This window comes from Trebonia kvetii (assembly GCF_007827045.1).
GTDB lineage: Bacteria > Actinomycetota > Actinomycetes > Streptosporangiales > Streptosporangiaceae > Trebonia > Trebonia kvetii.
Window position 1 is genome coordinate 741720 of the sequence record NZ_RPFW01000003.1, and the last position, 57001, is coordinate 798720.

The window sequence follows — 57001 nt, forward strand, 5'->3', positions numbered from 1 at the left end:
CATCCCTGCTCCCCGTGCCGCAGTGCCAGCAAACGCAGTACTAGCCAACCGAGGGCAGTACTAGCCACCAGAGTGCCAGTAATCAGACCGTCAGCAAACCCACGGCTAGCACGCAGAGACTACCGGAATGCCCCCAAGCGAGTTAGCGCTTGGGGGCATTCCGTGGTTTCCGGCCCCGAGAGGCCGCGATAGCGCGCCGGGCGTTACGTGTGCTGCCCGGGCAGCGCGTTCAGCCCGATGTTGAGCAGGAGCACGTTCACCCTGGGCTCACCGAGGAAGCCGATCACGCGGCCCTGCGTGTACTTGCTGACCTGCGCCTGAACCACAGACACCGGGAGGTGCCTGGCGGCGGCGACCCGGTTGACCTGGTCGGCGGCGTTCTGCGGTGAGATATACGGGTCGAGGCCCGAGCCCGACGTGGTGACCGCGTCCGGTGGCACGCTGGCGAGCGGCACCCCATTCAGCTTGGCGTACGCGACCTTGCGCTGCTGGATGTTCTGCACCAGGGTCGAGTTGTTGGGACCGAGGTTGGACGCGCCGGAGTACAGCGGGTCGCAGCCGTAATCGGTCTTGTCGGTGGATGAGGACGCGGTTGACGGCCGAGGCTGGAAGTACTGCGGCAGTGGGTTGCCCTTGGAATCCACGAACTCCTGGCAGAGCAGGCTTGACCCCACCACCTTGCCGTTGACCGTCACCAGTGACCCGTTGGCCTGGTTGTGGAAGGCGGCCTGGGCGACGCCAAGCATCGCGAGCGGATAGAGGGCGCCCGTGATGATGGTCATCACGATGATCGCGCGGACGGCGGCCAGGTGCTGGCCGATCCATGCAGGTAGACGAGACATGTCAGCTACCGATCCCTGGAATGTTCATGACGATGAGGTCGATGAGCTTGATCCCGATGAACGGGATGATCAGCCCGCCGAGCCCGTAGATCCACAGGTTCCGCCGCAGCAGGGCCGAAGCCGAGGACGGCGTGTACCTGACGCCGCGCAGCGACAGCGGGATCAGCGCGATGATGATCAGCGCGTTGAACACGATCGCCGACGTGATGGCGGACGTCGGGCTGTGCAGCCCCATGATGTTGAGGTGGCGCAGTCCCGGATACACGCTGGCGAACATCGCCGGCAGCATCGCGAAGTACTTCGCCACGTCGTTGGCGATGGAGAAGGTGGTCAGCGCACCCCGGGTGATCAGCAACTGCTTGCCGATCTCGACGATCTCGATGAGCTTCGTCGGGTTGGAGTCCAGGTCCACCATGTTCCCGGCCTCCTTGGCGGCCGAGGTCCCGGTGTTCATGGCGACGCCGACGTCGGCCTGCGCGAGAGCGGGCGCGTCGTTGGTGCCGTCGCCGGTCATCGCGACCAGGTGGCCGCCTTCCTGCTCCTTCCTGATCAGCGCCATCTTGTCTTCCGGCGTCGCCTCCGCGAGGAAGTCGTCAACGCCGGACTCCTCGGCGATGGCCCGCGCGGTGAGCGGGTTGTCACCGGTGATCATGACGGTGCGGATGCCCATCTTGCGCAGTTCGGCGAACCGCTCGCGGATGCCCTCCTTGACGATGTCCTTGAGGTGGATCACACCGAGTGCGCGCGCGGTTCCGTTGTGCTTCTCGGCCACCACGAGTGGCGTGCCGCCGGCGCTGGAGATGCCATCCACCATCTGCCCGAGCTCTGGCGGCAGGGTGCCGCCGGACTCCCTGACCCACTCGCGAACCGCGCTTGACGCGCCCTTGCGGACCTGGCGGCCGTCGTGCAGGTCCACACCGCTCATCCGGGTCTGCGCGGTGAACTCAACGAACGTGGCGCCGGGCAGCTCGCCCTCGGACCGCTCGCGCAGCCCGAACTGCTGCTTGGCGAGCACCACGATCGACCGGCCCTCCGGCGTGTAGTCCGCCAGCGACGACAACTGCGCCGCGTCGGCGAGTTCCTCCACCGATACGCCGTTGACCGGCAGGAACTCCGACGCCTGTCGGTTTCCGATGGTGATGGTGCCGGTCTTGTCGAGCAGCAGTGTGTTCACGTCGCCCGCCGCCTCGACGGCCCGGCCTGACATGGCCAGTACGTTGCGCTGCACCAGCCTGTCCATGCCGGCGATGCCGATCGCGGACAGCAGTGCGCCGATTGTGGTCGGAATCAGCGCCACTACGAGGGCGACCATGATCACGATCGACTGCGGCGCACCGGAGTAGAACGCCATCGGCTGCAGCGTCACCACGGCGAGCAGGAACACGATTGTCAGCGAGGCGAGCAGGATGTTCAGCGCGACCTCGTTCGGCGTCTTCTGCCGGGACGCGCCCTCGACGAGGGCGATCATCCGGTCGATGAACGTCTCGCCGGGCTTCGACGTGATGCGGACGACGATCCGGTCCGAAAGCACCTTGGTGCCGCCGGTCACCGCGGACCGGTCGCCGCCGGACTCGCGGATGACGGGGGCGGATTCGCCGGTGATCGCCGACTCGTCCACCGACGCGACGCCCTCGACGACGTCTCCGTCACCGGGGATGATCTGCCCGGCTTCGACCACCACGTGATCGCCGAGGGCCAGCGCGGTGCCCGGTACCTCCTCGACGCTGATGGATGTCGCGCCCGGCTTCCAGTTGACAAGCCGCCGCGCCACGGTTTCCTGCTTGGTGCGTCGCAGCGTGGCCGCCTGCGCCTTGCCCCGGCCCTCGGCTACCGCCTCGGCGAGGTTGGCGAAGACGACGGTCAGCCAGAGCCACACTGCGATCGTCCAGGCGAACGCGGTTTCCGTGCTGATCGCTGAGTAAGTGCTCAGCGCCGCGCCGACCTCGACCACGAACATGACCGGGTTCTTTACCTGGACCCGCGGGTCCAGCTTGGCGAGCGCGGAAGGCAGCGACTTCCACAGCATCTTCGGGTCGAGCAGGCCGCCGCCGATCCGGCGCGGCTCTGCGGGCTCCGGTCGGCCCGCCGACGGACGCGGCTGGGTTGGGGTTGTGGTTGCCATTAGTGCAGTCCTTCAGCGAACGGGCCAAGCGCGAGCGCCGGGAAGTAAGTCAGGCCAACGATGATGAGGATGACGCCGATGAGCATGCCGACGAAGAGCGGCTTGTGCGTTGGCATGGTGCCGACGCTCTCCGGTACGGTCTGCTGTCTCGCCAGTGACCCGGCCAGGCCCAGGGCGAATATCATCGGCGCGAACCGCGCGACCAGCATGACGATCCCGCCCACGGTGTTGTACCAGGTCGTGTTGGTCGTCAGGCCGGCGAAGGCGGAGCCGTTGTTATTGGCCATCGAGGTGAACGCGTACACGATCTCGGTCAGGCCGTGTGCGCCCGGGTTGAGTATCGACGCGCGCGGCGTCTTGAGCCCGAGCGAGAGGCCTGCGGCTATCAGCACGCAGGCCGGCGTGGTGAGAATGTACAGCGCCGCGTACTTCATCTCGGCCGGGCGGATCTTCTTGCCGAGGTACTCGGGGGTGCGGCCGACCATCAGCCCGCCGAGGAACACCGTCACCACGGCGAGGACCAGGATGCCGTACAGGCCGGCGCCGACGCCGCCGGGCACGACCTCGCCCATCATCATGTTGAACAGTGCGATGCCGCCGCCGAACGGCGTGAACGAGTCGTGGAACGAGTTCACCGCCCCGGTGGACGTCACGGTCGTGGAAGCGGCGAACAGCGACGATCCTGGTATGCCGAACGCGACGTTCTTGCCTTCCATCGCGGCGCCCGCCGCCTGGGCGGCGATGCCGGAGTGCTGGTTCTCGAAGAAGCTGAGAAGCGACGCCGATGCCAGCCAGAGAATCGCCATCACCGAGACGATCGCGTAACCCTGGCGGTTCTGCCCAACCAGCTTGCCGAATGTGCGCGCCAGCGAGAACGGGATCACCAGGAGCAGGAAGATCTCGAACCAGTTGGTGAACGGGTTCGGGTTCTCGAACGGGTGCGCCGAGTTGGCGTTGAAGAAACCGCCGCCGTTGTTACCCAGCTCCTTGATGACCTCCTGCGAGCCCACCGGGCCGCCGACCATGTTCTGCGAGCCGCCGAGCACCGTGGAGATCGTGTGCGTCGCGGTGAAGTTGTCCACCACGCCGCTCGCGATCAGGATGATCCCGCCGATGACCGACAACGGCAGCAGCACCCGGATGGTGATCCGCGTCATGTCGACCCAGAAGTTGCCGAGCCGGTCGGTGCGCGACCGCGTGAACCCGCGGACCAGCGCGATCGCGACCGCGATGCCGACCGCAGCGGACATGAAGTTCTGCACGGTGAGGCCGGACATCTGGGTCAGGTAACCCATCGTCGTCTCGCCGGAGTAGTTCTGCCAGTTGGTGTTGGTCGTGAACGACGCCGCGGTGTTGAAGGCCAAGGCCGGCGGCACGGCGGACTGCCCGTTGGCCAGGAACAGGTGCTCCTGGATCCGCTCGAGCAGGTAGACGGCGAGCACGGAGATGGCGGAGAACGCGAGCATGGACCGCAGGTAGACGGCCCACCGCTGATCCGCTTTGGAGTCGACGCCTATCGCCCGGTAGACGACGCGCTCGACGCGCCAGTCTTTCTCTGACGTGACGACGCGAGCGATGTAGTCGCCGAGCGGCTTGTAGCAGGCCGCGAGCGCGGCCACGAGCAGGGCGGCTTGCAGGAAGCCGGCCAGTGAGCCACTCACTAGAACCTCTCCGGGTTGATCAAGGCCACCACCAGGTAGATGGTGAGCAGGACTCCGACGATCAGGCCGAGCCAGTTGTCAGCGCTCAAAGTGCTCAACTCCCTTAACGAGGAGCACGAGCAGCGCGAAGATGACGATCGTCAGTCCGATGTAGAGCAGGTCATTCATCGCCACTCCTAGGCGGGTTATTTCGTGAACGACCCAATCAAAGCGCTGGTCAGCGGCATAAATTGCCGTCCTCACGGGTCCCATGCGGGTCGGCGGGGGTTCCTAACAGACCTCATGCAGAAGCCCGGCGGGCCCCGTCTTGCGGGCCCGCCGGGCTTCGTGCGTGACGTCGCGCCGTTAGTCGCTAAGCATTTGCGGGACTGCCACGTCGGGCACCGGCACGCGCCGGCTGCGCAGCGGCCACGACAGCAGGCCGTGCCGCATTTCGTGCATCAGTGCCGACGGCGGCACCGCGAGCACCGGGCAGCCGGCGTGCGCGAGGCTGTACCTGCCGACCGAGCGGCGCAGTGCGCGGCTCAGCGGAGACCGTCGTCCGGTGCCGATTACGAGCAGGTCCCCTGGCTGGTCGGCGACGTCGACAAGGACAGGCCCGGTGTCGCCGCGCTCCACCCGCAGCTTGATGTCGATGTCGTCGGGAATGCCGCCGAGACCCTCGTCAAAGGCCGCCATCAGCCGGCCAAGGGCGGCGTCTCGCCAGACCTTGCGCAACTGGCCGGCCGGATGGGCGCGTTCGGCGGCATCACCGCCCGGCGGGACCCAGGCGATGACCGCCTCGAGCGGCACGTGCCGCTCCCGTGCCTCCGCTGCCGCCCTGCGCAGCGCCTGCAGGCTGCCAAGCGAGCCGTGAACTCCGACGACGATCCTGCGCACCGCTACCACGATGCATCTCCTTCTGACTGCGAATGATGACTGACTGTCATTTCATAGAACCGCGTCAGGTGCCTGATGCCTCCCATCCTTGCGGAACCCTAATGAGGCATCACCAAGAGTTACGGTGATGTTTCTGAAGGGTCACCGTTCGTGGTGGAAGTCAAGAGCGGCAGCACTTCGAACGGGTGCGTGTTCCACCCTCCCTGGCAGTGTCGTCCTCCTGGCGGACAAGCGTGCGGGCGGTCTGCGCGCTGGCCAGCCCATCGCTCGCTCCTCGGGTATGCGGTGGCTTACCCGGCAGCGACTCGCCGGCTACGCGCCACTAATGGCCGTGACCCCCGTCAGCGTGCTGACGTAGGCGCGCGAGCCGCTCAGCGACAGCGACGAGAAGTGCGGCAGGCCCTGCACGATCGGGATCTGCTGCACGACCGCGCCGGTGGCCGGGTCGAGCTCGTACAGGGTCCCGCCGGTTGCCGTGTTGTGGGTGACCCAGACCACGCCGCCGCCGATGACGGGCGAGCCGTTGCTGGCCGCGGGCCCGTGCCAGAGCACCGTCATCGTCTTGGCCGCCGCGTTGACCTTGACGGCGGCGATGCCGCCGTTGACACACGGCTCGTAAGCGACGGAACCGCTCACCGCCGCCCCGCCGCGGACCTTGCCCGTGCAGATGAGGGCCTGCTGGGCCAGCTGGCCGCCGATGCCGCCGAGGTGCGTCGTGTTCAGCAGGTAGCCGGTCGCGCGCTTGCCCACGATGAACGTGACGCCGCCGGGCATCAGCACGGGCTGGGTGGAGCCGAGCTCGAGGTCGGTCGTGTTGTCCGCCCGCCAGATGGCCGGCGCGAAGTAGCCGACGCGCTTCAGGGCCGGGGTGAGCTCGGTCACCGAGTCGCTGCCGTCATAGTGGGCGGAAGCCGTTTCCGCCGCGCCGTTGCCGACGCCGATCCACAGGTTCCCGCCCGGCCCGGCGACCGGCCCGGCGGTCGCCCAGATGGCGCCTCCCCTGGCCGTCGGCGTGGTCCACCGGACGAGCGGCCCGTTCCCGGTCAGCGGCGCGCCGACGACCGAGCCCTGGTAGGGCCCGGCGTCGCCGGCCAGCCCGCCGAACGAGGCGTAGACCCGCCCCTTCCAGATGGCGAGCGCGGGGCGCTGCTGGTTGTAGGCGGGCTGGTTGGACTTGGTCGGTGCGTCCAGGTACCGGTGCAGCTTCACCTTGCCAGTGGCCGCGGAAACCGCGACGAGCATGTGGTGGTAGCCGGTGATCTCGGCCACCGCGTAGACCAGCCCGTTGCTCTCGTCGTAGGCGGGCGTCCCGGTGATGCCGAGCGGGAAGATGTCGCCGAGTCCGTGCAGCTTCGACTGCGGTACGGGCGTGCCGACATGCGTGCGCCAGATCACCTTGCCGGTCGCGGCGCTGATCGCGTAGATGCTGTCGTCTTCCGTCGCGGCGATCACCTCGCCGCCGACCACCAGCGGCTGGCCGTAGACGGCGCCGTCGAGGTGCGCGGTCCACGCGGTGCCGAGGGGGCCAGCGGGCGCGAGTCCTGGCGCGACGCCGGTGCGCGACACGTTCTGGTTGTACATCGGCCAGTCGGCGGCGTGCGACGTCGTACTGGCGGGTGCGCTGCCTGACGCGCTCGATGACGCGGTGGCCGCCGTGATGCCGGCCCCGGTGCACGCCGCGGCGATGCACGCTGCCGCTGCTAGTACGACTCCGCGCACGATCAGTCTCCCTCGCTGTGACGTGCCGCGTGCGGTACTGCCGACCCCTGTCCCGGCACCTCCCTGGGGTCACAGTACGCCAGGTCACCCCTGGCATGATGGATGGTCTATGGACGACAAGCTACTTTTCGGACTTGCCGTAGAGCCGTCCTTCGTCGCGCTCGGCGACAGCTTCACCGAGGGGCTGAACGACACTGAGGGGCTCGAAGGCACTGGGCCAGGCGGCGTTTTCCGCGGCTGGGCGGACCGGCTGGCAGGCCTGCTCGCCGCCGAGTACTCCGGGATCCGCTACGCGAACCTGGCCGTCCGCGGCAAGCTGCTGCGGCAGATCGTGGCCGACCAGGTGCCGGTGGCGGCTGAGATGGCGCCGGGCCTGGTGTCGATCGCCGGGGGCGGCAACGACCTGCTGCGTCCGGGAGCCGACCCGGACGTGCTCGCCGAGCTGTTCGACGCCGCCGTCGCACGGCTGCGCGCCTCGGGTTCTCAGGTGCTGATGTTCACCGGCTTCGACCCGGTCTCCGTCCCGGTGCTCAGGCTGCTGCGCGGCAAGATCAGCACCTTCAACATGCACCTGCGCGGCATCGCCGACGAGCATGACTGCTACCTGGTCGACCTGTGGTCGATGCGGTTCCTGCGGTCGGCGGGTGCGTGGTCGTCCGACCGGCTGCACCTGACCGCGCAGTCGCATCAGCGGGTGGCGCTGCGGGCGTGCGAAGTGCTCGGCGTTCCGGTCAGCGCCGACTGGCGGGCGCCGCTCGCGGTGGACGAGGCGGCGGCGGCGCCAGCCAACGCGGGGCCCGCCACCGTGCTGCCCGGCACCGCGTCCGCGGCGGTGGCCAGGGCCGCCTGGCTCGCCGCGCGCCGCGCGGACGCGCGCTGGGCCAGGGAATACCTGGCGCCCTGGGTCAGCCGCCGATTGCACGGCACGTCCTCGGGCGACGGCGTGACCGCCAAGCGCCCGTTCCTCGAGCCGGTCCCGCCGCCTAGCGCCCTGTAGGGCCGGTCGCGACCTCGGCAGGCGTCAGCAGCGTGACCGGCTTCCCGATCCGGATCGGATAGGACACGGCAAGCTGCACGACCAGGCCGGCCACGATCGGCACCCACCAGATCCACACCGCGTGCGATGGCCCCTGGGCGGCGGCGGTGAGGCCGCCCGCTATCAGGCCGGAGGCGAAGAGGCGCGGCCAGCCGAGCGTCGCCGCGGGTATCAGCGCGACCGCCATCGGCGGCCACGGGTAGTACGAGACCATCACCGGCTCGAAGAACGACCGCAGCGCCAGCGTGAGCGCGGCCCACCAGAGCACCTCGGCGAGCAGCGGCACCGTCCAGGCAGTACCAGTCCCGGCTGGGCCGTCGCCCGGCATCCTCGCCTGCCAGGCGCGGCGCACCGCGAGCGCGCACAGGCAGGCGAGCACGATCGTGGCCAGCCGGAACGGCCCGGCCGCGACGTTGTGATTGCTCATCGCAGGCGCCAGCGAAGTCCAGGCCGTCGGATGGTTGATGACTGGCGAGTCGGGCTGGCTGGTCACCGAGAGGTAGGTGTCGTGCCAGTTGGCCAGCGCCGTCGCGCCGAGCAGCACCGCCGAGGGCAGCGCGCCGCGGACCAGGAACGGCACCATCCGCCGCCACGGCAGGACCGCGAGCATCACCGGCACGGCGAGCAGCACCAGGGGCTGCACGCAGACCGCCGTGCCGGTCAGCCAGCCGGCCAGCGCCAGCCGCCCGTTGCTCTGCGCGAGGATCGCGTAAAGCAGCAGGCCGACGGCGACCGCGTCCTCCGGATGCCCCCAGCGGGCGGAGACCGACCAGAGGATGCTCGCGCTGGCGAGCGCGAGCAGGCCGCGCTTCCAGAAGGTCACGCCGAGCCGCTCGGCGAGCGCGTCGGCGGCGAACAGCGTGACGCAGCACAAGGCGATCTGGTACGGGCCGGCCACCAGCCACACCGCGGGGTGCAGGTTATGCGCGCCGGGGATGGCAAGGGACAGGCCGAGCGCCGAGATCAGCGCCGCGCAGGGCACCAGGATCACCGCCGCGCCCGGCAGCGAGATCAGGCCGGTCGGCGGCGCGTACAGGCCGCCGATGTTCCCGTGCGCGAGCCGGGTGGTCGCGATCAGCGTCCCCCACAGGTCGTAGGGGAGCGCCCACTCCTTTTTGCCGAGCTGGGTCGGGCCCAGGGTGGTGCTGTACATTCCCACCACGATCAGCCCGATGGACCCCACCAACGGGAACATCCGTCGTCTTACTCGATCCCGCATACCGCCTACCGGCCCCACTCCTGCTTGCCCGCCGTGCCTGCGGCAGCTGTTTGCCGCGCGTCGTCGTCCCGGCTCGTGCCGTGCCCCGTGAACGCGTGTAAGTTTATGGGCGTCAGCCGGGGCGGTCATCCGCCTGCAGGGTGACGGCACGCCAGATAGCGAAGCCGGTGACGCCTCGTAGCCGAGGCCATTCCGGCGCTGTCCCGCAACTGTAAGGATCCCGCCCCCGCGAGATCTAAGCCAGGTCGACTACGGCGCGCCAGACGATATCGGCCCTCGTGGGAAGGGTGATCCGTCACGGCCGCCGCGGCGTCAAGCTCGTGGCGCCCCAGCGGTCTCGCCTTCCTTCCCCTCTTCGGGAGGAAGTAGCTCACTTATGAAAACCCCCCTTCGGCTGGCGGCCGTGCTCGGCACCGCCGCCGCCTGCACCGCCGCCCTTGCGGGCTGTTCATCATCCTCGAGTACGACATCCGCGGCGGGCGCGAGCACGTCGTCGGCGTCGGCATCCGCGTCGGTGTCCGCGTCCGGGTCGGGGAGCGCGAGCGCGCCCGCGTCCCCGGCGGAGAGCTTCCCCGTCACCGTTACCGCCGCCAACGGGCAGGTCACCATCCCGGCCCAGCCCGCCAGGATCGTGTCACTCGACCCGACTGGCACCGAGGACCTGTACGCGGTCGGCGCGGGCAAGCAGGTCGTCGCCGTCGACCAGTACTCCGACTTCCCGGCAGGCGCGCCTAAGACCAGCCTGTCCGGCCTGACACCGAACATCGAGGCGATCGCCAAGTACAACCCGTCACTCGTCGTCGCCTCGCAGGACTCGGGCGGCCTGGTCGCCGGGCTGAAGAAGCTCGGCATCCCGGTGCTGATCGAGCCGGCCGCCGCGACCCTCAACGCCGCCTACGCGCAGATCGAGCAGATCGGCCAGGCGACGGGGCACGGCGCGACGGCCGCGAGCGTGGTCGCGGGCATGCGGCAGCAGATCGCCGCCCAGGTCCTGAAGGCAGGCTCGGGCCACAAGGACCTGACCTACTACTGGGAGCTGAGCGCGAACCCGTTCTACTCGGCCGCCTCGAGCACGTTCATCGGCGAGATTGTGGGCCTGTTCGGACTCAAGAACGTCGCGGACAAGGCGAGCAAGCCCGCGGACGGCGGCTATCCGCAGCTGTCGCAGGAGTACATCGTCACCGCCAAGCCGGAGATCATCTTCCTGGCCGACAACCAGGCGGCGGACGGCGGGCAGAGCCCGTCAGTCGTCGCCAAGCGTCCCGGCTGGTCCGGCATCCCCGCGGTCAAGGACAACGAGGTCATCGGGCTCAACGATGACGTGGCCTCCCGTTGGGGGCCGCGCCTGCCGCTGCTCGTCGGGGAGATCGCCCAGGCGGTCGAGTCGGCGTCGAAGTGACGATCCCGGTGCACGGGACAGTGGCGTGAGAAAGTTCACAGCGCTCGGCGCCGCGGCGGCCATCCTGGTCGCCGCGGCGCTGGTCGCCGCCTTCGTCGGCGCGGCGGACCTGAACCCGCTCGACACCGCCGCCGCGCTGCTCGACAGGGCGCTGCCCTTCCTGCACCTGCACACCGGGCTGTCGCCGCTTGACCGGGCGGTGCTGTTCCAGATCCGGCTGCCGCGGGTGGTGCTCGGCGCGCTCGTCGGCGGCGTGCTCGCCCTGGCCGGCGCCGGCTACCAGGGCGTGTTCCGCAATCCGCTTGTCGACTCCGGCACGCTCGGCGCGTCGGCGGGCGCGGGCCTCGGCGCCACCCTGGCGATCGTCTACCTGGGCGGCGCCGGCCCGCAGGCCGTCCCAGTCGCCGCGTTCGCCGGCTCGCTGACCGGGGTCGCGGTCGCCTATCTCACCGGCACGGCCGCCGGCAGGCACACGGTGCTCGGCGGCGGCGTGGCCACGCTGCTGCTCGCGGGCATCGCCGTGGGCAGCTTCCTCACCGCGGTGCAGACGTTCCTGCTGCAGCGTTCCGCGTCCGACATCCAGGCGGTGTACAGCTGGCTGCTCGGCTCGCTGTCGGCGGCGTCCTGGCAGCAGGTGACGACGATCCTGCCGTACGCGGCGGTCAGCTCGGCCGTCATCCTGCTGCACGGCAGGCACCTTGACGTTCTGTCCGTCGGCGACGAGGAGGCGCGGACGCTCGGCCTGCGGCCGGGCATGGTGCGGCTCATCGTCGTCGCCGCGAGCGCGCTCGCGGCGGCGAGCGCGGTCGCGGTGAGCGGCCTGATCGGCTTCGTCGGCATCATCATCCCGCACGTCGCCAGGCGGCTGGCGGGCCCCTCCTACACCAGCGTGCTGCCGCTGTCCCTGCTGACCGGCGCGGCCTTCCTCGTCCTCGCCGACACCCTCGCCCGCACCGTGCTGTCCCCGGCGGAACTGCCGATCGGCGTGGTCACCGCCCTGGTCGGCGCGCCCGCGTTCGTCTGGGTGCTGCGCGGCACGAGCAACGTGAGCACCTGATGGCCGCGCTGCCGGTCACCGACGTCCGCGTCGCTGACGTCTCGGTGATCCTGGACCGTGCCCCGGTGCTCGACGCGGTGAGCTGCGCCGTGTCCGGCGGCGGCTGGCTCGCGCTCATCGGGCCGAACGGCGCGGGCAAGACCACGCTGATCCGCGCCATGGCCGGTCTCGTCCCGTACGCGGGGACGGTCACGGTCGGCGCCGCCGAGGCCCGCGCCATGCGGCCGCGGGAGCGGGCCAGGCTGCTCGCCTACGTGCCGCAGGAGCCGGTGCTGCCGCCCGACCTCAGCGTCGAGCAGTACGTCCTGCTCGGGCGCACGCCGCACCTCGGCTATCTTGCCGTTCCCGGCGGGCACGACAGGCGCCGCGCGCATGCCGCCATGGAACGCGTCGACGTGGCCAGGTTCGCGGCGCGCAGGCTGGCCCGGCTGTCCGGCGGTGAGCGGCAGCGGGTGGTCATCGCCCGCGCCCTGGCAGCCGACCCGCGGGTGCTGCTGCTCGACGAGCCGACCTCGATGCTTGACGTCGGCCACGAGCAGCAGGTGCTCGAACTTGTCGACGGGCTGCGCAGGGAGGCAGGCCTCACCGTGGTGTCCACGCTGCACGACCTCACCGTGGCCGGCCAGTACGCGGACCAGCTCGTCCTGCTCGACGGCGGCCGGGTGGTGGCATCTGGCAGCCCGGCGGCGGTGCTGACCGAGGCGCTGATCGAGTCCGTTTACTCGGCGCGGGTGCGCGTCATGCCCGGCGACGACGGCCACCCGGTCGTCGCGCCGGTCCGCCATCCGGGCGGCCCAGCGGGCGCTCCCCCAGCCGCCGCGGCGGACCTGCCGGGCTGAGTCGCGGCGGAGCAGCCGCGATACTTACTAGATGACAGCGGGGGCGCTCGGGCTCGACCTGCTGGCCGGGGCCGTCACCGTGCTGGTGGCCATCGTGGCAACCCGGCTGGCGCACGGTGTCGGCCTGCCCGCGCTGCTCGTCTTCCTCGGCCTCGGCCTGCTGCTCGGCGACAGCGGCATCGGCATCAGGTTCAGCGACGCGGAGACCGCGGAGACTCTCGGCCTCGCCGCGCTGGTGCTGATCCTCGCGGAAGGCGGGCTCACCACCAACTGGGAGCATGCCCGCAAGGCCCTGCCCGCGGCGATCACGCTGGCCACCGCCGGGGTGGTGATCACCATCGCCGTGGTCGCCTGCTGCACGCACTGGCTGCTCGGCATGGCCTGGCGGGACGCGCTGCTGCTCGGCGCGGTCCTCGCGCCGACCGACGCGGCCGCGGTCTTCTCCGTGCTGCGCAGGCTGCCGCTGCCCCCGCTGCTCGAGGGCATCCTTGAGGGCGAGTCGGGACTCAACGATCCGCCGTCGGTGCTGGCCGTTACCCTGCTCAGCACGCACGCGGCGCACGGCCCGGCGCCGCTCGGCGTGGCGGGCGAGATCGTCTGGCAGCTCGTCGGCGGGCTGATCATCGGCGTCGCGGTCGGCCTGCTCGGCATGCTGTTCCTGCGGAAGGTGGCGCTGCCCGCCTCCGGGCTGTACCCGGTGGCGGTGCTTGCCCTGGTGGTGGCCGGCTATGGCGCCGCCGACCTGGCCAGGGCGAGCGGCTTCCTCGCCGTCTACTCCGCCGCCGTGGTGCTCGGGAACGCGCGGCTGCCGCACGGCCCGGCGGTCAGGGGCTTCGCCGAGGGAGTCGGCTGGCTGGCGCAGATCGGCCTATTCGTCATGCTCGGCCTGCTCGCCTCGCCCGCCAGGCTCCCCGCGCAGATCCTGCCCGCCCTCGCCGCCGGCCTGATCCTGGTCCTGCTCGCCCGCCCGCTCGCGGTGCTCGCCGTCCTGCTGCCGTTCCGGCGGCCGCCTGCCCTGCTAACAGTGCGGCAGCAGGCCTTCCTGTCCTGGGCGGGGCTGCGCGGCGCGGTACCCATCGTGCTCGCCACCATTCCAGCGAGCGCCGGAGTGCCCGGCGCCACCAGGCTCTTCGACCAGGTCTTCGTCATCGTCGGCGCGTTTACCCTGCTTCAGGGCCCGACCCTGCCCTGGGTGGCGAAGCGGCTGTCGGTGACCGCCGAGGCCGAGCCGCTCGAGGTGATCGTGGACGCGGCGCCGCTCGACGAGATCCGCGCCGACCTGCTGCAGGCCCGGGTGCCCGAGGGCTCGAAGCTGCAGGGAGTGGAGATCTTCGAGCTGCGGCTGCCGCCGCAGGCGAGCATCGCGCTGATCGTCAGGGACGGGCAGAGCCTGGTGCCGGGGCCGGACACGGTGCTGCGCATCGGCGACCGGATGCTCATCGTCGTCCCCGAGGCCGCCCGCGCGCAGACCGAGCGCCGCCTGCGCGCGGTCAGCCGGGCGGGCAAGCTGGCCCGCTGGCTCGGCGAGCACGGCTGACATTCCTGAATCGAGCACGGCCGGCATTCCCGGATATGGATGTACCGTTGGGCCGGCTCCGGCCGGCCAAACGGTACATGCATGGCGGCACGCGGCCAGAGGCCCGGTCCTAGCCCCAGGTGATGACCCTGGCCGGCTTGATCGTCACGACAACCCGCGACTCGCCGGGCTGGTCCCGCTCGCGCAGGTCAGCGCCGCCGTACTTGGCGCCGAGCTTGTCCGCGAACTCATAATCGGGGTCAGGGGTGATCTCGGCGTCGCCGCGCAGCTCGATGTACTTGTACGGCGGGTCGCCCAGGATGATCAGGCTGCACTTCGGGTTGGCCAGCAGGTTCTTCACCTTTTGCCGGGTTGTGTTGAGCGAGATCTTCACGGTGTCACCGTCGGCGAGGAACCAGGTGCCGGACAGCTGCGGCCGGCCGCTCGCCCCGATGGTGCCGAGCACCGCGACCTGCGCGTCGAGCAGGTCGCGGTGCGAATCAGGAATCTCAGGAGTGGTCATGCCACGAACTGTAGTCCTCCGGATACGTGTGCCCATTGTGGCGGCTCACAGATCGGCGGCATTCCGAACGGGTGCCGCCGACACCGGCACCGCACCGTCTTCTGTCTCCGTCGGCAGGCCGGAGTCCGCCGCGGCAGCGGGACGCCGCCGGGCGATCGCGATCGACGCGACCGAGCCGGCCGCCGACAGTGCCACGGCGCCGAGCATGGCGGGCCGGTAGCCGGCGGTGAACGAGGCGGCGGAGCCGAGGTGCCCGTGCGCGGCGAAGATCGCGCTCGCCAGCGCGATGCCGAACGCGCCGCCGAACCGCTGCATGGTGTTGCTCACCCCGGAGGCCCGTCCGACGTCACCCGGCGCCACCGCGCCGAGCGCGGCGGTGGGCACGGTCGGTATCGCCATCGAGATCCCCACGCCGGCGATCACGAACGGCAGCACGTACCGCCCGTAGCCTGCCGGGCCTGCGGTGGCGAGCGCGGCGACCCAGGCGAGCCCGCCGGCCTGCAGGGCCAGCCCGGTGACGAGTAGCGGCCTAGTGCCGATCCGGTCGGCGAGCGCGCCGGCCAGCGGCGCGACGAGCATCGGGGTCGCGGTCCACGGCAGCAGCCGCAGCCCGGCGCCGAGCGGCGAGTAGCCGAGGCCGAGCTGGAAGTACTGCGCGGTGAGGAAGGCGGCCGCCATGATCGCGCCGAACGACATGAACGCCGCGATGCTCGCCGCCGTGAACGTGCGGCTGCTGAAGAGCCGCAGCGGCAGCATCGGCGCGTCCGTCCGCCGTTCCCAGGCGACAAAGCCGGCGAGTACGGCGAGCCCGCCGAGCAGGCCGGACAGGGCGAGCCCGTCACCCCACCCGGACTCGCCGACCCGGACCAGGCCCCACGCGAGCAGCGCCGCGCCGGCCATGGCGAGCACCGCACCGGGCAGGTCGAGCGGTGCGGGTGTGCCCCCATGAGACCCGGCTGTGCCCGCGGGAGCCCCGGCCGCGCCCGCCGGAGCCCCGGCCGCGCCCGTCGCCCGGGCGGGCCGCCCGGCCGGCAGGAACAGCAGCGACCCGGCCACGGCGAGAACCCCGATCGGCACGTTGATCCAGAAGATCCAGTGCCAGTCGAGCCCCTGAGTGACCGCGCCGCCGACCAGCGGCCCGCCGGCCACGGCGAGACCGCTGATCCCGCCGAAGATCCCGACCGCGGCGCCGCGCCGCTCCGCGGGGAAGACCGAGGCGAGGATCGTCAGCGCGAGCGGCGTGACCGCCGCGGAGCCGAGTCCCTGCACCGCGCGGGCGGCGATCAGCAGCCCCGAGTTTGGCGCCACCGCGCACGCCGCGGAGGCGAGCGTGAACAGCGCGAGCCCCGCGACGTAGACCCGGCGCCTGCCGAGCCGTTCGCCGAGCGCCGCGGCGGTGATGATGCCCGCCGCGAAGGTGAGCGCGTACGCGTTGACGGCCCACTCGAGCGTGCCGATCGAGCCGCCGACGCTGTGGTGGATCGCGGGCAGCGCCGTCACCACGACGAGCGCGTCGAGTGACACCATGAAGAACGAGACCGCGGTCAGCGCGAGCACAAGCCCTGGCGACACCGCCCGGGCAGGCGCCGCCGCGGCCTCCTGTCCCTTCGACCTGACGTACACGAAAGCCTCCAGCGCCCGGTCAGCGGTCTCCGGGCGCTGGAGGCCTGCGAACTGAACCGGCTCACCTCACCTACGGGGGCGAGCCCGCGTTCTCGACAGCGCGCGAAAAATTTACGTAATCGGCTCGGACCAGCTCGCCTGCCACGTCTTCGTGCCGACGAGCCCGTCTACCGACAGGCCCTTCTCCTGCTGGAACTGGCAGCAGACCGAGTGCGACTGGTTGCCGAAGTCGCCGTCGATGGTGATGGCCCAGCCCCGCATCGCCATCTGCTGCTGCCAGGTCCTGACGTGGTCCGAGTCTGGCGGGCCGTAGTGGCCGGAGTGACAGTGCGGGTTGGACGAGGGCATGCCGAGGTAGTCGGTGGCGGGGTAGGGGAAGGGGGGCGCCGTGGGCGGGGGCGTCGGCTTGACCGGGGCGCCGGAATCGGAGAAGCCGTACATGTTCTCCAGGTCCCGCTGGCTCATCCCGTCGGCCGCGTTCATGTCGCAGGTGCCGAAAGGCGCGCAGGAGCCTTTGTCGGTGTACTGGTGGGCGTACTTGCCCGGGTAGCCAGGATTGGACCCGTAGGCGGCGATGACAAGCCGGATGCCGTTGGGCTTGGTTGGCCACAGATTGTCCAAGTCGGAGGTGTTGCCGTAACCCACTACCCGCTTGGCGTCGCCCAGCCACGAGGCGAGCTCGTTGTACTGGGCGTTGATGGCCGCGCTCTGGTTGCCGCTGACCTGGCCGCCCGCGTTCTCCACGTCGATCATGGCCACCATGCGCGAGTCGGGTTTGCCGACCTGAGCCATGAGGATCTTCGCGCCGTCGATTCCGGGCCGGTAGAAGTAGTAGACCATGTAGCCCCACAGCTTCCCGCTGGCCAGGCGGGACTTGCACCACGACAGGTTGCCCTGGATCTTGCCGTCGATGTGATTGCCGTCGTTGGAGCGGATGCAGAGAAAGCCGTAGGGATAAGTGTCGTTGACGGGTACCTGCCACTCCGAGATGTCGGCCCACTGGGTGTCGGTCATCTGAGGCCCTTCCTCTGGACGTCCCGGCCCTGCCGGATGGTTGCGAAATATGCCAGGTATTTCTGCTCCCGTGAAATCGTCCCCCCAGGTCAAACGGTACGCGTCGGGGATTGACGGCGCTCGATATTTCAAGGAAAAGAATCCAGTGATAATTCGGTTAAAGGCGATCCTTAAGTAACCGAATGACTGCTAAAGCTGCTAAAGAGGATCTGTGTGGCGACGCAGCAGCTCGTCCCTGACCGCCGAATTCCCGGCAGTCTCGGCGGCGCGGGCCCAGGCACCACGCGCCCGTTCCGGATGATCCGCCTTGTCCAGCAGGAAGCCGTGCGCGGCGTGCAGCGGTGCGTACTGCTCAAGCGCGCCGGATGCCAGCACCGGCCGGAGCACGGCAAGGCCGGCCAGGCCCCCGTCGGCCATGCCGACCGCGACCGCGCGGTTGACCTCCACGACCGGCGACGGCTCGAGCCGCGCGAGCGCTCCGTAGAGCAGCGCGATCTGCGCCCAATCCGTCGACTCGAACGAGGCGGCGGTGCCGTGCAGGGCCGCGATCGCCGCCTGCAGCTGGTACGGCCCTGGTGAGTGCCGCAGCAGCGCCTCGTCGAGCACCTCGACGCCCTCGGCGGCAAGCGCGGCGTCCCACAGCGCGCGGTCCTGCTCGGCGAGCGGCACCGGCCGCCCGTCGGCGGACACCCGGGCGGCGGCGCGGGACTGGTGCAGCAACATCAGCGCGAGCAGCCCTGCTGTCTCACCGTCCTCAGGGAACAGCCGGTGCAGCAGCCGTCCCAGCCAGATCGCCTCGTCGCACAGGTCAAGCCTGATCAACTCGTCGCCGCCCGAGGCGAAACCCTCGTTGAACACCAGGTACACGACGGCGCGGACCGACCGCAGCCGTTCCGCGAGCCGCTCCTGCGACGGCACGGTGAATCTGATACCGGACTCGCGGATCTTCCGCTTGGCCCGGACCAGCCGCTGCGCGAGCGTCGCCTCCGGCACCACGAACGCCGCGGCGATCTCCCGGGTGGTCAGCCCGGCGACGAACCGCAGGGTGAGCGCGACGCGGACCTCTTCCGCGAGCGCCGGATGGCAGCAGGCGAAGATCAGCCCGAGCCGGTCATCGCCCAGTGTCTCGGTCATTGCTGGCTCCATGAGTCCGGCCGCGGGGTCGGCGGCCGGCCCGGCGGCGGTGACCTCACCGAGCAGCTGCGGGTCGACGCTGGCCGTCCGCGCGCCGCCAGCCCGGTAGGCGTCCACCGCCTTGCGCCAGGCGGTCACCGTCAGCCAGCCGCCGGGGTTGGGCGGCACGCCGCCCCGTGCCCAGGCGACGGACGCGGCGGCGAACGCCTCCGCCGCCGCGTCCTCCGCCGCCTGCAGGTCACCGAGCCGCCGGGCGAGCGTGGCGACGACCTCGCCCCACTCTTCCCTGAAGGCCCGTTCCAGCCGGGTGGCCCCGGCTACTCCGTCAGGACCCGCTGCCACGGCAGCCCAGATAGCGCGGCGCGCACCTCGATCGTCTGCCCGGGGTTCATCGGCATCCGCCTGGCCCAGTCGAGCGCCGCGTCCAGGTCATCGACGTCGACCAGGTAGAACCCGAGCAGGTGCTCCTTGGTCTCCATGAACGGGCCGTCGGTGATCACCCGGTCCCCGTTCTGCACCCGGAAGCTGGTGGCCGTCTCGTCATGCGTGAGCTGCTCCGCCCCGGCGAACACGCCGGCGTCGCGCAATGCCCTGGTGTAGTCCACCCACGGCCCGGTCGCGGTGGTGCTGGCCGCGGCGGCCTGCCGCATCGCGGCGACAGTGTCGGCGTACTCCTCCGGCGTGGTCTGCGAGTAGATCAGCAGTGCGTACTTCATGGTTCGCTGCCTCCCGTGGTCATGGTTCCCCATAACCACGGCGCGAACGGACGAATATCGACAGGCGGCGGGTCTATTTTTGGAAGTGCGGGTAAATGTGAGCTTCCCGTTTCCGACGGCTCAACGTTGAGAGGCCGCGATGTACCAGCGATTCCCGGGCGATGCCGCCCCGCCCCAAGAGCCAGCTTCGCCGGCGACCGTCCCGCAGTCCGTCCTGCGGGCCGTTCAGGTCATGTACGTCGGCCTGGCGGCGAGCCTGCTCGGCATCATCATCGACTTGACCACGCTCTCCTCGACGCGCAGCGAGATACTCAAGCGCAACCCGAGCTTTACGACGGCGCAGGTCAACACGGCCGAGCACGTGGAAGTCGGGTTTCTCGTCGTCGGCGGCCTGATCGGCGCCGCGCTGTGGCTCTGGATGGCGCAGAGCTGCAAGGCGGGCAAGGGCTGGGCGCGAGTGGTCTCCACCGTGTTCTTCGCCATCGACACGGTCAGCGTGCTCGTCGGCGCCACCGGGGTGCAGGGCGGCGGCCTTGCCCGCTTCTACGGGTTTGTCGTCTGGGTGATCGGGCTGGTGGCGATCATCCTGCTGTGGCAGCGCTCGTCGTCGGACTACTTCCGCAGCCCACCGCGCTACTAGCGGCTTTACCTACTGGACCGCGGCGGCCGGGTCGACCTTGGCGAAGCCGCGCACGTCGGGGAACGGCTCAGGGTCGCCCGGCTTCAGGTTCACCTGGAACGTGTTGAGCAGCATCGCCAGCATGGAGAAGTTGCCGAGGCAGCCGATGATGTCGACAAGGCCCGCCTCGTCCCACTCGGCAAGTGCGGCGTCGAACGTTGCCTGGTCGACGAAGTGGTCGCGCAGGATCTGCGTGGCGAGCGTGTAGAGCAGCTGCTCGTCGGCGTGCGCGAAGCGCGGCACCTCGTTGTTCGCGAGCTCCTTGATGGACTCGGCGGACACGCCGGCCTCGATCGCCTTCTTGTGGTGCGCGTTCCACGAGTACTGCGCGTCGAAGTGCCTGGCCGCGATCAGCAGCGACAGCTCACGCAGCCGCTCGTTGATGTGCGAGTCGAACCGGCAGTACGCGCCGAGCGCGTCGACCTTTTCCGCGAGCTCGGGCGAGCGCAGCCAGATGAGGAAGGGCCCGCGGGTCGCGCCGCGCTTGGCGGCGATGGCGTCGCTGATCTCCTGCTGGCGCGGGGTGAGCTCGGTAAGGGCGGGCAGGCGCATGGATGGGTTCCTCATCGTCGGATCGTCGCTTTATTCACGATCATTGTGGCCGGTGCGGTGTGGCCTGCGCGGAACGCTAAGTATGCACGCCAGGCCGGCCGGCCCGGCCGTCTGCCGCTATAGCCTCACGCCCATGACGGTCATCAAAGTTGAGAACGTGGAGCGGCTTGGCCGTGGCGGCGGCGTGGTCACCATCCCGCTGATCACCAAGCAGTCCGCCGCGGAAGAGAACCTGATCACCACCGGCATCAGCACCTACCCGGTGGGCACCGGCGCGCCGTACCACTCGCACAACTGCGACGAGCACGTGACGCTGCTCGAGGGCGACGCCGAGGTGGAGATCGAGGGCGCCGGCACGGTCACGCTGGTGCCGAACGACACGACGTACGTGAAGGCGGGCATCTTCCACAAGTTCACCAACGTCAGCGACACCGTGCCGATGAAGATCCTGTGGGTCTACAGCTCCGCCTATGTCACCCGGACCTTCTACGACACCGGCGAGACCGTCGAGCACCTGTCGCCGGCCGACGCCATGGTCAAGGACTAGGCGGCGACCCGTCGCTCCATCTCGTCTCCACAGCTCCTGCACTCGGGCCCCACCCGCCTCTGCGAGGGTGAATGTCCTGGCCGGCGCCGATGCCGGCCGGCGACAGGATCGACGAACCCCCCGAGGAGGAAGGATGACTGCCAAGTCACCGACCATCAGCCCGAGCCCCCAAACGACCGCAAGCGGCGCGCTTCCCGTCGCAGTCTCGGTCCTCGCCGTGACGGCCCGACCCGGCCAGGAGTCGGCCGACCTCGGTGGCATCCTCCAGGTGTTCCGCGGCAGCGGCGCGCGCCTGAGCCTGCTCTGCATGACCCGCGGGGAGGCAACCCCGGTCGGGCTTGGCGCCGCGCGGGCCGAGGCGGTGCGGCCCTGGGAGGTCCAGATGGCGGCCTCGATCCTCGGCGTCCACGAGGTCACTGTCGCGAATTACCGTGACGGCGCCCTGCACCAGCACCGCCCCGCCGAACTGGCGGAACGGATCGGCCGCGCGGTCCGCCGGCACGCACCGGACATGGTGCTCGTCGTCGCACCCGAGGCGGGTGACGTCGGCGACCTCGCCGTCGCCCAGGCCGCATCGGTCGTCGCGGCCCAGGCAGGAGTGCCTCTCGTGGCCCGCACCAGGCACGACGCACCATGCTCGTGGACGGTCCCGCTCGGCGAGAGCGCGGAGATCATCAGGGCGATCCAGCACTCCGCCGTCGCGGCGCACGCCAGCCAGCCGGAGCTGCTCAGGGCGGTGATCGGGCGGCTCGACCTGCTCGAGGACACCGAGCCGCTGCGCTGGCTGCGGTTCCCGCGGCGAACCCCGGCGCAGCGCAGCCCGGGCTACATCACCGCCGGCTAGCGCTGTGCGCATCGGCACCGCCGCAACCACAGGCATGCGATCCCCGAGTATTGACAGTTTTTTTACGCTTTAGTTCAACTCCTAGTCTTCACTTGCGCACGCTGTGCGTCATAGATTCCCCCTGGTGGGAACTCCCAGCACAGCGAGGTGCCTTATGCATAGAATCGCTCGTCTTGTGGTCAGCGCGGCGCTGTTGGGCGCCGCCGGGCTGACCGCGACAGCCATGGGGGCGGAGCACGCAAGCGCGGACCCGTCACCGGCAAGTCTCTGCCCGGACGCCGTCACTGCGACGTTCGGCCCGAATGTCTGTGTCTTCACGCCGTCCATGCCGCAGGCCGCCATCCAGGCGGACGCCGACGCCATCTACGCCCAGCAGACCGACAACGAGATGGGCACCGCGCGTTACGCGCTGCTCTTCGAGCCGGGTACCTACGGATCCGCGACCAGCCCGCTGGACATCCGGGTCGGCTATTACACCGAGGTCGACGGCCTAGGCCAGGACCCGTCGGGCGTCCTCATCAACGGTGGCGTGACCGCCATCGGCAAGAACGGCAGCGGAGCGCTAGACACCTTCTGGCGTTCGGTTTCCAACTTGACCATCCATGTCGTCCCCACCGCGGACGCCTGCCACACCGGCAACGAGATGTGGGCGGTCTCGCAGGCGGCCCCGATGCGCCGGGTCGATGTCAAGGACTTCACCACCTTCATGCCGTACTGCGAGAACCCGAACTACGCCAGCGGCGGCTTCGTGGCCGATTCGAAGCTGGAGGGCGGCGCGCTCAACGGGTCGCAGCAGCAGTTCTACGTCCGCAACACTGACCTGGGCACCGGCGGCTGGTCCAACTACGTGTGGAACCAGGTCTTCTCCGGCGACATCAACGCGCCCGCGCAGGACTTCGGCGCTGGCGCTGCCTACACCACGCTCGCGCAGACGCCGGTGAGCAGGGAGAAGCCCTACCTGTACATCGACGGCTCGGGCGCCTGGAACGTCTTCGTGCCGTCACCCCAAACCAACTCGGCGGGCCCCACGTGGGCCAGCGGGCACACGCCAGGCACCTCGATCCCACTGTCGAAGTTCTTCGTCGCCTCGCCGTCCGACTCGGTCAGCAAGATCAACAACGCGCTGTCCCGCGGCCTCAACCTGCTGCTCACACCCGGCGTCTACAACGTTGACTCGCAGATCAAGGTCAAGCGGGCTGACACGGTGGTCCAGGGCCTGGGCTTCGCCACTCTGACAGCGGGCAACGGCAACTCGGTCCTCACCACCGCCGACGTGCCCGGCATCGACATCTCTGGCCTCCTTGTCGATGCCGGACCGGTCAACTCGCCGGTGCTCGTGCAGATCGGCACGCTGAACGGCAACAACGGCCAGCCGCACAACCGGCCGGACGACCCGACGGCACTGCAGGACGTGTTCTTCCGCGTCGGCGGACCGCACGTCGGCAAGGCGACCGTCTCCCTCTTGGTCAACACCGACAACACCATCCTCGATGACCTGTGGATCTGGCGTGCCGACCACGGCGTGGCCGGCTCGGTCGGCTGGACCGTCAACACGGCCGACACCGGCCTGGTGGTGACCGGCGACCACGTCACCGCGACAGGACTGTTCGTCGAGCACTTCCAGAAGTACAACGTCATCTGGGCCGGCGAGCACGGCGAAGTCATCTTCTTCCAGAACGAGCTGCCCTACGACCCGCCGACCCAGGCCGACTACGAGCACAACGGCGTGCTCGGCTGGGCGGCCTTCAAGGTGGCCGACTGGGTGCGATCGTTCCAGGGTTACGGCATGGGCAGCTACATCTTCACCAACGTGAACCCGGACATCCACGTCTCGCACTCCTTCGAGGTGCCGGTCACGCCGGGCGTCCAGATGAACGACCTGCTCACGATCAACCTCAGCGGTCCCGGCACCATCGACCACGTCATCAACGACACCGGCGGTCCGGTGAGCTCCGCCAACAAGGACGTGGCCAGCCAGGTCGTCAGCTACCCGTGATCTAGCGGTTCGGTTACTGACGCGTTAACGAAAGATGCCTTCGGTGCCGCCGACGCGGCACCGAAGGCATCTTCGTTTTCTCGAGCTCCGGTTCAGCCGGCCGCGACGTCCTTCAGGAAGCTCGCGACCGCGTCGTTGAACAGCTGCGGCGTCTCCCAGTACATCGAGTGCGGCGCACCCGTCACAACCTCGACGCGCGCAGACGGCAGCAGCTCGCCCGCGCGCCGCACCGTGGCAGGCGACAGCACCGCATCCTTCTCGCCGGCGAGCAGCATGATCGGGAACGGCGCGACGGAAAGCTCCTCAACCGAGGGCCCGTCGGTATTCAGGTTCCGCAGGTCCTGCATCTTGGCCGTGTTCAACGTGCCCATCTGCCGGAACAGGAACGCCAGGTCGGGCCGCTGCGCCCGGAATTCGGGGGTGAGCAGCCGGTCGAGCACGGGAAGCCGCTCGGCGCGCGCCCGGTCCGCCTTGACCAGCGCGGTGAGCTCCTCGTTCTGCAGCCCGCCAAGCGAGTGCGCCAGGATGACGCCCGAAGCACGGTCCGGCCGGTCAAGCGCGGCGCGCAGCGCGGCCGCCGCGCCGATCGACTGGCCGACGAGGACCGCGCGCTGCGGGCCGCCGTCGTTCGCGACCGCGTCGAGCACCGCGACGATGTCGCCGGGGAAGTTCCGCGCGTCGTGGTCCGACTCCCAGCGGGAGTTGCCGAAGCCCCGCAGGTCCACGGTGATGACGCAGTACGCCGGCGACAGCGCCGCCACCTGCTGCCACCAGGCGGCATGGTGCCCGCCCGACCCGTGCACGAATAGCACGGCGGGACCCGACCCGTGGACCTCGTAGTAGATCCGCGCGTCGCCGGAAAGAGCGATGGCCATGCGACTACCGTCCTTCGGCGGGGGCCAGTTCGGCGCGCGCCTGCTCGGCGGACTCGGCACTGCCGGGAAGGCCGCTGTCAGCTGAAGCAGGCGCGGACGCGGCCTCCTTCTTGGGCACCGGCGGGTACGGCCGCCGCTCATGGAAGACCAGCTCGATCATCGTGTGGTCCGGGTCGTGGATGTAGCAGAACTGCGAGTTGTTCTCCGGCCTGGTGATCACCCGGGTGTGCCGGATGCCCACCTTGTCCAGGTGCTCGAGAAAGCCGTCCCAGTCCTCCACCTCGACGGCGAAGTGGTACGGCGCCATCCGGTCCATCTCTTCCACCGGGGTGAAGTGCAGGTCGAAGTTTCCCCTGGTCATCAGCACGACCTTGGTGTTCGACTTCGGCTTGATGTACTTCATGCCGAACACCTTCGAGTACCACTCAATGGTCCGCTCGGGGTTCGTGGTCGGGAAATTCACATGATGGATGAATGCTGGTTTGTCGCTCATGGCAGTTTCTCCTCGGTCACCGGGTTCGTCAGCGTTCCGATTCCGTCAATCGTGATCTCGACAACCTGGCCCGGTACCACGGTCGCCGTCTCCTCGGTTCCCAGCCACAGCACGTCTCCCGGGGAGAGCGTGATGTACCGGGAAATAGCGGATATGTACTCATAAGGCCCGAACAGCATGTCCCCTGTCGGGAACGATGCCTTTACCTCGCCGTCCACCCGCACCGTGGTCGTCGCCGCCAGCGGATCGGCGTCCGTGACGATGTACGGCCCCATCGGCTTGAACGTGTCGCTGTTCTTGCACCGCCAGAACGTCCGGTCGGACCGCTGCCAGCCGCGCGCGCTCACGTCGTTCCCGATCGTCCAGCCGAAGATCCCGTCCCGCGCCTGATCGGGCGTCACGTGCCGCAGCGTCCGCCCGATGACGGCCACCAGCTCGCCCTCTGCCACCAGCGGCTCGTCGCAGTCAGCCGGCCGCACGATCGGCGACCGGTGCCCGGTCAGCGCGCTGTTCGCCCGGTACCCGACCTCCGGCCTGTCCGGCACGGTGTGCCCGCCGTAAGCCGCCCGCTCCGCGTGCGCCCGGTAGTTCAGCCCCGCGCAGAAGAACGTGCCAGGGACTACCGGTGGCAGGAGTCGCAGCTCGCCGACGCGTATCCGCCGCCCGCTCTTCTCCCAGCCCCCGAACGGGTTCCCGGCAACCGCCGTCGCCATCCCGTCTTCCACCAGCCCGTAAACCGGGCCGTCGGCATCCTCGAACCGGCACCAGATCATGGCTGCAGCCTGTGCGATACGCGCTTGGTAACCAGGTACCCCTCAAGCCCCTCCGGGCCGCCCTCCCGGCCGTACCCGCTCTCCTTGAACCCTCCCGACGGCGCCTGCGGCACCGACCCGCCGCAGTGGTTGATCGACAGGATGCCCGCCTCATAGCCCGCGATCAGCTTCTCCGCCGTGGCCGCCGAATCCGTGTACGCGTAGGCGGCGAGCCCGAACGGCAGCGAGTTCGCCACCTCGAGCGCCTCGTCCAGGTCGTCGAACGCCGCCACCGGCGCGACAGGACCGAAGGGCTCCTCACTCAGCAGCGCCGCATTCGCCGGCACGTCGGTCAGCACCGTCGGCTGGTAGAAGAACCCTGTGCCGTCGACCGCCTTGCCGCCGGTGGCGACCTTCGCGCCCAGGCTGACCGCGTCCTCGACCAGCTTGCTCACCGCCGCCAGCCGCCGGTGGCTGACCATCGGCCCCATCTGCACGCCCGGCTCGAGCCCGTTGCCGACCTTGATCGCGGCCATCGCCTCGGTGAACGCGGCCGTGAAGTCGTCGTAGATCCGCCGGTCCACCAGGAACCGGCTCGGCGACGTGCACACCTGCCCGGCGTTCACGATCTTCGCCCGAACCGCCGTCTTCGCCGCCTTGACCGGGTCGGTGTCCGCGCAGACGATCACCGGCGCGTGCCCGCCAAGCTCCATGTGCGCCGGCTTCATGGCGCTCGCGGCCAGCCCGGCCAGGTGCTTGCCGACGGGGATCGACCCGGTGAACGCGATGAACCTGATCGCCGGGTCGGGGATCACCCGCCGGGAGATCTCGTCCGGCACGCCGAACAGCAGGTTGAGCACCCCGGCCGGCAGCCCCGCGTCCGCGAAGGCCTTAACGAGCAGCGAGACCGTGCCCGGCACCTCCTCCGACGGCTTGATCACGATCGAGCAGCCCGCCGCGAGCGCCGCCGAGATCTTCCGCATCGGCCCGCCCGCCGGGAAGTTCCACGGCACGAACGCGCCCACCGGACCCACCGGGGTCACCCGCACCGACAGGATCTCGTCGGGACCCGACGGGATGATCCGCCCATACGCCCGGCGGCCCTCCTCCGCGTTCCACTGCAGCCCGGTCGCCGCCCGGTGCACCTCGCCGGCCGCCTCGGCCAGCGGCTTGCCCTCCTCGAGGGTCATCACCCGGCCGATCTCATCCGCCCGCTGGTGCAGCAGCGCCGCCGCCTTCAGCAGGATGCCGGACCGGAAGTCGGGCCCCGCGTCACGCCATTTCGGGAACGCCGCCTTGGCCGCCGCGATCGCCGCGTCCACCTGGTCCCCCTCGGCGAAGGGCACCCGGCCGAGCACCTCTTCGGTCGCCGGGTTGACGATGTCGTCGCCCCGCCCGCCGGAACCGTCCGTCCACTGGCCGTCGATGTAGAGCCTGATCTCGGGGTACTCATCGCTCATCAGTTTTCACCTTCCTTTCGCGGGCCCGATGGCGGTTTTTGCCGTCGGGCGCGCATCGGGGGGTACGGGGGGTCGTCCCCCCGGGAGATGCAGTCCTGATGCAGGTCCGATACGATGGCGGTTTTTGCCATCGGACCTGCATCAGGACTACCGCAGCGTCCAGATGGTGTGCGGGGGAGTCTCCTCGTAGTCGTTCGGCCCGTAGCTGTCGTCCACCCGGTCCATGTCCGCCGCGAACTCCATCCGGCCGCCGCACGGTGCGTGGATGAACCGGAAGATGTTCGAACCGACCGTGTGCCTGCCGAGCCGCCGCGCCTCGTGCCAGCCCTTGTCGATCATGTCGTTGGCGCCGACGATCACCTCGTCGATCCGCGCCACCTCGAAGGCGCAGTGGTTGATCTGGTTCCGGTCGGGCCGGTGGCAGAGCAGCAGGGTGTGATGGTCGGTGTCACCAGGGGCCCGCATGAACACGCCGACCTTCGCGGGCCGGTCGGTGGGCACGAAGCCGAGCCGTTCCGTGTAGAACGCGACCGCCTCCTCCTTGCCCTCCTTCTTGATGTCGAGCGCCACGTGGCACAGCCGCAGCGGCTTGACCCTGCCGGGGTGCGCCAGCGGGTCGTTCCACCGGTTCACGTTGCCCGAGCGGTTGCTGCCGGGGAAGTTCGTCCGCCCCGTCACCGGCTGGCTCACCGCGAGCCCGACGCCGAACCCGGTCTCGTCGGTCGTGTGCGCCACCCCGTCCGCGTCGGTGTAGATCGACCGGTCGGACAGCAGGTTGGTCGCCAGCTTGTCCAGCGACTCCTGGCTGTCTCCTCCCCAGACGATCTCCCGCAGCGTCGGCCCGGACTGCACGGGCGGCGGCAGGCTCGGGTCATCGACGTCCCGCAGCTCGAGCACCTGGCCCGTCTGCGTCGCGAACCGCGCGCCATTCTCCCCGCCGTCCACCGGGTCAAGCCCGAAGTCGGTGAAGAAGCGAACGCACTCCTCGAGGTTCGGGACGCCGTAAACGACCCGTTCCACGCGCATGACCGTCATTGCCTACGGCTCCTCAACTGCTATGAAAGGCTTGCTCGCTGGAAGCATAGATGCGCCTGCTAAGCAGCAACTGAAGCCTTTACTTGCAGGATCGGGACCCCTGCGCGGCCTCAGGCCGACTTGACCGCGGCGAGCTTGGCCTGCGGGGCCGCGGTGGCCTGAGGTGCCTGCTTGCGGAACCACTCGGACACGAAGTCGAGGAACAGCCGGACCCGCGCCGTGGTCTGGGTGCCGGGGGAGTGCAGCGCGTAAAGCGGCCGGTCAGGCACGTCGACGTCGGGAATGACGTTCACCAGCGTGCCGTCCGCGATCTCGTCGCTGACCAGCCGCATCGGCAGCAGCGCCACGCCGCGCCCGGCGATCGCCGCCTTGCGCAGCGTCAGGTAGCTATTGGACGAGTACACCGGCTCGCTGACCTTCAGGTGCACGTCGTGGCCGCCCTGGCTCAGGTGCCAGATCGGGTCGTTGGTGTTGGCCAGGCAGTCATGCTCGGACAGGTCGGTGATCTGCAGCGGCTGCCCCGCCCGGTGCAGGTAGGCGGGCGCGGCGCACAGCGCGAACTTCAGGTCCGCGATCTTCCGCAGCATCAGGTTGCAGTCGCGCACGTGCCTGGTGTGGAACGCCACGTCGAAGCCCTGGTCGAGGAACTCATACGAGCGCTCGGACATGCCGCCGACCTCGAACCTGATGTGGATCTTCGGGTACTTCACGGAGAACGCGACGATGGCGTCGCCCACGTCGTTGCTGCCGATCCACTTCGGGCTGATGATCGCCAGCTGCCCCTCGGCCTTGTCCCGCAGGCCGCGCAGCTGCGCCTCTTCCCTGTCGATCTCGTCGATGATCCGGGAGGCGAACTCGGCGTACCTGGAGCCGGCCTCGGTGAGGCTGATGGTCCGCGCGGTTCTGTTGACGAGGTGCACCCCGAGTGCCCGCTCGAGCTCGGCGACGTGCCTGGACACCAGGGACCCGGAGATGCCGAGCTGCCGCGCGGCCTGACTGAAGCTGCGGGACTTCGTCACGCCGACGAAGCTGCGCATGATCGTTAGCTGGTCCATCTCACCGTCCCCTGTGGGGTGTCGTCGTCGTTGGGCAGGCCACAGGTATCGTCCCGATTCTGTCGGTCGCGTCAGGCTATCGGGAGCCCCTGGCGCGCAACCTAATGATTCACACAGTCCGTAAAGCTTCCGGCAAACCCGGCCAGAACTCACTTTACACGCCGTAACGTTCCACGTCGCGGCTGCTCAGCGGCGTGATCCGGGGCCCACGGGAGCCAGCGATCGATCCGGATGGCATGATGTGGCGCTGATACGGCGCCAGTAAGGCACGCGGGAAATAGACGAGGTGCGACCCGATGGCCGGCTTGTCAGATGACGTTCCGCCAGTGGCCTCAGCCGGCGAAGTGCGACGGCGCAAGTGGCCGCTCGCCGCGCTCCTTGCCTCTCATCGCGCGGGAGCCGCGCCGTCCGCCCCGGTGAACTGCTAGACATCACCGTCCACGCGATGGACACGACGACTGCCCGCTTCTATTCGGTGGCCGTGATCAGCCTGAGTCTGAACCGCCATGGACTGCGCTGCCCGATGCTTGGCCAGTCGTGGTTTGACAGCATTCCGGCGTGCTGACGCGCGGACGGCAGTGAGGCCGCTCCACCCATTGTCCTGGCCATGTCCACCCTTGTTCCGTCGGCCCTTGACGCTGGCTCGGCCGCGGGAATAACCTCTGCACGAGTAATCAATAGGAAAGTTTCTTATTTGATTGCTCTCCGCGCCTAGCCGAAGGGATCCGCACGTTGAGACGACCCCTCTCCGTTTGCCTCGCTTCACTGACCGCCGCTGCCGCCGTGGCAGGCGTGGCGGCCACCGCGCCCGCCCGCGCGGATGTCCGCTCCGCCCTTCCCCCGCATGTGTACGCGCCTTACTTCGAGTCCTGGGACAGCGCCGACGGCAGTCTTGCCCAGCTGTCCGCCGCCTCCGGCGCTAAGTACTTGTCCCTGGCCTTCCTGCAGACCGACCAGCCCGGTTCGTGCAATGCCTACTGGAACGGGAGCGCCGCCACGCCGATCTCCGCCACCGCGGCGGGGAGTTTCGGCGCCGATATCGCGGCCGTGCAGGCGGCGGGCGGCAACGTGATCCCGTCCTTCGGCGGGTACACCGCCGACACCACCGGCACCGAGCTCGCCGACAGCTGCACCAGCGTCGACGCGATCGCTAAGGTGTACGAGTCCCTCATCACCACCTACCACGTGCCGCGCATCGACCTGGACATCGAGCAGAACTCGCTGTCCGACACGGCAGCTATCCAGCGCCGCAACCAGGCCATCGCGGAAACCGAGGCCTGGGCCGCGCAGCACGGCAAGCACATCCAGTTCTCCTACACGCTGCCGACGTTCGCCACTGGCCTGCCGTCGGCCGAGCTCGGCGTGCTGCAGGACGCAGTAGCGGAGGGCGCGAAGATCTCCACGGTCAACATCATGACCTTCGACTACTTGTACGGCACGCAGCAGAACATGCTGACCGACGCCGAGAGCGCCGCCACCGCGCTGCACGGCCAGCTGGCCAGCCTGTATCCCGGCCTGTCGTCGCGCGCGCTGTGGCGGATGATCGGCGTCACCCAGATGCAGGGCATCGACGACTTCGGCACCGAGGAGACCTTCACCACCGCGCAGGCGCCGGCGTTCGCGATCTGGGCCGCGATCCACGGCCTCGGCGAGATCTCGGTGTGGGCGCTGCAGCGCGACAACGGCAACTGCCCCGGCACGAAGGGCGCGGGCAGCTGCTCCGGCGTCGCCCAGCCCGACTGGTTCTACAGCCACGTGTTCGAGCCGTTCAGCTATCTTCCCTAGGCTCCGCCGGCGACGACGCACGCTAGCGGAAAAGAAGAGCAGCCCCTGGCCGGTACGTCCCACCCCCGGCCAGGGGCAGCTCTTCGCCTTTAATGTTAGCTGCTAACATGTTAGCGACTAACATTAGGAGGCTGGCATGCGGGCGAGACGATGGTGGATGCTGGGTGTCACGTGCCTTTCCGTGATCGTCGTGAACCTGGACCTGACGATCTTGAACATCGCGCTGCCGGCTATCTCGGCGGCGCTGCACGCGGGCACCGCGGACCTGCAATGGCTGGTGGACGCCTACTCGCTCGTCTTCGCCTGCGTCATGGTGCCCGCCGGGATCGCCGGTGACCGGCTCGGCCGCAAGCGGCTGCTGCTTGCCGGTCTCGTGGTGTTCCTCGCGGCGTCGCTGTGCTGCGCGCTGTCGATGTCCGCGGGCGAGCTCATCGCCGCGCGGGCGCTGATGGGGCTGGGCGCGGGGATCGTGTTCCCGCTGTCGCTCGCGGTCGTCTCCGCCGCGTTCGGTGATGACGACCGTCCCGCGGCCATCGGCATCCTCACCGCGGCGATCGCGCTCGCCCTGCCGCTCGGGCCGGTGCTCGGCGGGCTGCTGCTGCGGCACTTCTCGTGGCACGCGGTCTTCTGGATCAACGTGCCCGCCGTCTGCGTGACCCTGGCGGCCGGCGCGGTCCTGATGCCCGAGTCACGCAACCCGGCCGCGGCGCCGCTCGACGTCGTCGGCGCGCTGCTGGCCCCGGCCGCGGTCACCTGCCTGGTCTGGGGCTTCATCAACGGCCCGGAGCACGGCTGGACGGCGGCGTCCACCTGGCTGCTGCTCGCCGGTTCCGCGGTGCTGCTCGCCGCCTTCCTGGCCCGTGAGCGCCGCGCCGCGCATCCGGTCATCGACCCGGCGATGTTCGCCGACAGGCGGTTCACCTGGGGCACGGTCGCCACCGTCGCCGTGTCGGTGGCCCTGTACGGGATCCTGTTCACCGCGCCCCAGTACCTGCAGAGCGTGCTCGGCGAGGACCCGGTCGGCGCGGCGCTGCGGCTGCTGCCGTTGATGGGCGGCCTGCTCGCCGGGGGCGGCGCGGCCAGCCCGGTCGCGCGGGCATGGGGTACCAGGCTGACCGTCGCCGCCGGGCTGACGGTGCTGGCGGCCGGGCTTGCCGTGCTCAGCCAGGTCGGCCTGGGTACTGGCTACGGCACCGTGGCGGCCGGGCTGGCCCTGTGCGGGCTCGGCACCGGCGCGTCCATCGGTGCCGCGATGAACACGGTCATGGCCGCGGCCGGGGGCGACGAGGCGGGCATCGGCGCCTCGGTGAACAGCGCGCTGCGCAACGCCGGCGGGGCGGTCACGGTCGCGGTGCTCGGCAGCGTGCTGTCCGCGGCCTACGCCCGCGACCTGGGGCCCGCCCTCGCCGCGCTGCCCGCGGCGGATGCCGCCGCCGCGCGGGCCTCCGTCACCCAGGCGGTGCAGGTGGCCGGCCGCCTGCCAGCCAGCGGCTCCGCCCTGCGGGCCGCCGCGGGAACGGCGTTCCTGCACGGCATGAGCATCGTCATGCTGATCTGCGCGGCGGTTGCGGCCGCCGCCGTCCTTACCAGCCTGCGCTACCTCCCCGGCCGCACGGCCCCGGGGAGCACGGCCCCTGGCGCCACGGCCACCGCACAGGGCCCCGCCGGCGCGGCGCCGGGCACCGGTGCGCGACGATAACCCGTGTGACAGAACCAGGGCCGGACTGGCGGCAGCGCAAGAAGACCGCCACCCGCGGCCGTATCCGCGCCAGCGCGCTGCGGCTGTTCCGCGAGCAGGGGTACGACGCCACCACCGTCGAACAGATCGCCGCCGCGGCAGGGGTGTCGCACATGACGTTCTTCCGGTACTTCCCCGCCAAGGAGGACGTGGCCCTGTCCGACGATTACGACCCCCTGATCGCCAGCGCTATCGGCCAGACCCCGGACACCTGGCCAGTCATCCGCCGGATCCGCACGGTACTGGTTGAGGGGCTCAGGCTGATCCACGACACCGACCGCGACACCCTGTTCGACCAGATCAAGCTCATCGTCGCCACCCCCGCGCTCCGCGACCGCCTGTGGGCGGACCAGATCGCCACGCAGCGGCTCATCCTGCAGGCTCTCGGGGCAGGCGAGGACGACCCGCGCCGTGGCTTCGAGACCCGGGTCACGGTGGCGGCCTGCCTGGCCGCGGCGACCACCGCCATCCTCGTGTGGGTCGAAACCGGCGGAACCGCGGAGCTGCCGGACCTGGTCGAGCAGGCCTTCGACACCCTCGCCCGCGCGCGATAGCCCGTCACGTGCTCATCGTGTGACCCCAACGCAGGTGATGGGGGCATCTAGGGCTCGTCGGCTCATCTCCTCAGCTGGCGAGGTTTCCGGAGGCGGGCGATGGCCGGCAGGCATGCGTGATGTCATTGCAGGAGTTGGTTGATGTGGAAGCTGCTGTTGAGGAAGCCGAATTGCCGCATGACGTCGGCGACTCGCTGCAGGCGGACCGGGGCGACGCCGAGCGGGTAGTTGCAGAGTGACATGATGGCGGCGGTGCGGCGTTCGACGTGTCCCTGGCCTTTGGGAAGTGTCACGTAGGCGGTCCTTGGTGACCCCGCGTGAGTTCTCAGGAATGAAGCTGAAATGCAGACTGCCATCCGGTCGTTTCTGTTTCCGGATGGCAGTCTGCGGTGGCTCGAACCCTGCTACCCGCCGAACGGCGCGGGAACGGGGACGTCGAGGCCGGTGGCGATCTCGGTCAGCTCGCGCCAGACCTTGGGGCCGAGGGGGATGCCGGCGGCGGCGCGCTCGGCGTGGCTGCGCCTGCCGCGCTCGCCGGGTACGAGGATCTCGGCGGTGCCGTCGGCGGCGGGCAGCGACTTGATGGCGTCGACCGTGTCGTCGATGGTGGCGGTGAACTCATCGAGCGGGAGGAACGCGGCGATGTCGACAGCGAGCAGGAACGCGTTCTGCCGGTGCCGCCTGCCTTCCTTGCTGCCCGAGTGGTAGGCGGGGATGATCGGGTTGGCGGCGAGGCCGCTTGCCAGCATCTCGAACACTAGTGACATGCCGGCGCCCTTGGCGCCGCCGACCGGGGTGGGCACCTTGGCGAGTGCCGGGTCGGTGGTGGGCTCGCCGTCGGCGGTGAGGGCGACGCCGGGCGGCAGTTCCTTGCCAGCCGCCTTGAGCTGCGCGATCCGGCCGAGTGCCATGACGGCGGTGGCCATGTCGAGCAGCACGAGTTCGTGCTTGCCGGCCGGCACGGCGACCGAGAGGGGACTGGTCGCGACGGCGGCGCCCTTGGCGCCGGCGTAGGCCATGTTCGGCACGCCTGCCACGACGCCGATCGCGGCGTACCCGGCCTGGGCGATCTTGCTCGTGTAGTAGCCGATGGCGCCGGTGTGCACGGTGCCGCGGACCGAGGCCCAGCCGATGCCCGCCTCGCGGGCGCAGGCGATTGCCTCGTCGGCGGCGCGGGTGAGCGCGACCGGGCCGGGCGCGGCGTGCGCGTCGACGATGGCGATCGCGGAGCGGGGCCGCTCGACGGTGACGGCGGCGTCGGCGACCGACTCGCCCTTGTCGAACAGTTCGGTGTACCGAGGGACGCGGGACACGCCGTGTGAGTCGATGCCGCGCAGGTTGGCCCACACCAGCGCGTCCGCGACGGTGGCGGCGTCGGCGTCGCTCGCGCCGCGCGCGGTGAAGATCCCGGCGACGAGCGCCTTCAGGTCGCCGGCGGCGACGAGTACCTTGGCGGGCTTGGCGGGTGCCTGGGTTTCACTGGACATGGGTGTTCGCTCCTAGCGGGACAGGTGGACGTTGACGACGGCGGTCTGGCCGGCCCGGACGCAGGCGATGGCCTTCTCGAGCGTCGGTGCCAGTTCCGGGGTTGTCGTCACGGTGAAGCCGGCCGCGCCTGCGGCCGCGGCGACGGCTGCCGCGTCCGGTTGGGCGGACAGGTCGACGCCGTAGCCGCTCTTGGTGGTGACGTAGGTCCCCTCGGGGTAGGCCCGGGTCAGGTTGAACCGCATGGACAGGTACTTGTGGTTGTTGAAGACCACGACGAGCAGCGGCAGGCCGTACTGGGCGGATGCCATGATGCCCTGCGGGACCGGGTTATAGAGCCAGGTGCCGTCGCCGACGGTCTGGACGACGAGCCGGTCTCCTGCTGCGAGCTTGGCGCCGAGCGCGACGCCGAGGCCCTGGCCCAGCCCGCCCTGCACGTAGCTGTAGCGGCCGGGGGTGGCGGCCATCAGGTGCCTGGTGATTACCCGACTGTGGGTAATGGTCTCGTCGATGACCAGCGCGTCGTCGCCGGCCAGCGCGCGCAGCGTGGCCGCGACGGCCACCGGGTCGATCGGCCCCTCGGCGGAGCCGAGCGCCCTGTGTTCGGCGGCGACCCGGGCAGCCTCGCTCTCGGCGAAGGCGGCCGCGCGCTCGGCGCGCCGGCCCTCGATCGCCGCTGCGTCGATCGACCTCGCGTCGAGTTCGGCGCTCAGCCCCGCGGTGATAGCGCGCAGCGTCGGCGCCGCCGCCCCGCCCACGTAGTGGTCGGCGGTGAGCACCTGGTAGGCCATGTGCGGCCGGTGCGCCACCTCGTCGATGACCAGCACGGTAGCGTTGCCCGGCTTATTGCTAGGCGGGTACCACGGCGACCGGCAGCCCACGAGGACCACCAGATCAGCGTCCCTTGCCAGCGGCGCGAGTTCGCCCCCGGCATGCAGCGGATTGTCCCGCGGGAAGCTAGAGCTGACCGCCGACTGCGGCTCCACCACCGGAATGGCAAGCAGTTCGGCGAGCTCGACAAGTGCCGCGAACGTCTCCGGATCGCGCCCGGCAGTCTCCACCGCCAGTACCGGCCGCCGCGCCGAGGCAAGCAGTCGCACCGCGAGCGCCACATCCTCGGCCACCGCCACGGTCGCGTTGGCCCGCGCCGCAGGCGCCGGGCTAACCGCGGCCGGCTTCCAGGGCGCAAGCAGCACCTCAGCCGGCGTGTTCACGTACACAGGCCCGGCCGGCGCCTGCGCCGCCAGTTCGCCGGCCCGCTTAAGCATCCCGTAAAGCACAGAAACGTCAGCAGCCGCGTTCGCCCACTTGGTAAACGGCGCCGCCACCGCCTGCGGGCCGCCGACCACCGACAGATTCCGGTACCACTGCGACCCGGGATCCGCCCCCGCCGCATCCCCGTACCCCGTCGACTCCCCAGAGCACACCACCATAGGCGCACCGGAAAGCAGCGCACCGTGAATAGCATTAGCCCCCTGCAACAACCCGGCAGCAGCGTGCAGCAGCACCAGCTGTCCCCGCCCGGTCACCCCCGCATACCCAGTAGCCATGGCCACCGCGAGCATCTCATGAGCCAGATCCAGATATCGCGGCCCCGCAACAGCCGACCCGTCTCCCCCGGCCGAGCCCGAGGCGGCAGCCGCGCCAGCCGCGTCCCGCCGAGCCAGCGCTTCCCACACCGGAGCCCACTCCGACCCCGCCGAAGAGAAGATGTAATCCGCCCCCAAATCGCGAGCAGCCTGAAGGACCGCATCCCCGCCGTCCAGTTGTTCAGCCATCGCGTGATTGCTCCAATCTCTTGTCGCCCCGTCCGCAGGGGGAGGAAGTGGGGGTGACGGGGTATCTAAGCGCGCCTTCTGACCGTCCCAATCGGTTTTCATTGGGCCGGTCAGACGAGCGCGCGTGATACCCCTCGCCCCTCGCGACCGTCACCAGCACGCCAGCCTTAGCCACAGCAGACCTTGGTTTGACTTGGAACGGTCGTCCCTAGGCCTCAACCGGAATGGCCCAGCCAAGGCATGAAGAGATCCCGCGACCCATGATCCACGACAGCTCCTCCTCCGAGAACGGGAAGTGCTTCGTGAACTGCTCGACCGCGTCCGTGTAGGTGATCCCGTGCTCAAGAAGCCGGGTCAGGTCGGTGCCCCAGAAGCAGCGCTCCGGCCCCATCTTGTCCACCATCTCGCGGACGTACCTGGCGATGTTCAGGTTCGGGAACGGCTGCGTGGAGTAGCCGGGGATCGCCGACACCTTCACGTAGATGTTGGGGTGCGTGTACAGGTCGGCGGTCTCCGACACCCAGTAGCCGATCGCGTCGTCGACGCAGCGGGCCATGATGCCCATGTGGTCGATGATGATCTTCAGGCCGGGGTGCCTGTCGGCGATCTGGCCGAGCTCGGCCTTCCAGATCGGCGCGTGCACCATGGTGACCAGGCCGAGTTCCTCGGCAAGCGGCCAGTACCAGTCGTTGGTGCCGTCGATCATCCAGTTGCGGTCCTGCGGCCGGTGGAACGTCAGCCGGGTGCCCTTGACGTGCGGGTTCTGCGCGAACTCGCGCATCAGCGCCTCGCCCTCGACCGGCTTGTTCTGCGGGACGCGCGCCATGATGCCGAACCGGCCCGGGTGTGCCTCGCAGGCCTCGAGGGCGTAGTCGATGCGGTCGCCCTCCCAGGACGGCGGGACGATGAGCACCCGGTCCACGCCGGCCTCGTCCATCAGGTCGATGCACTCCTGGTAGGTGAAGGCCGCCTCGCGGTGCCCGTTGAGCCGCATGCGCTCGCGAGCGCCGGGGATCCAGGGGCGGTCCTGGGTCTCTTCTTTCCAGATGTGGACCTGGGTGTCGACTATGAACACGGAGGGGTAACCTTTCTTCGTTGCTGAGCGGGAGCTTGAGTTCCTCGATGATGTGCTCGGCAATCGCCATCGAGGCCGTCGCCGCCGGCGACGGCGCGTTGCGGATCGAGGTGACCGGGCCGGTCTGGCTGATCCGGAAGTCGTCGACAAGCCCGCCGGCGGAGTCGACGGCCTGGGCGCGCACCCCAGCGGGGGCGCTCGTCACGTCGGCGAGGGTGATCCAGGGCAGGTACGTCCTGGCCTCGGCGAGGTACGCGCGCCTGATGAACGACCCGCGGTACTCGCGTACGCCGGTCATCCAGTGCTTAAGTGCCAGCCGCCAGAACGCGGCAGACCTGCCGAGCCTGGCGAGGTCGGCCAGGCTGATGTCGGTGCGCCGGTAGCCCTCGCGGGCCATGGCGAGCACCGCGTTGGGCCCGAGGTCGGCGGTGCCGTCGACGCGTGGCGTCAGGTGGACGCCGAGGAAGGGATACCTGGGGTCGGGCACCGGGTAGATCATCCGCTTGACCCGGGTGGCCGCCCCCGGTGTCAGCCGCAGGTACTCGCCGCGGAACGGGACGATCTCCGGCGACCGGGTGTCCCCGATGCTCGCGGCGAGCAGGTCGGCCTGCAGGCCGGCGCAGATGATCAGCCTGGCGAAGGTGAAGGAACGGCCGGGGGTCTCCACCTCGACCGTACGGTCTTCCCTTCCCCGCCCGATCCCGCCCGCGACCCGCAGCCACGTCACCGGGGTGCCGAGCAGGACCCGGCCGCCGGCCGCGGTCACATCGGCGGCGAACGACCGCGCGATCGCCGGGTAGTCGACGATGGCCGTCGTGGGGGAGAGCAGGGCGGCGACGCCGGCCACGTCGGGCTCGAACTCGCGAAGTTCCGCGGTGTCGAGCCAGCGCAGGCCGGGCACCTGGTTGATCTGGGAGCGGCGCTCCAGCTCGCGGAGCTTGACCGTCTCGCCCTCGTCGCGTGCGACGACGAGCTTGCCGAGCTCGGAGTAGACCAGGCCCTTGTCCGCGCAGTAGGCCTTGAGGAGGCCCACGCCGCGGCGGGTCATCCGCGCCTTGGCTGAGCCTGGCGCGTAGTAGATGCCTGCGTGCACGACGCCGGAGTTGTGGCCGGTCTGGTGCTGCGCGACGGCGGTCTCCTTCTCGAGCACCGTGACCGCCACTCCGGAGGCCGCGAGCTGGCGCGCGACCGCGAGGCCGACGATGCCGGCCCCCACGATCCCGACCGGACCGCCCGCTCCGTCGGCACTGCCAGCTACCACGCGAACCTCACGGCGGCGGTCTTGATCCTGGTGTAGAAGCGAATGCCGGGCGCGCCCTGCTCCTTGAACGCGGAGCCGGAGTCGCGGAAGCCGCCAAACGGGTGGTGCACGTCCCAGCCGGCGGTCGGCAGGTTCACCGAGACCTGCCCGGTCTCCGACAGTTCGATGAACCGGTTGGCGGCGGTGAGGCTGGTCGTGAACACGGCGGCGGACAGGCCGTAGTCGGTGTCGTTGGCGAGGCGCACCGCGTCGTCGAATCCGGTGGCCGTGGTGATGGCGAGTACCGGGCCGAAGACCTCCTCCCGCCACAGTGACTGTTCGGTCGTCACGTTGATCAGGGTGGGCTCCACGTAGCAGCCGTGGGCGAGTGCGTCGCCACCGGGGCGGCCGCCGCCGGCGATGACCTCGGCGCCTTCCTTTCTTGCCCCGTCGATGTGCTCGAGCACGCCGTCGCGATGCGCGGCGTAGCTGAGCGGGCCCATGGTGGTGCCGGCGTCGAGGCCGGGTCCGACCACGATCGAGGCGACCTGGTCACGCAGCCGCGCGGTCAATTCCGCGGCGACGGAGGCCCCCACGATGAGCCGGCTGGTGGCGGTGCAGCGCTGGCCCGCCTGGGCGAACGCGGCACTGGCGACGGTGGCCGCGGCAAGGTCGAGGTCGGCGTCGGCGAGGACCACGGACACGTTCTTCCCGCCGAGTTCGGCCTGCAGCCGCACGTTCCTGTCCGCCAGCACCCGGCGCAGGTGGGCGCCGACCTCGTTGGACCCGGTGAACGTCACGGCGTCGGGCGAGGCGAGCAGCGCGGCGGAGATCTCGCTGTTGCGGCCGGTGATGACCTGGACCACGCCGTCGGGCAGTCCGGCCTCGCCGAGCTGCCTGGCCGCCCAGATCGCGATGCCCGGGGTCTGCGAGGCGGCCTTGAGCACCACCGCGTTGCCCGCGATGAGCGCGGGTCCGAGCTTGCGGGCTGGGGTGATCAGCGGGTCGTTCCACGGGCAGATGGCGAGCACCACGCCGACCGGCTCCACCCGCACGTGGGTGGAGGTGCCAGGGCGGGCGTCGGCGAGCAGTTCACCCCAGGGCTGGCGGGCGAAGGAGGCGTAGTAGTCGAGGAAGTCGGCGGTCTTGGTGACCTCGACCCGCGCCTCGGCGAGGGTCTTGCCGTTCTCCCGCACCACGATGACGGCGCCCTCGTCGGTCCGCTCCCTGATCAGGGCGGCCGCGCGGGACAGCAACGCCGCCCGGTCGAGCGGGTTGACCCGCCGCCATGTCTCGAACGCGGCCCGGGCGCTTGTGTAGGCCGCGGCCACCTCGGTGGCGGTCATCGCAGGCACTTCCGCGACAACGGATCGCACGTCGGCCGGGTCCCTAACTTCCAGCATCGAGCCTCAACTTCCCCATCAGCCCCATCGAATACATATCCTCATGAAACGCCCCGCCGGTGGCGACGGTAAGGCTGCCGTCTCCGCACAGCGGAGCACCCGTCGCACTGAGGCGGCGCTGGTCATCCTAGGAAGTGCTGCGGGTCAGGTCAGCAGCCTGCGGCGCAACCTTAGATGTACGCCGTGCTCATTCCGCCCGTCCGCAGGAAGTCGGCAGAATTCCGGGCAGTCTGCACGAGAGGTTGAGATGGAATTCGTGGTCATCGCCCAGTACCGGGCGCGCGAGGGCGAAGCGGAGCGCGTCGCCGAGGCACTGGCGGAGATGGTGGCGCCCACCAGGGCGGAGCAGGGAAACCTGGACTACCAGGTCTTCCGCGACCCCAAGGACCCGTCGCTGTTCGTGCTCTTCGAGCGTTACGCCGACGCGGACGCGTTCGACGCGCACCGCGCGACGCCGCATTTCGGCGCCTGGCTCGCCGGAGTGGTGCTGCCGGCGCTCGATGACCGGATCCGGCTCGACCTGGTCCCGCTGGGTGCCTATCAGCCCTGACCGCGTCGCGCAGGACCTCAGGTCGCGGATGGCGAAGCCTTAGCGTTCGTCCCGCGACGTGAGTAACGGAGTAGAAAACAAACGTTCACGCACCTGACGTGATCGGTGGGATGGAGGACCAATAGCAATGACGCATAACTGGAAGCGCTGGCTTGCGCCGGGCGCGGCGATCACCGCTGCGGCCGTGCTGGCTGCCTGCAGCTCGAGCAGCACTAGCTCAAGCTCGAGCGCCCCGGCCACGAGCAGCTCCCCCGCTGCCAGCACCTCGGCGTCGGCGTCGGCGTCGGGGGCGGCGTCGAGCACGACCGACGCCGGGCTGGCGAAGGCGCAGCAGATGGTCAGCCAGCTCGAGTCGACCACGAGCAGCTACCCCGTTCCGACGGCGAGCATCTCCGGCGTGTCTGGCCTCAAGGGCAAGACCGTCTACTACATCCCTCTCGTCCAGTTCATCCCCGGCTTCGTGGTCACCGCGGCCACCATGAAGGTCGCGCTCGCCAAGGTGGGCCTGAACCTGCAGGTCTGCAACGGCCAGGGCCAGCCGAGCGCGATCGCGTCCTGCGTGCAGCAGGCCACGGGCGCGGGCGCCGCCGGGATCATCACCGACGCGATCCCCTACGGCATGGCCCAGAACGCGCTCGACGCGGCCAAGGCCAAGGGCATTCCGATCATCATCACCGACCAGTACCCGCCGGCTGGCAACAAGAACACCGATGCGGTGACCTACGTGCCCGGCGTCGTCGACCAGCCAAGCCAGATCGCCTGGTGGATGATCGCCAACTCGCAGGGCAAGGCCAACGCGATCCTCGCCCAGGAGTCCGACTCGCCCTCGTCGATCGCGTACGTGCAGAACTCGCTGTCGATCTACAAGGACAACTGCCCGGGCTGCACGGTCACGGTGAAGAGCATCACCGCCACGACCAACTCGCAGCTCGCCTCGGACACCAGCGCCAACCTGCTGTCCAACCCGAACGCGACGTACTACTACACCGAGTTCGAGGACAGCCTCGACCCGACGGTCCAGGGCCTCCAGCAGTCGAACAAGACCGACATCGCGCTGTCGGTCGCCGGCGGCTCGGTCGACGGCCTCGGCCGGCTGAAGAGCGGCGCCGTGGTCAAGGCCGTGGTGGCCGTCGACCAGGCGTACGCCGGGTGGGCGCTCACCGACGAGATCCTGCGGATGGCGACCAAGGCCGCGCCGGTGGCCGAGCCGTTCCCGTCGCGCCTGTTCACCGCGCAGAACATCGGCAGCATCAAGGTCACCACCGCGGCTCAGGCCTCCGGTGAGTGGTTCGGCGACAGCTCCTACCAGACCGACTTCGCGAAGCTCTGGGGAGTCTGATTTATCCTGTGCGCCCGGTGGCGATTTCCCGCCACCGCGCGCACAGCCTTAGCAGGAACCGCCGAACCAGGAAGGGATACCTCGTGAGCGTCTCGCACGCCGAAGCGGCGCCGACCGGGCGCCGCCTTGAGGTGGCTCACGTGTCGAAGACCTTCGGGCCGGCACGGGTCCTCCGCGACATCGTGCTGCACATCGAGCCCGGCGAACTGCACGGACTCGTCGGTCAGAACGGCTGCGGCAAATCGACCCTGGTCAAGATCCTGACCGGGATCTACACCCCTGACCCGGGCGGTGCCATCACGGTGGACGGCAGGCCTCTCGCGCTACCCGTCAAGCCGCTCGACGCCCGCGCCGCCGGGCTGTCCGTGGTGCACCAGAACCTCGGACTCGTCGACGACAGGACGGTCTGGGAGAACGTGCGGCTCGGCCGGTTCCGCGCCGCCGGCCGGTTCTCCCGCCGGATCGACGGCCGGGCGGAACGCGAGGCAGTCGAGGCGGTGTTCGACAGGCTCGGCGCGCGGGTCGACGTGAACGAGCGGGTGGGCGAGCTGTCCGCGGAGGACCGAGCGGCGGTCGCGATCGCCCGCGCGATGCAGGACTATCAGCCAGGCGGCGGGCTGATCATCTTCGATGAGTCAACCAAGGCGATGGGCAAGGCCGCCCGCGGCCGGTTCTTCGGCCTCGTCCGCTCGGTGATCGACGGCGGCGCCTCGGTGCTGATGATCTCGCATCAGCTCGAGGAGGTCGTCGAGGTGACCGACCGGGTCACCGTGCTGCGCGACGGCCAGGTGGTGGAGACCGGCATCCCCACCAAGGACATCGACGAGGCCGGGCTCACCCGGCTTATGCTCGGGCGGCATCTGGTCACCCACCACCGAGTCGACAGCCACGCGACGGATGAGGCGGCAGCCCAGGTTCGCAACCTGGTGGTCCGCTCCGTCAAGGGCCTCGACATCGACCTGAAGAAGGGCGAGATCGTCGGGTTGACCGGGCTTGTCGGCTCGGGCGCGGTCGCGGCCGCGGAGGCGATCGGCGGCGCCCGCCAGGCGCGGGCGGGCGAGCTGACCGTCAATGGCAGGAAGCTCAGTCTGAAGCCGAGGCGGGACTCGACGCAGGAGTTCATCGCCGCGGGCGTCGCGTTCGTCGCCGAGCGCCGCCTCGAGCAGGGGCTGGCCGCCGAGCTGTCGGTGACGCAGAACCTGACCCTGCCGCGGGTGCGTGCCAGGGGCAGCCGGACGCGGATCGGCGGCAGCTGGCAGGCCGAGGAGACGGCGGCCATGATCAAGAAGCTGGACATCAAGCCACCAGACCCGCACAAGTCGGTGGGCACCCTGTCCGGCGGCAACCAGCAGAAGGTGCTGCTCGGCAAGTGGCTCGCGGGCAAGCCCGAGCTACTCGTGCTGCACGAGCCCACCCAGGCGGTGGACGTCGGCGCCAGGCACGACATCATCGAGGCGATCCGGGAGGCCGCGCGGGACGGCTGCGGCGTGCTCATCTCGTCGGTCGACGCGGCTGACCTCGCCGTCCTCTGCGACCGGGTGCTCGTCTTCCGTGACGGCGCGGTCGTCGCGGAACTGGCCGGCGAGCTGAACCAGGACGACATCATTCACGCGACCTTCGCATCACCAGACTCGAAAGGGGTGGCCCGCTGATGGACACCGTCCCGCGCGATGCGCATGACGTGGCGGTGGCCACTCCCGGCGGTAAGAACGGCCGCCGCCGCCCGGCACCGCTGACCCAGATACCGTCGCGCTACGCGATCCTCGTTGTCTGGGCGGCGATGACGGCGGTCTACCTTGCCACCGAGTCGCAGTACTTCACGCACGTCGGCACCTTCCAGACGATCTTCGGCTCGCAGCAGCCGCTTGTCTTCATGACGATGGCGCTGATGTGCACGATTGTGGTCGGCGAGTTCGTCGACCTGTCGGTCCCCGCGGTGTTCGGCTTCGGCGCGACGATCCTGCCGGTGCTCGTGGTCAACCACGGCTGGGGTGTGTGGCCCGCGGCGATCGTGGGGGTGATCGGCTGCGTGCTCGTCGGCGCGCTCAACGGATTCCTCGTGGTGAAGATGGGAGTCAACACCATCGTGGTGACGCTTGGCATGTCCACGCTGATCGAGGGCGTCTCGCTGTGGATGTCCAACTTGAACACGATCAGCGGCCTGCCTGCCGGGTTCCAGAAGATCGCCCTGTTCGACATCGGCGGCCTGCCGGTCTCCTTCTACTACGGCGTGATCCTGGTACTCGGCTTCGGCTACCTGCTCGCCTTCACCCCGCTCGGCAGGCACATGCGGTTCGTCGGTGCGAGCCGCGAGGTCAGCAGGCTGTCCGGCGTCCGGGTCGACCGGATCAGGTTCGGCTCGTTCGTCTTCGCCGGGCTGCTCTCCGGCGTCGGCGCGGTCATCGCTGTGGCTACCATCGGCGGCTACAACGCGACAACCTCCGACAGCTACCTGCTGCCGGTCTTCGCCGCGGTCTTCCTGAGCACAGCGATCTTCGAACCGGGCCGGTTCAACCCGCTCGGCACGCTCGTCGGCATCTACTTCCTCGAGACGGGCATCCTCGGCCTTCAGTTGCTCGGCCTGCAGAGCTGGGTCTCCCAGGTCTTCTACGGCGGCATCCTGGTGATCGCGGTGACGATCTCCACCCTGCTGCACCGGCGGACCAGCTAGGCAGGAAACCGCAGCGGTCGGTCTCCCGGTCGGCCGCCGACACCGACCGCGGGGCGGTGGAGAAGGCGACGGAGAAGTTCCTCAATGTGAGCCCGCTCACAGCGGCGGTGACGGCACTGACCCAGTTCCCGCTCAGCGTTGACCCCGCTGCCCGGCCAGCGTGTACTCAGCACGATGATCCAGGTTCACTTCCGGTCGGCCAAGGACGCGGGCTTCGACCTCAGCGCGATGACCGGCTGAGGCGGAAGAACGCGGAAAGCCCGCTCCGGTCTGGCCTCACGTATATGCCGGACCCTTTGTCAACAATCCGCGGTGACTTTTGTCAACAATCTGCGGCTCGCTTTGTCAACAATTCCGGCGCCGTGCATTCAGTTCTTCTGAACTTTCTCTGAAGAAGTTCGTCAATGCGTGGAGACGCGAACGCTTAGGCTTCCGCCTGTGTCTTTCGCCGGGACGTATAAATCTGGCATTCGCGATATTCGCGCGGACATCAGTCGATGGAGGCCTGTAGCGATGAAGCTGGTAAACCACCGATGGCTGGCGGTCTGTACGATCGCCACCACCGCCTCAATAGCGGTCGCAGGATGCAGTTCTGGAAGTTCCGGCAGCGCCACTCAATCCGGCGGGCCGACCGCCACGTCAAGCGCCAGTGTGTCGGGCAGCGCGAATGCGGGCGGATCGTTTGGCCTGACCGTGGGCGTGCTGCACGCGTTCACCGGACAGAACGCGTTCTTCGGCCTGAACGCGCAGAACTCCTGCAAGGCGGCGGCGCTCAATATCGACGCGGCAGGCGGCATCCTGGGCCACTCGCTGACCTGCAGCAACTTCGACACCAAGGGCGACCCGGCGGACGCGGTGCCGGTGACCAACCGCATGCTGGTCTCCGCCTCCCACCTGGTCATGGTGCTCGGCCCGGACGGCGGCGACATCCCCTCCGTCCTCCCCGTGCTTGAGCAGGCCAAGGTGCCTGAGATGAACACCGTCGGCGACCCCCGTTACGACACCCAGACGTCGCAGGACTTCTGGCGGCTGACGCCGAGTGACTCCACGCAGGCGCCCGCACTCGCCTACTACACGCACCAGCGCGGCTTCACCAAGATCGCCGAGGTGTTCACTAGCGACCTTTCCGCGTCCACCACCACCACACCGTTCCAGGTCAGCTACACGAAGCTGGGCGGCACGATCGTCAAGGCCGTGACCATTACCCCTGACGCCTCCTCGTACCAGACCGAGGTAGCCTCCGTGCTCGCCGCGCACCCGCAGGCGATCGTGGGCGAGATGGACTCGCAGACCGCCGCCACGTTCCTATCCGAGATGCGGCAGCAGAACGGCTCGATGCTCCCGGTCATCATGACCCAGCGTGCCATCCAGGGCGACTGGGAGCCCTCGGTCGGCCCGGCCATCGGACTGGCGAGCATGGGCAAGTACGTGACCGCGATCGCGCCCGCGCTGCAGTCGTCCGGGGCCGCGTTCACGGCCTTCACCAGCGCGCTGACCGCGATCAAGGCTAACCCGTTCCAGGCGAAGAACCCGTTCGTGGCCGCCAGCTATGACGGTGTCACCGCCTTCGCCCTGGCCATGGAGGCGGCCAAGTCGGTCGACCCGAACGTCTTCACCGCCTACATCCCGAAGGTCACCACGCCGGGCAGCGGCGCCGTCGTGGTCTCCACCTACGCCCAGGGCGTCGCGGCGCTCAAGGCCGGCAAGACCATCGACTACGTCGGCGCCGCCGGCGCCATGGTCTTCAACCAGAACAACACGGCCAACCGGCCGTACGCCGCGTGGGCCTACAACGCCGACAAGCACAACTGGATCATGGGCGCGAACCTTCCGGCGAATGCGGGCATGTAGTGAGCCAAATCGTCCTCAGCCTCGGCTTCGGACTGGTGACCGCGTCCATCCTTGCGTTGGGCGCGGTCGGTTTCACCCTCCAGTTCGGCGTCACCAACCTCTTCAACCTGGCGTTCGGCGAGAACATGACGGTCGCCATGTTCGTCGCCTACCTAGCCATGGTCAGCCTGCACTGGAACATGTGGTGGGCGATGCTGGCAGGCGGCGTCGCGGGCTCGGTGCTGTCGCTGGCCCTCAGCCGCCTCATCTACCTGCCGTTCCTGCGCCGCGGCACCTCCCAGTTCGCGATGGTGATGGTGACCGTGGCGGTCTCGTTCATCATCAAGAACGTGCTGCAGATGTTCAGCAACGGCACCTACTACAGCTACCAGCTGCCCCCCGAGCCGTCGATCCGCTTCCTCGGCATGGTCTTCGACCAGCGTCAGCTGATCATCATCGGGCTCGCCGTCGTCGCCCTGCTCGGCCTGCACCTGATGTTCAAGTACACCCGGCTCGGCAAGGCGATGCGGGCCACCTCGGACAACGGGCCGCTCGCCCGCTCGGTCGGGATCCCCACCGAGCGGATCATCGCCGCCGTGTGGCTGATCTCCGGCCTGCTCGCCGGGCTGGCCGGCGTGGCGCTCGCGATCGACCTCGGCTCCTTCCAGTCGACCACAGGCGGCAGCTACCTGATGCTGATCGTCGCCGCGGCGGTGTTCGGCAGCGTCGGGGAACCGTACGGCGCGATGGCCGGTGCGCTGGTCATCGGCATCATCAGCGAGGTGGCGGCCAACTACAACCCGCAGCTGAAGGACGTGGTCGCGTTCGCGATCCTGGTCCTGGTGCTGCTGCTGCGGCCCAATGGCCTGCGCGGCGGCCGGGTCCTGATGCGAGCGGAGGTCGCCGTATGAGCTCGGCGGTAAGCAGCTACATCGCCACCCTGCTGATCTACCTCGGCGTCAACGGCATCGCCTGCTGGGCGCTGAACCTGCAATTCGGTGTCGGCGGCGTGATGAACTTCGCGTTCATCATCTACCAGGCGATCGGTGCGTACATCACCGCGGTGCTTACCCTCCCGTCGGACAAGGTCCTGGCGGACGAGAACTACATCCTGGGCTGGCACCTGCCCTGGCCGCTGCCGCTCGTCGGCGCGGCCGTCGCGGGCGCGCTGCTTGCGCTGGCGGTTGGCTCGTTCTCGCTGCGGCCACGGCGCCGGGACTTCCAGGCGACGGTGATGCTCGTCGTATCGATCATCACCGCCACCCTGGTCTCCACCGAGCAGGGCTGGTTCAACGGGAACCAGGGGCTGTTCGGCATCCCCCAGCCGTTCGCCGCATCGCTCGGCCTCAGCATCACCGGCTACGACTGGTTCTTCGTCGGCCTCACCGCGGTGTTCGCGGCAGTAGCCTGGTTTTTCATCGCGCGGCTGGCTGGCTCACCGTGGGGCAGGCGGCTGCGGGCCATGCGGGAGAACGCCGAGGCGATCGAGTCCCTCGGCACCAATACCCGCAAGGAGTCGCTGAAGGTCTACGTCATCGGCGGGGCGCTCGGGGCGGTGAGCGGCGGCCTGCTCGTGGAGTTCATCGCCGCCTGGTCGCCGGCCGCGTGGGGGACAGGCGAGACGTTCATCTATTTCGTCGCGATCATCGTCGGCGGCCTCGGGAACAGCTTTGGTTCCCTGTTCGGCGCATTCCTCGTCCTCGGGGTGTTCCTTGAGCTGCCGACCTTCCTGCCGCAGATGTCCAACGCCAATATCGAGGAATCGCTGCAGTCCGCGTTCATCGGAGTGCTGATCCTTGTCTTCCTCTGGTGGCGGCCGCAGGGCATCTTCCCCGAGCGCAGGCGCAAGCTCTCCGGGCTGCTTTCCGCGGCCGACCGGGAGGCGGCGGTGGTCTCCGCGGTCGCCGAGGTCAGGGACAGGGCAGTGGAGAAGGGCGTGGCGGCGGTGCTCGCCGGGGAGCGGGCGCCCGCACCCAGCGCGGAACGGGCTCCTGCCGCGCTGTCGGTGCGGGATCTGCGGGTCGGCTTCGGCGGCGTGCGGGCGGTCGACGGGCTCTCATTCGACCTGGCTCCCGGCCTGGCCACCGGCTTGATCGGGCCCAACGGAGCGGGCAAGTCCACCGCGCTCAAGCTCATCGCCGGCGCGATCAGGCCGCAGGGCGGACAGGTCCTTGTGGACGGTGCGGACGTGGCGGGCTGGCCCGCGCACCGGGTGGCACGGCTCGGCCTGATCCGGACCTTCCAGCACACCAGCGAGTTCGGCAAGCTGACCGTGCTTGAGAACCTGCTCACCGCCGCGCCGCGGCAGCCTGGCGACTCCGCGGCGGGGGCGCTCCTCGGGCCGCGCCACGCGCGGCGGCGGCAGCAGGAACTGCTCGCGCAGGCCTGGGCGCTGCTCGTCGACTTCGGGCTCACCGCCCACGCCGACAGCTACGCAGGGCAGCTCTCCGGCGGTCAGCGCAGGCTGGTGGAGATCATGCGGTCGCTGATGGCGCAGCCGCGGATCCTGCTGCTCGACGAGCCGATGGCGGGCGTCAACCCGACGCTGCGGCTCACCATCGAGGAGCACCTCAAGCGGCTGCGGGACGGCGGCCTCACCATGCTGATGATCGAGCACGAGCTCGGCTCGGTCGAGCGAGTCTGCGACTCGGTGATCGTGATGGCGCAGGGCAAGCTGCTCGCCACCGGCACGATGGCCGAGCTGCGTGCGAACCAGGAGGTAGTCAGTGCGTATCTCGCTGGGTAACGGCAGCCGGCGCCGGCCCGACGGCAGCGGCGCCGCCCGGCCGGCCGGCGGCGGCGGGCGGGCGGCCGCGCTCACGGTGACCGGCCTCTCCGCAGGCTACAACGACACCCCGACGATCATCGACGTCGACCTGCACGTCGGTGTCGGGGAGATTGTCACCGTGCTCGGCCCGAACGGCGCGGGCAAGTCCACACTGCTCAAGGCGGTTCTCGGGCACCTGCGCCCGATGTCAGGAACGGTGCGCCTCGGCGACAGGGAGCTTGGCGGCCTGCGCAGCGACCAGGTCTGCCGGCTCTCTGTCGGGTACGTGCCCCAGGTGAATGACACGTTCCCGCGCCTCACCGTCCTCGAGAACATCGAGATGGGCGGCTACACACTGCCCAGGTCGAAGGTCAAGGCGCGGATGGCCGAGGTGATGGACCTGTACCCGCAGCTCGGCAAGCTGGCCGCACGGCAGGGCGGTCACCTGTCCGGGGGCGAGCGGAAGATGGTGGCCATCGCCAGGGCGCTAATGATCAACCCGACGCTGCTCGTGCTCGACGAGCCAACGGCGGGGCTCGCGCCCAAGCCGGCTGACGAGCTGCTCAGCAAGCACATCGCGGCGCTGACCACCACCGGGGTGTCGCTGCTCATGGTGGAGCAGCGAGCCCGCGAGGCGATGTCGATCTCGCACCGGGCCTACGTCATGGCGGCCGGGCGAGTCGTCCTTACCGGCCAGGCGTCGGACCTGCTCGAACGCCCCGACCTCGGGGACGTGTTCCTTGGCAGGACCGAAGGGGAGAACAAGTGACCGACGTTCGCGCGGTAGTTATCGACGGCTTTGCCGATGCACCGCACCTGGCGACGTTCCCGCTCCCCGAGCTCGCGCCCGGCCAGGTGCTGATCGAGGTCCAGGCCGCGTCGGTCAATGCCTTCGACTGGAAGGCGGCCGAGGGCCGGTTCAAGGAGTCGTTCGACTACCAGTTCCCGGTGACCATCGGCCGAGACTACGCGGGCGTGGTCAGCGCGGTGGGCGCCGCGGTGCGCCGGGTGGCGCCGGGCGACGAGGTGTTCGGCTACTTCACGGGGCAGGTGCTGCACCGCGGCGCGTTCGCCACGCACGTCTGGGCGGACGAGGACGAGTGCTTCGTGCGACGGCCGGCTGGGCTCGACGCGGCGACAGCCGCCTGCCTCCCCCTGGCGGGCGTGGTGGCTCTCCGCTGTGTGGAAGCCGTCAAGCCCGCCGCCGGGGACCGGCTGCTGATCCTCGGTGCTCCCGGCGGTGTCGGCAGCCTCGCGGTTCAGCTGGCGGCGGCGGCTGGCGCCCACGTCATCGCGTCCGGGCTGACCGAGGACGAAGCGTACCTGCGCGAACTTGGCGCGGCGGACGTGGTCGAGCCGGGTGGCGGCCTCATCGACGAGGTCCGCGCGCGCTATACCGACGGCATCGACGGCCTGATCGACCTGGTCGACTACCGGCCGGCCTTCCTCGCGCACGCGGAGCTGCTAGTTCACGGCGGACGGGCCGCATCCGTGCACCGGGCGGTGGACGAGGCGCTGTTCGTCGGCCGCGGCCTGCACGGCAGCAACGTGACGAGCATGCCCGACCGGGCGCTTCTCGAGCAGCTCGCCGAGCTCGCCGCCGACGGCCGCCTGCGGACGGTCATCACCGGCAGGTACCCGCTTGACCGGGCGCCGGACGCCCTAGCGGCAGCGAGGGACGGGCACACCAGAGGCAAGTTCGTCATCGAGGTGGCGAGCTAACCGGGGACCGCCAGCCCGCGGCGCATGGACGGACGCGAAATGTCCTGCGGCCGTGAAGAATTAATTGAGAGGTGGTTCTTATCCACCTCAGAATCCCGCGCCGAACTCCGTGATAATCGCGGCGTCCGGCGCGGGATCCGCATTTCATAACCCGTTATTTAGGCCGGCTTCTATGTACCCTACTTGAATTCTAAGAATTCGTCGCAGTTCGCTTGAAACCGGCTAAACAACAGGAAACGAAATCGAAGGGCCTGGGTGATCTCAATGATGAGCATCGAACCGCGGCTAAAGCGGTTCACTTCAAATGTCTCGCCGGCCCGGAAGGCCGGCGGCAGCGCGATGCCAGGACGGAAGGGGCTCATTCTCGCCGCCGTCCTCGCATCAACAGGATTCCTCGGCACTGGATGCGCAAGCAGCACCACGGGCGGCCTTGCGGTCCTGCCACGGGTGAGCGGCCTGGAGAAGACGACGATCACCGCCGCGATCTCGCCGGTGCTCGACTCCGCGGGATTCTTCGTCGCCATGCGGGAAGGGCTGTTCGCGCAGGAAGGCCTCACCGTCAATTACACGCCGGCCCATGGCGACACGGTCATCTCCGGCGCCGTCAAGGGGCAGTACGACGTCATCGCCACCAACTACGTCTCCTATATCCAGGCGCAGGTCACCCGGGCGGCGAACCTGCGGGTCATCGCGGAGGCGTCGCTGCTGCAGCCGGGCGGCCGGGTGATCATGACGATGCCCGGATCGAAGGTCAGGACACTCAAGGAACTCACCGGGCACGTGCTCGGGGTCAACGCGGACGCCAACGTCGGCTTCCTGCTCGCCGCGTCGGTGCTCACCGAGAACGGGATCAAGCTGAGCGTGGCCGGCCGGAAGAACGCGGTCGGCTTCCCCAGCTTCTCCATGCCCTACCCGGATGCCGCGCCCGCCCTCGTGTCGGGCAAGGTCGCCGCCGCGGTCGTGTCCGAGCCGTTCGTGACGCAAGCCGAGGAGAGCTACGGCGCGGTACCGCTCGCCGACCTGGACTCCGGGGCGACCGAGCAGTTTCCCATGGAGGGTTACGCCACGACTGCGTCCTGGGCACGGGCGAACCCGCGCACGATGAGGGCGTTCCTCATCGCGCTGGAGGCCGGCCAGCAGATCGCCGACACCGACAGGCAGGCCGTCGAATCTGCCTTCGTCGGCCTGCCGCAGGGGGCCGGTCACATCGACCGGGTCACCGCGGCGGTGATGGCGCTGAACGTTTACCCGCTCGGCGTCGACGCGGTCCGGTTGCAGCGGGTCGCCGACGTCATGCAGCAGTTCGGCTTCCTCAAGAAGCGCTTCGACATCAGCGGGCTGCTCGGCTGAGCTCCGTCCGGGGCACGGCAAGAGAGCAGGGCAAAGACTGCGGCGAAAGACCGTGACAAGAGGAACCGGTGGGGAGGCCGCCCGAATAGCCTCCCCACCGGTGTCCGTCTGGCCGCCGCGGCGGCCGCCCTTCGGCTAGGAACGGCCGCGCGCGCCCGGCTCGACCTCGACGAAGGTCTTGGCGTAGCCGAAATGCATGTCGTGCGTGCGGGCCGAGAGCACCTTTGCGTACAGGTCCCCGCGATCCACGCTGCGTGGCACCGGCGCGAGCGACCGCCCGTGCGACAGCGCGGTGACGAGCTGCTGCGCGTGCTCCTCGGCGAGGATCGCCCGCATCAGCGCCTCCTGGAGGGTCCGGCCGACGATGACCGCGCCGTGCCAGCGCAGCAGCGCGATCGCCTCGTCGCCGAGCAGGCCGATCAGCCGCTGCGCGTCGGCGCGGGACCGCACCAGGTCCGGCTCCTCCCACACGGGCACCGCCTCCGGCCAGAAGCTCGCGTGCATCATCAGCAGCTCCGACGGCACCTCGGCCATCGCGGCGAGCGCCACAAGGCCCGGGGAGTGCACGTGGATCAGCGACTTGATCTCCGGCTTGAGCCGGTGCACCTCGGAGTGCATGTAGAGCTCAAGCGGCAGCCCCGGCTCGAACTCGTGGTCCAGGTCGAGCTCGATCACGTCAGACGGGCGGCACCGGTCCTTGCGCGCGCCGGCGCCCGGGCAGACGAGGTACGTCGACGGGTCGTCGGTGAGCACGCTGACGTGGCCGAACATTCCGACAAGCTTGTGGTCGGCAAGAATCCGCGTCGTCGCGGCCAGTTCGCCGCGCAGGGCAAGGTAGTCGTCGAGCATGGCAGTCAGATCTCGTTTCCCCAGTAGTAGCGTGCCGCCATCTCGATGAGCTGCAGCTTGACGTGCTGCTCGGTAGCGGTCATCAGCGGCTGGTCCGCAACCTGCGCGAACCCGCCGTTGGTGGCGACCGCCACGTCGGCGTCGCCGCGCTCGTCCAGGATGGGGTCGAGGCGGTCAAGCAGGTCATCCACGACTTCCGCCGCGGGACTTGCGACGTCGATCACGCCGAGGCTGACCACGATGCCCGGCTTGACAAGCGAGACAGGGAAGCGCGCCGCGGGGTCGGCCGGGTAATCGATGCTGAGCCGCGGGAACGGCGTCTCATCGAGCAGCGCGGCCACCGCCGTCGCGTCGTATCCCGAGCCGGTAAACGGCAGTGGCCCGGCGTCGGTCAGATCGAGCCCGACCCGGAACTCGGCGTGCGTCTCGAGGCCGTCGAACACGGCGCGGTCGGCCTCGATGAGCGCCGCGAGTGCCGCGGGCACGTCGATGCCCGCGGCCGCCGCGGCAGCCCTGCCCTCGACGGTCAGCAGCGGCACGTACAGCGGGTTCTCCAGCGGCACGAACAGCACGCCGTCCGCGGCGAGCGCCGCGATCTCCGCGCGCAGGATGGCCGCGAGCGCGTGACCCGCCGCCCGCACCGCGTCGATGTCCGCCGCCGACGCGAGCGCGGACCCGGCCGCGGCCAGGTAGCCGGGCGACGGCAGCGTGACGAACACGTTGCGGTCCACCGTGGCGAGCACCGGGACCGCCTCGGCCTTGGCAAGCCGCCCGGAGGCGGCGAGCAGGGCGGCGTCGGGCACCGCGCGAACCCGTTCGGCGGAAATGCCGGCGAGTTCCGTGAGCGGCGCGGACGCCGCAAGCGGCGCGAACCCGGCCACCTGGTCGTGCACCACGGACTCGAAATAGCTCCGCCGGTACTGCCCGTCGCTGCAGGCGGACAGCGTCAGCCGGCGCAGCGCGTGCGCCAGCGTGACCACGGCCTCGTCCCGCGCCGTCTCAAGCGCCGCGCCCGTCAGCGACGACGACGCGGCAAGCAGCGACGCCGGCCTGACCAGGGACCCGTGGTGGTCGATGTGATATCCGAAGTCGTCAGCCATCAAAGCCTCCGTCATGTTCGCAGCTTTGGTCCGCGCTGGCGCGGACAGCGGGGGGTACGGGGGGTCGTCCCCCCGGGAGATAGAGCCGGTTAGTGCGCCCGATACGATGGCGCCTTTTGCCATCGGGCGCACTAACCGGCGGGCGCCGGCCCATTCGGGGAAGTCGAGGTCGAAGCCGGCCGCCCGCAGCACGTCCTCGCAGATCTTCTGGTCCTCGTCGGGGCTGCCGCCGGACACGCCGAGGCCGCCCACGATGACACCGTCCCGCTTGAGCGTGAAGCCGCCCTTGGTGGCGACGATCGGGTGCTGGCCCATCCGGCCGACCTGGGTGAAGAACACCGGGTCGGAGTTGCGCCAGCCCTCGAGCATGTAGGTGGGCCGCTGCATGACGGCGGCCGAGTAGGCCTTGGAGATCGCGATCGACGGTGTCATCGGCCGGGCGCCCTCCATCCGCTCGACGAGCACGATGAAGCCGCCGTAGTCGACCGCCGCGATAGACAGCGCCTTGCCGAGTTCCTGCCCGCGGGCCCGCGCGTCGTCGACCAGCCTCCTGGCTTCCGCATACGGCAGTGTCATCGGGTTCTCCCAGAGAAATAGGTCTGCGACAGTTGAAAACTACTCACCCCACACCGCCCGCGCGACGTCCGCCACCAGCGCGAGCTTCGCGTACTGCTCGTCCTCGGTGAGCAGGTCGCCGCCCGCGGCGATGGAAGCGAAGCCGCACTGCGGCGACCGGCTCGTAGTCGCCCTCGCGCAGGTCCGCGTCGCTCACCTCGCCCGCGTCGTGCCCGCGCCGCGCGGCGAGCAGGGTCTCGGGCCGCAGCAGGCTCCCGATGTGGTCGCCGCGGCACTTCTCTGTCATCGTCGGCTTTCCTCCTTGCGCCCCACGCTAGCGACGCTCACCAGGGGCAGCCCACCCCGCGCGGGTAAAGGTAAGAGTTCACGACCAGTCCATCCCGAACGGGTTCGGCTTACACCCGCTCCCCCCGCCGTGACCTAGCCTGCCTGTGACGATGACTGGCGATGCGGTGCCCGGGCGGTAACGGCGGCAGCGCATAGGGTTGACGCATGAAACTAGGTCTGCACATCTCGGACTTCACTTGGGACGGCGGCGCGCCCGATCTCCGGTTCAAGCTCGGCGAGATCGCCAAGCGCGCCGAGGACGGCGGCGTCGACCGGATCAGCGTCATGGACCACGTCTGGCAGATCGGGCCGATCGGGCCGCCCGAGCACGAGATGCTCGAGGCGTACACGGCGCTCGGCTGGCTTGCGGCCAAGACCGAGCGCGTCAAGCTGCTCACCATGGTGACCGCCGTGGTCTACCGCGAGCCTGGCCTGCTCGCCAAGGCGGTGACCACGCTCGACGTGCTGTCCGGCGGCCGGGCTATCCTCGGCATCGGCGCGGCGTGGAACGCCGAAGAGTCGGCTGGCCTCGGCCTGCTGTTCCCGCCGGTGTCCGAACGGTTCGAGCGGCTTGAGGAGGCGATCCTCATCTGCAAGCAGATGTGGAGCGGCGACGAGGGCGCGTTCCACGGACAGCACTACCAGCTCGCGCGGACGCTCAACTCGCCGCAGGTGCTGTCGCGGCCGCACCCGCCGATCCTGATCGGCGGCGCGGGCGAGAAGAAGACCTTGCGGCTCGTCGCCAAGTACGCCGACGCCTGCAACATCGCGGCGTACAACCTCGATGAGACCGCGCACAAGCTCGACGTGCTGCGCCAGCACTGCGCCAACGAGGGCCGCGACTACGACGAGATAGAGAAGACCGCGCAGACCCGCTACGACCTGGGCGAGAACGGCGAGAACACCGGCCAGGTGATCGAGAACCTGCACCGGATTGCCGAGCTCGGCTTCAGCCAGGTGCACGGTTCGCTGAAGCGGGTCAGCGAGCCGGGACAGCTCGACCTGCTCGCCGAGCGGGTCATCCCGGCGGTCGAGAAGTTCTAGCACGAGAAGAGGAATTAGTGACCACACCAGCACCGGCAGCCCCTGGCGGACCGCGGCGCCGCAAGCCGCCGAAGCCCGTCGAGGTCGTGTCCGTCGACTACATCTCACCGCGGATGGTCTCCGTGCTCGTCACCGGCGACAACCTGGACGCGTACGGCGAGGCCGCGCCGACCTCGCACCTGAAGGTGTTCCTGCCGGCCGAGGGCCAGGACGAACCGCTGCTGCCGCAGC

At 69.5% G+C, this 57001-nt stretch carries 52 protein-coding genes and 1 pseudogene (2 of these 53 only partly in view); 24 read left to right on the forward strand and 29 right to left on the reverse strand.

All coding sequences use genetic code 11. The features are described from left to right. The 7 genes from EAS64_RS44815 to EAS64_RS18300 form a co-directional block, all read right to left on the reverse strand. A protein-coding gene (locus EAS64_RS44815) for a serine/threonine-protein kinase (RefSeq protein ID WP_222849392.1) crosses the window boundary here: on the reverse strand, positions 1-3 show its start. 1995 nt of this gene lie to the left of the window's left edge; 3 of the gene's 1998 nt are visible here — the first part of the coding sequence; its start codon is at positions 1-3; its stop codon lies beyond the left edge, outside the window. Positions 4-203: 200 nt separating this feature from the next. Further along, complete coding sequence (gene kdpC / locus EAS64_RS18275; RefSeq protein WP_145854191.1) at positions 204-842, reverse strand: potassium-transporting ATPase subunit KdpC; 639 nt, start codon at positions 840-842, stop codon at positions 204-206. A 1-nt stretch (position 843) separates the two neighbouring features. Beyond that, entirely contained in the window at positions 844-2964 is a 2121-nt protein-coding gene (gene kdpB / locus EAS64_RS18280; RefSeq protein ID WP_145854192.1) for a potassium-transporting ATPase subunit KdpB, read from the reverse strand. Continuing rightward, positions 2964-4625 carry a potassium-transporting ATPase subunit KdpA gene (kdpA, locus tag EAS64_RS18285; RefSeq protein ID WP_145854193.1) on the reverse strand — a complete coding sequence of 554 codons (1662 nt, stop codon included), beginning with the start codon at positions 4623-4625 and terminating at the stop codon, positions 2964-2966. The genes kdpB and kdpA overlap by 1 nt, the downstream gene beginning before the upstream one ends. Further along, positions 4625-4714, reverse strand: coding sequence for a K(+)-transporting ATPase subunit F (kdpF, locus tag EAS64_RS18290; RefSeq protein ID WP_145854194.1), 90 nt, complete (start codon positions 4712-4714; stop codon positions 4625-4627). The genes kdpA and kdpF overlap by 1 nt, the downstream gene beginning before the upstream one ends. 256 nt (positions 4715-4970) lie before the next feature. After that, entirely contained in the window at positions 4971-5513 is a 543-nt protein-coding gene (locus EAS64_RS18295; RefSeq protein WP_222849393.1) for a universal stress protein, read from the reverse strand. A 303-nt stretch (positions 5514-5816) separates the two neighbouring features. Next, on the reverse strand, positions 5817-7223 hold the full coding sequence (locus EAS64_RS18300; protein ID WP_145854196.1) for an outer membrane protein assembly factor BamB family protein: 1407 nt from the start codon (positions 7221-7223) through the stop codon (positions 5817-5819). A gap of 109 nt (positions 7224-7332) precedes the next feature. Between EAS64_RS18300 and EAS64_RS18305 the strand changes: the two genes are divergently transcribed. Then, entirely contained in the window at positions 7333-8220 is an 888-nt protein-coding gene (locus EAS64_RS18305; RefSeq protein ID WP_145854197.1) for an SGNH/GDSL hydrolase family protein, read from the forward strand. Here EAS64_RS18305 and EAS64_RS18310 read toward each other — a convergent pair. Beyond that, the gene (locus EAS64_RS18310) at positions 8207-9454 is read right to left on the reverse strand and encodes a hypothetical protein (RefSeq protein ID WP_222849394.1); all 1248 of its coding nucleotides are present in this window, start codon (positions 9452-9454) and stop codon (positions 8207-8209) included. The two genes, EAS64_RS18305 and EAS64_RS18310, sit on opposite strands and share 14 nt — an antisense overlap. Positions 9455-9854: 400 nt before the next feature. On the opposite strand from EAS64_RS18310, the gene EAS64_RS18315 reads away from it, so the two are divergent. Genes EAS64_RS18315 through EAS64_RS18330 form a run of 4 tightly spaced genes read left to right on the forward strand, consistent with a single transcriptional unit; the run spans position 9855 to position 14310 of the window. Beyond that, a complete protein-coding gene (locus EAS64_RS18315; RefSeq protein WP_145854199.1) occupies positions 9855-10877 on the forward strand; it encodes an ABC transporter substrate-binding protein in 1023 nt (340 codons plus the stop codon). 25 nt (positions 10878-10902) lie between these two features. Further along, the gene (locus EAS64_RS18320; protein WP_246115739.1) at positions 10903-11934 is read left to right on the forward strand and encodes a FecCD family ABC transporter permease; all 1032 of its coding nucleotides are present in this window, start codon (positions 10903-10905) and stop codon (positions 11932-11934) included. Next, entirely contained in the window at positions 11934-12773 is an 840-nt protein-coding gene (locus EAS64_RS18325) for an ABC transporter ATP-binding protein (RefSeq protein ID WP_145854201.1), read from the forward strand. Before EAS64_RS18320 ends, EAS64_RS18325 begins: the two co-directional genes overlap by 1 nt. Before the next feature lie 31 nt (positions 12774-12804). Beyond that, positions 12805-14310 (forward strand): potassium/proton antiporter, encoded by a 1506-nt coding sequence (locus EAS64_RS18330; protein ID WP_145854202.1) that lies wholly within the window; start codon positions 12805-12807, stop codon positions 14308-14310. A 109-nt stretch (positions 14311-14419) separates the two neighbouring features. Here the strand turns inward: EAS64_RS18330 and EAS64_RS18335 are convergent, their stop codons facing one another. The 5 genes from EAS64_RS18335 to EAS64_RS18355 form a co-directional block, all read right to left on the reverse strand. Continuing rightward, the gene (locus EAS64_RS18335; protein ID WP_145854203.1) at positions 14420-14812 is read right to left on the reverse strand and encodes a PPOX class F420-dependent oxidoreductase; all 393 of its coding nucleotides are present in this window, start codon (positions 14810-14812) and stop codon (positions 14420-14422) included. A 45-nt stretch (positions 14813-14857) separates the two neighbouring features. Continuing rightward, positions 14858-16435, reverse strand: a complete 1578-nt coding sequence (locus EAS64_RS18340) for an MFS transporter (protein WP_222849395.1) — start codon at positions 16433-16435, stop codon at positions 14858-14860. 111 nt (positions 16436-16546) lie between these two features. Then, the gene (locus EAS64_RS18345; protein ID WP_145854204.1) at positions 16547-17449 is read right to left on the reverse strand and encodes a peptidoglycan-binding protein; all 903 of its coding nucleotides are present in this window, start codon (positions 17447-17449) and stop codon (positions 16547-16549) included. 198 nt (positions 17450-17647) lie between these two features. Then, positions 17648-18925 carry an RNA polymerase sigma factor gene (locus EAS64_RS18350; RefSeq protein WP_145854205.1) on the reverse strand — a complete coding sequence of 426 codons (1278 nt, stop codon included), beginning with the start codon at positions 18923-18925 and terminating at the stop codon, positions 17648-17650. Next, positions 18901-19299: a YciI family protein gene (locus EAS64_RS18355; protein ID WP_145854206.1), complete on the reverse strand. Its 399-nt coding sequence runs from the start codon at positions 19297-19299 to the stop codon at positions 18901-18903. The genes EAS64_RS18350 and EAS64_RS18355 overlap by 25 nt, the downstream gene beginning before the upstream one ends. A gap of 139 nt (positions 19300-19438) precedes the next feature. On the opposite strand from EAS64_RS18355, the gene EAS64_RS18360 reads away from it, so the two are divergent. Next, entirely contained in the window at positions 19439-19939 is a 501-nt protein-coding gene (locus EAS64_RS18360) for a hypothetical protein (protein WP_145854207.1), read from the forward strand. 9 nt (positions 19940-19948) lie between these two features. Here EAS64_RS18360 and EAS64_RS18365 read toward each other — a convergent pair whose 3' ends face one another. After that, the gene (locus EAS64_RS18365; RefSeq protein WP_222849396.1) at positions 19949-20545 is read right to left on the reverse strand and encodes a carboxymuconolactone decarboxylase family protein; all 597 of its coding nucleotides are present in this window, start codon (positions 20543-20545) and stop codon (positions 19949-19951) included. A gap of 118 nt (positions 20546-20663) precedes the next feature. On the opposite strand from EAS64_RS18365, the gene EAS64_RS18370 reads away from it, so the two are divergent. The 3 genes from EAS64_RS18370 to EAS64_RS18380 all read left to right on the forward strand — a co-directional run bounded on the left by EAS64_RS18370 (position 20664) and on the right by EAS64_RS18380 (position 23917). Beyond that, complete coding sequence (locus EAS64_RS18370) at positions 20664-21077, forward strand: cupin domain-containing protein (protein WP_145854208.1); 414 nt, start codon at positions 20664-20666, stop codon at positions 21075-21077. A gap of 133 nt (positions 21078-21210) precedes the next feature. Further along, positions 21211-21921, forward strand: coding sequence for a PIG-L family deacetylase (locus EAS64_RS18375; protein WP_187365991.1), 711 nt, complete (start codon positions 21211-21213; stop codon positions 21919-21921). 154 nt (positions 21922-22075) lie between these two features. Then, positions 22076-23917, forward strand: a complete 1842-nt coding sequence (locus EAS64_RS18380; protein WP_145854210.1) for a pectate lyase-like domain-containing protein — start codon at positions 22076-22078, stop codon at positions 23915-23917. Positions 23918-24009: 92 nt separating this feature from the next. Here EAS64_RS18380 and EAS64_RS18385 read toward each other — a convergent pair whose 3' ends face one another. The 6 genes from EAS64_RS18385 to EAS64_RS18410 form a co-directional block, all read right to left on the reverse strand. Beyond that, a complete protein-coding gene (locus EAS64_RS18385; protein WP_145854211.1) occupies positions 24010-24792 on the reverse strand; it encodes an alpha/beta fold hydrolase in 783 nt (260 codons plus the stop codon). A 4-nt stretch (positions 24793-24796) separates the two neighbouring features. Continuing rightward, on the reverse strand, positions 24797-25285 hold the full coding sequence (locus EAS64_RS18390; protein WP_145854212.1) for a VOC family protein: 489 nt from the start codon (positions 25283-25285) through the stop codon (positions 24797-24799). After that, a complete protein-coding gene (locus EAS64_RS18395; protein ID WP_145854213.1) occupies positions 25282-26058 on the reverse strand; it encodes a fumarylacetoacetate hydrolase family protein in 777 nt (258 codons plus the stop codon). The genes EAS64_RS18390 and EAS64_RS18395 overlap by 4 nt, the downstream gene beginning before the upstream one ends. Further along, positions 26055-27497: an NAD-dependent succinate-semialdehyde dehydrogenase gene (locus EAS64_RS18400; protein WP_145854214.1), complete on the reverse strand. Its 1443-nt coding sequence runs from the start codon at positions 27495-27497 to the stop codon at positions 26055-26057. The genes EAS64_RS18395 and EAS64_RS18400 overlap by 4 nt, the downstream gene beginning before the upstream one ends. A 147-nt stretch (positions 27498-27644) precedes the next feature. Then, positions 27645-28532 (reverse strand): VOC family protein, encoded by an 888-nt coding sequence (locus tag EAS64_RS18405; RefSeq protein WP_145854215.1) that lies wholly within the window; start codon positions 28530-28532, stop codon positions 27645-27647. Positions 28533-28642: 110 nt separating this feature from the next. Continuing rightward, positions 28643-29587, reverse strand: coding sequence for a LysR family transcriptional regulator (locus EAS64_RS18410; RefSeq protein WP_145854216.1), 945 nt, complete (start codon positions 29585-29587; stop codon positions 28643-28645). 783 nt (positions 29588-30370) lie between these two features. Here EAS64_RS18410 and EAS64_RS18415 point away from each other — a divergent pair. The 3 genes from EAS64_RS18415 to EAS64_RS18425 all read left to right on the forward strand — a co-directional run bounded on the left by EAS64_RS18415 (position 30371) and on the right by EAS64_RS18425 (position 33664). Further along, on the forward strand, positions 30371-31372 hold the full coding sequence (locus EAS64_RS18415; RefSeq protein ID WP_222849397.1) for a chitinase: 1002 nt from the start codon (positions 30371-30373) through the stop codon (positions 31370-31372). 136 nt (positions 31373-31508) lie between these two features. After that, positions 31509-33071, forward strand: coding sequence for an MFS transporter (locus tag EAS64_RS18420; protein WP_145854217.1), 1563 nt, complete (start codon positions 31509-31511; stop codon positions 33069-33071). Positions 33072-33076: 5 nt separating this feature from the next. Further along, a complete protein-coding gene (locus tag EAS64_RS18425) occupies positions 33077-33664 on the forward strand; it encodes a TetR/AcrR family transcriptional regulator (RefSeq protein WP_222849398.1) in 588 nt (195 codons plus the stop codon). 122 nt (positions 33665-33786) lie between these two features. On the opposite strand, the gene EAS64_RS43655 is transcribed toward EAS64_RS18425, so the two are convergent. The 6 genes and pseudogenes from EAS64_RS43655 to EAS64_RS18450 all read right to left on the reverse strand — a co-directional run bounded on the left by EAS64_RS43655 (position 33787) and on the right by EAS64_RS18450 (position 40645). After that, positions 33787-33957, reverse strand: a complete 171-nt coding sequence (locus tag EAS64_RS43655; RefSeq protein ID WP_187365992.1) for a hypothetical protein — start codon at positions 33955-33957, stop codon at positions 33787-33789. Positions 33958-34068: 111 nt separating this feature from the next. Further along, positions 34069-35151: an Ldh family oxidoreductase gene (locus tag EAS64_RS18430; protein WP_145854218.1), complete on the reverse strand. Its 1083-nt coding sequence runs from the start codon at positions 35149-35151 to the stop codon at positions 34069-34071. A 12-nt stretch (positions 35152-35163) separates the two neighbouring features. Next, positions 35164-37029: a thiamine pyrophosphate-dependent enzyme gene (locus EAS64_RS18435; protein ID WP_342782053.1), complete on the reverse strand. Its 1866-nt coding sequence runs from the start codon at positions 37027-37029 to the stop codon at positions 35164-35166. A 106-nt stretch (positions 37030-37135) separates the two neighbouring features. Further along, on the reverse strand, positions 37136-38002 hold the full coding sequence (locus tag EAS64_RS18440; protein ID WP_145854221.1) for an amidohydrolase family protein: 867 nt from the start codon (positions 38000-38002) through the stop codon (positions 37136-37138). Positions 38003-38108: 106 nt separating this feature from the next. Beyond that, a pseudogene (gene lhgD, locus EAS64_RS18445) lies at positions 38109-39263 on the reverse strand (L-2-hydroxyglutarate dehydrogenase); the annotation flags it as partial. After that, positions 39257-40645, reverse strand: a complete 1389-nt coding sequence (locus tag EAS64_RS18450; RefSeq protein WP_145854223.1) for an aldehyde dehydrogenase family protein — start codon at positions 40643-40645, stop codon at positions 39257-39259. The gene EAS64_RS18450 and the pseudogene lhgD, both read right to left, overlap by 7 nt. Before the next feature lie 247 nt (positions 40646-40892). Between EAS64_RS18450 and EAS64_RS18455 the strand changes: the two genes are divergently transcribed. The 10 genes from EAS64_RS18455 (at position 40893) to EAS64_RS18500 (ending at position 52874) form a co-directional block, all read left to right on the forward strand. Beyond that, the gene (locus EAS64_RS18455) at positions 40893-41195 is read left to right on the forward strand and encodes a putative quinol monooxygenase (protein ID WP_145854225.1); all 303 of its coding nucleotides are present in this window, start codon (positions 40893-40895) and stop codon (positions 41193-41195) included. A gap of 127 nt (positions 41196-41322) precedes the next feature. Next, positions 41323-42534 carry a sugar ABC transporter substrate-binding protein gene (locus EAS64_RS18460; RefSeq protein ID WP_145854227.1) on the forward strand — a complete coding sequence of 404 codons (1212 nt, stop codon included), beginning with the start codon at positions 41323-41325 and terminating at the stop codon, positions 42532-42534. An 83-nt stretch (positions 42535-42617) separates the two neighbouring features. Beyond that, the gene (locus tag EAS64_RS18465) at positions 42618-44186 is read left to right on the forward strand and encodes a sugar ABC transporter ATP-binding protein (RefSeq protein WP_145854229.1); all 1569 of its coding nucleotides are present in this window, start codon (positions 42618-42620) and stop codon (positions 44184-44186) included. Beyond that, positions 44186-45205, forward strand: coding sequence for an ABC transporter permease (locus EAS64_RS18470; protein WP_145854231.1), 1020 nt, complete (start codon positions 44186-44188; stop codon positions 45203-45205). The genes EAS64_RS18465 and EAS64_RS18470 overlap by 1 nt, the downstream gene beginning before the upstream one ends. 513 nt (positions 45206-45718) lie before the next feature. Further along, entirely contained in the window at positions 45719-47056 is a 1338-nt protein-coding gene (locus EAS64_RS18475) for an ABC transporter substrate-binding protein (RefSeq protein WP_145854233.1), read from the forward strand. Beyond that, the gene (locus EAS64_RS18480) at positions 47056-47946 is read left to right on the forward strand and encodes a branched-chain amino acid ABC transporter permease (RefSeq protein WP_187365993.1); all 891 of its coding nucleotides are present in this window, start codon (positions 47056-47058) and stop codon (positions 47944-47946) included. The genes EAS64_RS18475 and EAS64_RS18480 overlap by 1 nt, the downstream gene beginning before the upstream one ends. Then, positions 47943-49781 (forward strand): branched-chain amino acid ABC transporter ATP-binding protein/permease, encoded by a 1839-nt coding sequence (locus tag EAS64_RS18485; RefSeq protein ID WP_145854237.1) that lies wholly within the window; start codon positions 47943-47945, stop codon positions 49779-49781. The genes EAS64_RS18480 and EAS64_RS18485 overlap by 4 nt, the downstream gene beginning before the upstream one ends. Then, positions 49762-50571: an ABC transporter ATP-binding protein gene (locus EAS64_RS18490; RefSeq protein ID WP_145854240.1), complete on the forward strand. Its 810-nt coding sequence runs from the start codon at positions 49762-49764 to the stop codon at positions 50569-50571. The genes EAS64_RS18485 and EAS64_RS18490 overlap by 20 nt, the downstream gene beginning before the upstream one ends. Next, positions 50568-51524: an NADP-dependent oxidoreductase gene (locus EAS64_RS18495; protein ID WP_145854242.1), complete on the forward strand. Its 957-nt coding sequence runs from the start codon at positions 50568-50570 to the stop codon at positions 51522-51524. Before EAS64_RS18490 ends, EAS64_RS18495 begins: the two co-directional genes overlap by 4 nt. 339 nt (positions 51525-51863) lie before the next feature. Beyond that, positions 51864-52874, forward strand: a complete 1011-nt coding sequence (locus tag EAS64_RS18500) for an ABC transporter substrate-binding protein (protein ID WP_187365994.1) — start codon at positions 51864-51866, stop codon at positions 52872-52874. Positions 52875-53009: 135 nt separating this feature from the next. Here EAS64_RS18500 and EAS64_RS18505 read toward each other — a convergent pair whose 3' ends face one another. From EAS64_RS18505 to EAS64_RS43660, 3 genes are read right to left on the reverse strand one after another with little or no spacing between them, the layout of a single operon-like run. Continuing rightward, positions 53010-53723 (reverse strand): class II aldolase/adducin family protein, encoded by a 714-nt coding sequence (locus EAS64_RS18505; protein ID WP_145854247.1) that lies wholly within the window; start codon positions 53721-53723, stop codon positions 53010-53012. Between the two features lie 5 nt (positions 53724-53728). Continuing rightward, positions 53729-55399 carry a heme-binding protein gene (locus EAS64_RS44820; protein WP_222849400.1) on the reverse strand — a complete coding sequence of 557 codons (1671 nt, stop codon included), beginning with the start codon at positions 55397-55399 and terminating at the stop codon, positions 53729-53731. A 43-nt stretch (positions 55400-55442) separates the two neighbouring features. Further along, positions 55443-55685 carry a hypothetical protein gene (locus tag EAS64_RS43660; RefSeq protein ID WP_187365995.1) on the reverse strand — a complete coding sequence of 81 codons (243 nt, stop codon included), beginning with the start codon at positions 55683-55685 and terminating at the stop codon, positions 55443-55445. A 206-nt stretch (positions 55686-55891) separates the two neighbouring features. On the opposite strand from EAS64_RS43660, the gene EAS64_RS18520 reads away from it, so the two are divergent. After that, on the forward strand, positions 55892-56770 hold the full coding sequence (locus EAS64_RS18520; RefSeq protein WP_145854249.1) for an LLM class F420-dependent oxidoreductase: 879 nt from the start codon (positions 55892-55894) through the stop codon (positions 56768-56770). 17 nt (positions 56771-56787) lie between these two features. After that, positions 56788-57001, forward strand: partial view of a siderophore-interacting protein gene (locus EAS64_RS18525; RefSeq protein WP_222849401.1) — the beginning only. 605 nt of this gene lie beyond the right edge of the window; the window shows 214 of its 819 coding nt (coding positions 1-214); it begins with the start codon at positions 56788-56790; the stop codon falls past the right edge of the window.

What these genes read in the sequence shown, in the direction of transcription:
- EAS64_RS18410 (WP_145854216.1), bottom strand. Translation starts at nt 29,587, where the DNA reads ATGGACCAGCTAACGATCATGCGCAGCTTCGTCGGCGTGACGAAGTCC.
- EAS64_RS18470 (WP_145854231.1), top strand. Translation starts at nt 44,186, where the DNA reads ATGGACACCGTCCCGCGCGATGCGCATGACGTGGCGGTGGCCACTCCC.
- EAS64_RS18335 (WP_145854203.1), bottom strand. Translation starts at nt 14,812, where the DNA reads ATGACCACTCCTGAGATTCCTGATTCGCACCGCGACCTGCTCGACGCG.
- EAS64_RS18305 (WP_145854197.1), top strand. Translation starts at nt 7,333, where the DNA reads ATGGACGACAAGCTACTTTTCGGACTTGCCGTAGAGCCGTCCTTCGTC.
- EAS64_RS18400 (WP_145854214.1), bottom strand. Translation starts at nt 27,497, where the DNA reads ATGAGCGATGAGTACCCCGAGATCAGGCTCTACATCGACGGCCAGTGG.
- EAS64_RS18360 (WP_145854207.1), top strand. Translation starts at nt 19,439, where the DNA reads ATGTACCAGCGATTCCCGGGCGATGCCGCCCCGCCCCAAGAGCCAGCT.
- EAS64_RS18520 (WP_145854249.1), top strand. Translation starts at nt 55,892, where the DNA reads ATGAAACTAGGTCTGCACATCTCGGACTTCACTTGGGACGGCGGCGCG.
- EAS64_RS18430 (WP_145854218.1), bottom strand. Translation starts at nt 35,151, where the DNA reads ATGTCCAGTGAAACCCAGGCACCCGCCAAGCCCGCCAAGGTACTCGTC.
- EAS64_RS18365 (WP_222849396.1), bottom strand. Translation starts at nt 20,545, where the DNA reads ATGAGGAACCCATCCATGCGCCTGCCCGCCCTTACCGAGCTCACCCCG.
- EAS64_RS18455 (WP_145854225.1), top strand. Translation starts at nt 40,893, where the DNA reads ATGGAATTCGTGGTCATCGCCCAGTACCGGGCGCGCGAGGGCGAAGCG.
- EAS64_RS18345 (WP_145854204.1), bottom strand. Translation starts at nt 17,449, where the DNA reads ATGACCGACACCCAGTGGGCCGACATCTCGGAGTGGCAGGTACCCGTC.
- EAS64_RS18505 (WP_145854247.1), bottom strand. Translation starts at nt 53,723, where the DNA reads ATGCTCGACGACTACCTTGCCCTGCGCGGCGAACTGGCCGCGACGACG.
- kdpB (WP_145854192.1), bottom strand. Translation starts at nt 2,964, where the DNA reads ATGGCAACCACAACCCCAACCCAGCCGCGTCCGTCGGCGGGCCGACCG.
- EAS64_RS18435 (WP_342782053.1), bottom strand. Translation starts at nt 37,029, where the DNA reads ATGAAAACCGATTGGGACGGTCAGAAGGCGCGCTTAGATACCCCGTCA.
- kdpC (WP_145854191.1), bottom strand. Translation starts at nt 842, where the DNA reads ATGTCTCGTCTACCTGCATGGATCGGCCAGCACCTGGCCGCCGTCCGC.
- EAS64_RS18390 (WP_145854212.1), bottom strand. Translation starts at nt 25,285, where the DNA reads ATGAGCGACAAACCAGCATTCATCCATCATGTGAATTTCCCGACCACG.
- EAS64_RS18385 (WP_145854211.1), bottom strand. Translation starts at nt 24,792, where the DNA reads ATGGCCATCGCTCTTTCCGGCGACGCGCGGATCTACTACGAGGTCCAC.
- EAS64_RS18450 (WP_145854223.1), bottom strand. Translation starts at nt 40,645, where the DNA reads ATGCTGGAAGTTAGGGACCCGGCCGACGTGCGATCCGTTGTCGCGGAA.
- EAS64_RS18500 (WP_187365994.1), top strand. Translation starts at nt 51,864, where the DNA reads ATGCCAGGACGGAAGGGGCTCATTCTCGCCGCCGTCCTCGCATCAACA.
- EAS64_RS18310 (WP_222849394.1), bottom strand. Translation starts at nt 9,454, where the DNA reads ATGTTCCCGTTGGTGGGGTCCATCGGGCTGATCGTGGTGGGAATGTAC.
- EAS64_RS18485 (WP_145854237.1), top strand. Translation starts at nt 47,943, where the DNA reads ATGAGCTCGGCGGTAAGCAGCTACATCGCCACCCTGCTGATCTACCTC.
- EAS64_RS18315 (WP_145854199.1), top strand. Translation starts at nt 9,855, where the DNA reads ATGAAAACCCCCCTTCGGCTGGCGGCCGTGCTCGGCACCGCCGCCGCC.
- EAS64_RS18395 (WP_145854213.1), bottom strand. Translation starts at nt 26,058, where the DNA reads ATGATCTGGTGCCGGTTCGAGGATGCCGACGGCCCGGTTTACGGGCTG.
- EAS64_RS18420 (WP_145854217.1), top strand. Translation starts at nt 31,509, where the DNA reads ATGCGGGCGAGACGATGGTGGATGCTGGGTGTCACGTGCCTTTCCGTG.
- EAS64_RS44820 (WP_222849400.1), bottom strand. Translation starts at nt 55,399, where the DNA reads ATGACACTGCCGTATGCGGAAGCCAGGAGGCTGGTCGACGACGCGCGG.
- EAS64_RS18375 (WP_187365991.1), top strand. Translation starts at nt 21,211, where the DNA reads ATGACTGCCAAGTCACCGACCATCAGCCCGAGCCCCCAAACGACCGCA.
- EAS64_RS18405 (WP_145854215.1), bottom strand. Translation starts at nt 28,532, where the DNA reads ATGACGGTCATGCGCGTGGAACGGGTCGTTTACGGCGTCCCGAACCTC.
- EAS64_RS43660 (WP_187365995.1), bottom strand. Translation starts at nt 55,685, where the DNA reads ATGACAGAGAAGTGCCGCGGCGACCACATCGGGAGCCTGCTGCGGCCC.
- EAS64_RS18370 (WP_145854208.1), top strand. Translation starts at nt 20,664, where the DNA reads ATGACGGTCATCAAAGTTGAGAACGTGGAGCGGCTTGGCCGTGGCGGC.
- EAS64_RS18325 (WP_145854201.1), top strand. Translation starts at nt 11,934, where the DNA reads ATGGCCGCGCTGCCGGTCACCGACGTCCGCGTCGCTGACGTCTCGGTG.
- EAS64_RS18475 (WP_145854233.1), top strand. Translation starts at nt 45,719, where the DNA reads ATGAAGCTGGTAAACCACCGATGGCTGGCGGTCTGTACGATCGCCACC.
- EAS64_RS18355 (WP_145854206.1), bottom strand. Translation starts at nt 19,299, where the DNA reads ATGAAGTACGCACTGCTGATCTACTCGCAGACCACGCCGGAGGAGTAC.
- EAS64_RS18330 (WP_145854202.1), top strand. Translation starts at nt 12,805, where the DNA reads ATGACAGCGGGGGCGCTCGGGCTCGACCTGCTGGCCGGGGCCGTCACC.
- EAS64_RS18460 (WP_145854227.1), top strand. Translation starts at nt 41,323, where the DNA reads ATGACGCATAACTGGAAGCGCTGGCTTGCGCCGGGCGCGGCGATCACC.
- EAS64_RS18380 (WP_145854210.1), top strand. Translation starts at nt 22,076, where the DNA reads ATGCATAGAATCGCTCGTCTTGTGGTCAGCGCGGCGCTGTTGGGCGCC.